Raw genomic sequence first — 55,266 nt, 5'->3', positions numbered from 1 at the left:
AGGACTTTGTCACCAGGCCGCTTCCGATGGCTCCTGAAGCCGTTTCGCGGCGGCCATGGATGAGCCCGATGAGGCGAGGAAAGCCTCACGAGCCATCTGCGTGATGGCTCTTGGCCACATGACGTCTGACGTCTGACGTCTGACGTCTGACGTCTGACGTCTGACGTCTGACCAAGAGCCATCAGAAGCGCCCTGGCTACTGCAACGGCGCTTGCCAGCACCACGTTCACGTGTACGCCGACCGCTGGAGCGGAAGAACGGCTGGACGCCGGCGGAAGTATCCGGACACGCAGGCCCTGACCGCATCCACCGGTTGCCGAACCGGATCGAACGGGACGCCGACGAGGTCCTGGACGACATATGTGGCTACGTCGTTGAACACCTTGGCGACCGGAATGCCGTCCTGATCACCGATGACCCCGGATTCCTCAAGAAGGGCATCCGCTCGGCCTGTGTGCAACGGCAGTACTCCCGCACCCCCGGACGCACCGAGAACAGCCGGATCGGTATCTTCGCCGCCTGCGCCACCAACCGCGGACGCACGCTGATCCGCCGTCGCTGGTATCTGCCCACGTCATCCCATCCCGTCCCCAAGCGGTTCGTGACCTCCACGACCTGGCCGGTCACCGCGGTGCGGCAGCGGTTGGCCCGCCGGGCGGTCACCGCGGTGCGACCGCAGGTGTGGGTGGTGGATGACACCAGCGGGCCCGCTCGTAGGCGATACGGCTTCAGAGTGCTTCCAGAACAACATCACGACACCCGGCGCGTCATCGGGCGGTTTGGGGGTATTTCGTATTAATTTCCGTGACCGTAAGGAATCGATCTGCCACAGATCGCATCCACTTCACTCCAACGGAGATCACATGAACACGCTTCGCAAGGCTGCCGTCCTGGTCGCTGCCCTCGGCAGCCTCGGAATGCTGGCCGCCGGTACGGCCCAGGCGCACGACGGCGGGAAGGGCGGCGACCAGTTCAAGATCGGGCAGAGCAGCAACTGCAAGTCGCACGACCTGAACCTCGACGTCCTCGGCCAGGTCGGCATCCTCAACGGCCTGCTGGGCAACGCGCTCAACGGCGAGGGCAACCCGGGTGCCCAGAGCACCCACATCGGCTCGAGCATGGGCTGCAACAACAGCGCCTTCTAAGCACGTGTCCGGCCACATAGCCGGCGAGAGCGGGAATCAGGTCCCGGTACCGAGCCCAAAGCCCGGTGCCGGGACCCCTTTTTGTGTCGAATCTTTGTGTCGAATTTCTGTGTCCAAGCAGCCGACGCCGCGGTTCACTGAGGTTGAACTCGTGAAGGCGGCTGGGGCCGTGCCCTCTTGCTCCCTGCGGTACGCCGCGGGCATGAGGTACGCGAGCGGTGGCGGGTCGACTACCAGGGCGAGGGGGCCGCGGGAGTCAGTACGCCTTGAGGTGGCTGAGCGGTTCGCGCGGGGTGAGACGTCTGCGGAGATCGCCGCTGATCTACGGGTTCTACGGATTCTGCGGGCTCATGTGCGGCCGATCGAGAAGTGGCGGCAGCGGTGGCGTACGGGAGGTGCCGCGGCCCTCACGTCGCAGGGGCCGGCATCGCCGCTCGGCCTCCCGCTGTTCTCGTCCGGGACAACTTGAGTGTGCGGCTGCACCAGGGAGTGCAGGAGTTCATCGAGCGTTCCGAATCGCTCATCGCTTGCCAACTGCCCCTATGCGCAACGGGGTTGAACCACGCAAGGGCATCTGGCCCACGAGCTGCCTCGGCGGGCCGACCAACTTGGCCGCCGCGGGACTCGACCACTTGTTCCAGGCGATCCGATGCGGCCGAAGCAGGTCCAGTACCGGCTCAACCTCAGCACACACGGGGCGGGTTATTTCCCGCAATCGACCAAGGCGGTGAGGGATTCCCCGAATTCGGCGCGCCGCCGGGTGCTTTCAGGATATTTCGTATTACCTCTGTAACTACACGAAGTCGATCTGTCGCAGATCGCGTCCACTTCACTCCAACGGAGATGACATGCACAAGCTTCGCAAGGCCGCCGTCCTGGTCGCCGCCCTCGGCAGCCTCGGAATGCTGGCCGCCGGTACGGCCCAGGCGCACGACGGAGGTCGAGGCGGCCGGGGTGGCGATGAGTTCAACATCATGCAGAGCAGCAACTGCAAGTCGCACGACAGCAACGTCGACGTCCTCGGTCAGGTCGGCATCCTCAACGGCCTGGGCGGCAACCTGCTGAACGGCGAGGGCAACGCGGGCGCACAGTCGACCTCCATGGGCTCGAGCATGGGCTGCAGCAACAGCGCCCTCAGCAAGTAAAAAGTCACCACCTTCCTCGGTGCCCCGGCCACAGGCCGGGGCACCGAGGCTTTTATGTCGCCGGGTGGAGCGCCTGGAGAAGCAACTGGCCCGGAACAAGGCCGTGTTGGGGGTCTTGGGAAAAGCGTCGGCGCTCTCGACAGTGATCTCCGAGAGCGCGGACTGACGCACACCGCCGAGCCCGTCGTGGACACCGCGTTCAGCGGGATCGAGGCAGCGCGCGGCCGACAAGGTGCCCCCGACCGTGTGGTCGGGGGCGGGTCGGGACGGGGACCGCTGCTCGTGTCGTCGGTGGCCGACATGTGGGGTGTCGCGGATCGTTCACCCGGCGAGATCGTGTGGTGCGAGTTCACGGGCGCGTTGCTCGCCTGCCACTGCGAGGATGATGTCCCCCAACCGCTCGGCGTACAGCCGCATGTTCTTGTACGCGACGTCGGTGTCGGGGTAGCGGCAGGTGAACCACAGGCCCTCGTGGAGTCGGTTGAGCCAGACGCACACCTGGTCGCCGTAGGACACCCTGACGAGTCCATAAGCCGCCAGCTCGGCCCAGCGCTCCGACCCGGGGATGCCTCGCGCGTCGACGTACGAGACGATCGAGTACAGGTCGGGCGAGGTCGGGCGGAAATCCGAGCCGAGCAGGCGCAGTACGCGGGCAAGGGGCATGCGGGCCAGCGACCTGTTGGCCTGGAGCTCGGCGCGCACGATGGTCAGGGCGCTGCGGAAGTCGGGTGCCTGGTCCATGGGGACCTCGATGGGCGCGCCGCCGACGTACCAGCCCACGGAGTCGGACCACTTGGACTTCACCCGGGTGTGGAAGGGCACGACGCCGCGGTAGACGGGCCGTCCACCGATCTCGTGGACGATGAGGCTGGTGGCGGCCAGGACGCCGACGAGGCTGCCGCCGAAGGGCCGGCAGTACGCCTCGAACGCGGCGGCGGAGTCCGCGTCGACGAGCATCTCGCGCATGAGCTTCTGCGTGGGCAGGGGGCCGCCGGGCTCCAGACCGAGTTCTACGGGGAAGTTGGGCAGTTTCCCGTTGCACCGCCGGATGAACTCCCGCCAGCGGCCGACGATCGCGTGGGTGCCGTCGATCCGGTCCGCATCCGCCCGCTCCAGCTCGCAGAAGTCGACGTAGCTGCCGACCGGCGACTCCTCCACGGGGCGGCCCTCGGCGGCCGCGGTGTAGAGCTCGTGGATCTCGGCGGGCAGCCGCTGGACGGAGTAGGAGTCGACGTTGCTGTGGTCGAAGGCCATGTACACGCTGGTGCCGTCGTCCCTGACGACCGCGGCGTAGAGGAAGTTGGGCCAGCGCAGCGCGTTCGCGACGGCGTCGAAGCGGTCCTGGAGGTGCTCGACGAGTTGTGCCGCGTCGGGGAAGTCACCGACCACCTCGCGATGGAGTGACACGTCCTCGGTGTCGAGCGTGAACCGGCGCATCTCGTCGCCGTCCCACCGGAAGCCGCTGCGCAACGTCTCGTGCCGAAGCGTCCAGCTGCGCAGCGCGTCCTGCAGCGCGTCGAGGTCGACCTCGCCCGGGATGTCGAATGCCGTACCGATCCACGTCGGCACGAACAGGCCGTCCTCGTGCACGGATCGGGCGGTCCTGATGTGCGACTCCTGGAGATACGCGGGCGGCCGGGGGTCCTCCGGAAGGCCCTCCGCCGCCGCGACGGTCGCCGGACTGAGCGCCCACTCCACGAGCAGTCCGGGCCGGACCTCGCAGCGCTGGATGTCGGTGATTCGCACGGGCGTCTCCGTTTCGCAGTTGGAGCCCGGATCGGGCGGACCAGTTCAAGGGAATGCCGCGAGCGCGAACGGAGGCACCCGGAACATGATGTGTTACCACTTTTGAGTGGATTGAGTGATCGGCGCATGTGAGCCAATCGGTCCACTGGTCACCCGGTGGTGTCAGCCCACACGTCTCGGCCCACGAGCAGGTCGAGCTTGCGTGCGCGGAGTTCTTCGAGTCCAGGAAGGGCCCGGAGAAGAGTCCGGGAAGAGCCCAGGAAGGTCATTGTCCGCGAGGGGGGCGCGACTTCTGGGAAAGCGGATCGTTACTGTTAGTGTCCATCCAGTCACGGTAGGCAATCAGCCGATGTACAGGCAATGAAGGGCCGAGGGTTCCATGCGTAAGTTTCAGCAGGCAGTGATCGCAGCAGTCGCGGCGGCTGGCGGTCTGTCCGCCATCGGCGCCGGCGCCGGTACCGCGTACGCCCACGACAGTGCGCCGCAGGTGACCGACCACTACCGCCCCTATCAGGAGTGCAGTCCGCAGACGGCGGGCGAAGCCAACGTCCCGCTCAGCGTGCTCGGTCTCTCCGACACTCTCGGCACCACCTGCGGCCAGTTCAACAACGCATTCACCAACGCTAAGTGAGGTCGGCGGCGTAATCGTGCCCGACGCTTTCCGCGGGCCCCTTCGGGGTCACCCCCCGAAGGGGCCCGTTCACGTGCGGCCGCCCGGAGGGCGAGGCCGCCGACCGCAGTAACAGTGCCTTCAACAGGGCAGCCCTTCACTTCGTAAGCGAAACGGACCCGAACGTCCCGGACAACCGGACATGGGACTCACAAAGGAAACGCATCACATGTTCAGTAGGAAGAAGATCGCGGCCGTCTCGGGGCTTCTTGGCGGCCTCGTCGTGACCTGTGTCGGCGCCACCCAGGCGTATGCCGCGGCAGGAACAGGCTCTTGCGTCAGTGACCATCAGGGCGGCATGTCCTGCGTCCAGCGGATCGTCGGAAACACGGCCGATGGCGACGCCACCCTCCGCCAGTCACAGGGCTGCGTGCCGACGGAGCCCTTGAGGTTGCCCGTCGTGGGCCTGCTGAACCGCGGGAACATGGACATCGGCCCCAGGGTGACCTGTTCCCCCACCAACCCGGGACCCGAAAGGGGCGAAGAGGGCGTGAGCCCCCTCGGCCTGCTGAGCTGAGCCCGCGGAACTTCCGACACCTTCCCCATCTTTCAAACAGCGGATGGCCGGACCGGGTTACCCGGTCCGGCCATCCGCTGTTTCCGTGCCGGCGGGCAAACGAGTGACCGCTCCCCGCTGCCCGTGACCCGCCCCCGGGGAAGTGTCGTTTCAGGGGAGAACGGCGAGCGCACGACCGGCACAACCGGCCGCATCACCAGCCCCCTCATCCCCCTTCAGGTCCGTGGCGGACGAAGGGCGCCTCGCTGTAAGCCGACATACACGACATAAGCCGACACGGCACGCGGAAAGGGCCAAAGATCCCAAATGACTACACTCCGTATGTATATGCTCACATTAAGTAGTCCGGTCAGGGCTTCACACCCAGATAAGGAAGAGTCGAACTATGCGCAAGTTTCAGCGGGCTGCCGTCGTAGCCGCAGCGGTTGCGGGGCTGTCCACCCTCGGTGTCGGCGTCAGCTTCGCCCACGACGGCGGCTTCGGTGCGGTCACCGCGGTGGCTTCCTCGCAGGCGAACGCCGTGGCCAACTCCGGCGAAGGCGAAGGTGGGGAGCGCCACGGCGAGCGTGGCGGCGCTCCGGTATTCGCGCCGGAGAACGGTTCCGGTGTCAGCTACGGCCAGGAGCACGAGGGGGACCACGGCGAGCACGGCCCGGAGCACGGCCCGGACAACGGGGACCAGTAAAGAATTTCCGAGAGCTCGATGCGCAGGTTTCGGCACGCTGTGGCCGTAGCCGCAGTTGTCGCGGGTCGGGCAACTTCGTACGCATCGACATCCGTCCGAACACCGTATGTGAGTCGCACGAACTGAAGGTCCATGTCCTGGATCAGCTCGGGCTGCTCAACGGTGTGCTGGACAACACCCTCAACGGCAAGGGCAGCCCGGACGCGCAACAAACCCACCAGGGTGCGCGTCCGGGCTGCAACGCTCCTGCCGCCGGACGCAGTTGAAGACGCGTCAGGCGCTGGGGCCTGTATTCCGACTTCCTCCAAGGCTCGGGCGCGCCGGTCAACGGCGCAGGCGCCCGGGCCTCGATTGCAAAGGAACGCAGCACATGTTCAGTCGGCAGAAGATCGCAACCGTCTCCGGGCTTCTCGGAAGTCTCGCCGTGATCTGTGTCGGTGCCGCGCAGGCGCACGCCGATCAGCCCAAGGGCGAGTGCAAGACCTCCGCCCAGGGTGAAACCACCTGCATCCACAAGAGCGAGACCGTCCGCACCGACAAGGACGGCAGGTACGTCATCAGTCAGACGCAGGAATGCTCGGCGGCCGGCAAGCCGAACGTGGTGATGCCCGGGGACAGCAAGGTGAACCAGGCGACCATGAACGTCGGGCCGACTGTGGACTGCTCCAACAACACGAAGCTGCCCAAGGGCTTCAAGGTGCCTCACTTCAGCTTCTGAGGCGCGTGAGGTGGTAGTTGTGCTGGTCGGGGGTGGTCACCGTTGTCGGGGTCCGAGGGGCGGAGCCCCTCAGGGGGTCTGGGGCGCAGCCCAGGCAGGGAGGCCGCATCCGACCCGGGTGGCCGGCGAGCCCCCTCAACCCCCCGCGCCGCACCACCCGACCCGGGGTGATCAGCGGGCCCCCGGCCGCACCAACCCGCACTCATACGCGAACACCGCCCCCTGCGTCCTGTCCCGCAGCCCCAGCTTGACCAGAATCCGGCTCACGTGGGTCTTCACGGTCTGCTCGGCCACCACGAGCCGCGCCGCGATCTCCGCGTTGGACAGGCCCTGGGCGATCAGCGTCAGGACCTCGGTCTCGCGCTCCGTCAGGTCACCCACCCGCTCCTTCAGCGGAGCCCGCGGCACCTGCGTCATCCGCGAGAACTCCGCGATCAGCCGCTTGGTGATGTTGGGAGCAAGCAGGGCCTCCCCGGCGGCCACCACCCGTACCGCCTGGGCGAGTTCCGCCGCCGACGCGTCCTTCAGCAAGAACCCCGACGCCCCCGCGCGCAGCGCCTCGTACACGTACTCGTCCAGGTCGAAGGTGGTCAGGACGAGCACCTTCACCTCCGGCTCGCCGGGCGCCGTGATGCGCCGCGTCGCCTCGATGCCGCCGAGCTCCGGCATGCGGATGTCCATCAGGACGACGTCCGGGGCGAGTTCGGACACCTTGGCTACGGCGTCGACACCGTTCACCGCCTGGCCCACCACCTCGATGCCCGGCTCCGCGTTGAGCAGGACCGTAAATCCCTGACGGACCATCATCTGGTCGTCGGCTATCAGGACGCGGATGGTCATGGGTGGCTGTCCTCCAGCGGAAGCGTCGCGGTGACTTCGTAACCGCCGTCGGGAGTCGCGCCGGCGGCGAGTTCGCCACCCAGCATGGCAGTGCGCTCGCGCATGCCGAGCAGCCCGTGCCCGGCGCCGGGCGACGGCGCGACCGGCCGGTCAGGCGCGGTGTTGGTGACCCGCACCACGAGCTCCGCACTCTGGTGCGCGACCACCACCCGCACCGCCGCCCCCGGCGCATGCCGCATAGCGTTGCTCAGCGCCTCCTGCACGACCCGGAACGCCGACAGTTCCACCCCGGGCGACAGAGGGCGGGCCGCACCCAGTATTTCGGTCGTCACCTCAAGACCCGCCCCCCGCACATTGGCCACCAGCTCGTCCAACCGGTCGAGCGAGGGCTGCGGTGCGTGGCGTACGCCCTCGGCCAGCGGGTCCTCGGAGCGCAACACCCCCAGGACACGGCGGAGTTCGGTGAGTGCCTCGACCGCGTTCTGCCGGATGCCCGCGAGGTTTTCCAGGAGCTCCTCGGACGGGTTCTCCACGAGGTGCGGGGCGACCTGCGCCTGGATGGATATGACCGACATGTGGTGGGCCACCACATCGTGCAGCTCGCGGGCGATCCGGTTGCGCTCCTCAAGCAGGGTGCGCCGGGCCCGCTCCTCTGCGGTGATCTCCTCCTGTGCGACAAGTTGCGTACGGGCCACCCGGCGGCCGCGCAGCGCGGCCCCGACCACCACGGCGATCGTGAAGAACACGAAGGCGAGCCCCGCGCTGGGCGAGGTGTGCGGCTGACTGTGCAGGGCCGCACAGAGCACGCCCGCCCCCAGGCTGATCGCCAGCGTCTCCACCGCGACCCGGGGCCGGTGCCTCAGCGAGACGAAGAGGAGCACCCCGGTCTGGAGGGCGATCCCCGGCCCGGTCCACGGGTACATCGCGTCCGGATCGACCTGGGACTCGGCGAGCAGCGCGGCGGCGAACATGACGCCCGTCGTGGCCCACCAGGCGGGCAGCGGCCGGTACATGGCGGCGACCAGCGCGCCCGACTGGATCCCCGCGAGCACCAGGCCCACGCCCGTGCCCAGCTGGTACATGCGGCTGTACTGGAGGGTGCCCGCGACCATCACGATCAGCGCGGCGATCCCCAGCGGTACCGCGAGGGCCGGCCGCCACGCCAGCCAGCCCGGCTCCGCCCTGCGCGCCATCGGTTCGGGCGTCATCGCCAGGAGGTCCGCGCGCAGGGTGCCCGGCACCGCCCGCAGCCCCGCCACCAGCCGCTGCTTCACGCCCGGTTGAGCCACCCGCGGCCGCACGCCCCGCTCCCGTTCACTGTCCCCCGTCTTCACGAAGCTCACCCTAGGCACCCCGCACCGCCCGCACCCGGGCGGGCCGCCCTTCGCGCACCACCTTGCTCGCAGCCGCACCCGCACCCGACGCACCCGCAGTCGCAGCCCGCCCCGGCTGCTCGTACGTACGGAACGTCAGCCAGCACACCGTCAGCATCAGCGCGAACACCGGCAGCCAGGCGAGCCGGGCGAGCACCCAGCCGCCGCCGTCGGGCACGGTGTGCAGTCCGGGCAGCGCGTCGCCCGCGAGCAGGCCGAGACACGTGACGGCCATCATCGAGGTCTGGTGCCACAGGAAGATCGTCATCGCGGACAGGTTGACCAGCGCCACCACCGCCCACAGCGCGGGCCGCCGCAGCACCCGGCGCAGCGGGCCGAGCAGCAGCAACGCCGCGCCGCACTGGGCGAGTCCGAAGGTGACGGCGGCCAGCGTCGGCGGGTTGAGGTTGGAGATCGCCGCCCCCGGCACCCCGACCATCGAGGCGGGATAGCCCGCGAACAGCACCAGCAGCGCGGTCGCGGCGGCGCCGCCGGTCAGCAGCACCCACCCGGTCGTCCGCAGCGAGGTGCCCGCGCCGCGCCGCGCCCACAGCGCGCCCAGGCAGTACGGCACCAGCCAGCCTGCGGGCAAGTTGATCCAGCCGGTCCAGCCCGCCCCGTCGAAGCCGAAGCGGTACAGGTCGACGTACAGGACGACCGCGAGCGGCCACAGCGGGTGCACCTTGGAGACGATCGGGGTGGCCGCGGTCAGCGCCGCGAACACGAGCAGGAACCACAGCGGGGACAGCACAAGTTTGACCAGGGTGTGCACGGTGTCCAGGCCCACGCCCGAGGCGAGCATGGCGCCCGCCGCGACCAGCCACACCACGAGCACGGCCACCACCGGCCGGAACAGCCGCCCGAGCCTGGCCCGCAGCCACTGCGGGTACGTCGCGCCCCGGGCGCGGGCGGAGTCGTAGCTCTTCGTGGCGACCTGCCCGCCCACCAGGAAGAACACGGCCAGCGTCTGGAACACCCAGGATATGGGGGCGAGTTGGGGCAGGTACGAGAGTGGGCTTGAGGCGTGCACGGTGCCGCTGTCGGAGACCAGCGCGGTGACCAGCCAGTGCCCCATCACCACCCCGAGGATCGCGAAGGCGCGCAGCGCGTCCACGGCACGGTCACGGTCGGCCGGGGTCGCGGCCTCGATCCGCTGAACCAGTTCACGCATGGCGGGCCTCCTGCGGGGTCTGTCCGTTGACGAGCGGGGTCTGTCCGCCGACGATCCGGGCGATGTTCTTGAGCGGTACGGAGCCGGGCAACAGGTAGTCGCTGTGGCCGCCGGGGCCCGCGTCGAAGGAGCGGGCGCCGAAGTGCCGGGACACGGGGTCGGTGCCGAACCCGATGGTCACGAAGCCGAGGTCGAGGCTGGAGTGCGGTACGTCGGCGATCCAGTCGTCGGCGCCCCGGCCCGCCCAGACGGTGGCGGAGGTGTGCAGCGCGGCGGCGGTGTCGAAGCCGGTGCCGGGGCTGCCGTACAGGACGATGTCGGCGACGTCGACGCCGGAGGCGGCCTTCGCGCAGACGACCGAGCCGTAGGAGTGGCAGAGCAGAGAGGTGCGAGCCCTCGGCTTGGCCGCCTTCAACTCCCGTATGAATGAGGCGAGTTCGGGGGTGGCGTCATCGGCCCGTCCCGGGGTGAGCACCTCCGTGCTCACCGTGCCCGGGGTCGCGTACCCCATCCAGCCGATGACGGCGGTCTTCGGGCCGAGCTGCGCGGCCAGCGCCTCGGCGCCGCTGCGCAGCCGCCCGTACTGGTCGAGGTTGGTGTCCGAGCCGGGGACCAGGACCGCGATCTTCTCGGCGTGCGCAAGGTCGCCGAAGACCTCGGCGGTACGTCCGCCGTCGCGCCCGTCGAAGGAGAGGAAGTGCCGGTCCCGGTCCGCCATGGCGTCCAGCGCCCGGCCCCTGCGCCAGTCTCCGTGGTCCTCGGCCATTTTCTCGGCGGCCAGGATGTCGGCGCGGTTGGCCGCGTACCGGGTGTCGAGACCGGAGCCGGAGAGACCGGCGACCGAGAGCGGGGCAAGGGCGGCGGGCGCGGGCGCCGGTACGGCGGCGGGCCGGGCCGCACCCGAGACCGGCACCGCCACCGAAGCGGCGACGAACACGGCGATCAGGGTGCGGCGCAGACGGCCTTTGGACAGAAGGCCACCGCGCAGCCGACCGACGCGCGAACGACCCATGCCCATACGGCTGTTGGGCGGCTGCGAGCCGTCCGGACCCGGGCCGTGCGGGTGCTTGCCGTGCGGGCGCGACGCCATGGTGAGCCTTCCGTACCGGAGTTGTTCTGCCGGTACTGAAGCTATGGATCGAGCCATGTCGTCGGCGTCGCACTGGAGACCACACTTGCCGTGTAGCTCCGTAGACCTAGGGGGTGCCTCCCCAGTACTACGGGTGGGGGCCCACCCCCTACCGTGGGTGGTATCCCACGGTCACCGCTTGAGCGGTTTGGCGGGCTCCTCCTCGCGGGCGGACCGGGCCCGGTAGGGCACGTCGATGACGGTCACCCCGGGCATGAAGAGCAGCCGGGCCTTGAGCCGCAGCGCGCTCTGGTTGTGCAGCGGCTGCTCCCACCAGTGGCCCACGATGTACTCGGGGATGATCACCGACACCATCGCACCCGGATCCGCGTCCGCCGTCGCCTTCACATGGGCGAGCACCGGCCCGACGACCTCCCGGTACGGGGAGTCGATGATGGTCAGCGGTACACCCAGGTCGTACGCCGCCCACTTCTCGCGCAGCCGCACCGCGTCCTCGTCGGCGGCGGCCGTCAGCGCGGTGAGCGTGTCGGGCCGCAGCGCCTGGGCGAAGCCGATCGCCTTGAGCGTGGGCGCGTGCACGGCGGAGACCAGCACGAACGCGTGGTGGCGGGAAGGCCTGCGGGGCTTGGCGTCCGGCGCGACGGCGACCTCCTTGGCCACCTGGTCGTAGTGGTTCCGTACGCCCTTCATCCCGAAGAACAGCAGCGGCATCGCGATGATCACCAGCCAGGCGCCGTGCGTGAACTTGGTGATCAGCACGATGACGAGGACGATCGCGGTCATGGTCGCGCCGACCGAGTTGATGGCGAGCGAGCGGTGGATGTGGCGCCGGTTCTCCTGCCCCTTCGGCGTCGCAAGCTCCTTGCGCCAGTGCTTGACCATGCCGGCCTGCGAGAGCGTGAAGGAGACGAAGACGCCGATGATGTACAGCTGGATGAGCCGGGACAGCTCGGCGTTGAACAGCACGATCAGGCCGATCGCGGCGAGCGCGAGCAGCACGACGCCGTTGGAGTAGACGAGCCGGTCGCCCCGGTTGTAGAGCTGGCGCGGCGCGTACCGGTCCTTGGCCAGGATCGAGGCGAGCATCGGGAAGCCGTTGAACGCGGTGTTGGCGGCGAGGATCAGCACGCCGGCGGTGAACGTCTGCACCAGGTAGAACAGGATGTCCAGGTGCCCGAACGTGGCGCGGGCGATCTGCGCGAGCGCGGTGGAGGTGGCGGTACCGGCCGGCAGGCCCAACTCCGTTGGATCGGCGGCCACATGGACCTTGTACACCATGGCGAGCGCGGTGATCCCGGCGAACATGGTGAGCGACAACACCCCCATCGCGGCAAGCGTGTTGGCGGCGTTGCGGCTCTTCGGCTTCTGGAAAGCGGGTACGCCGTTGCTGATCGCCTCCACACCCGTCAGCGCCGTACACCCGGAGGCGAAGGCGCGCATGGCGAGCAGCACGACCGCGATCCCGGCGTAGGTCCCGGCCGCCTGGATGGGCAGATGGGCCGACTCGGCGCGGATCGTGGTGCCGGTGGCGAGGCGTACGGCGGCGAACGCGAACATCACGTAGATCACGAGCACGAAGCCGTAGGTGGGAATCGCGAAGACCCGCCCGGACTCGCGCACGCCCCGCAGATTCATCAAGGTGAGAATCACCACGAACCCTACGGACAGGGCGACTTGATGACTGTTCAGGGACGGAATCGCCGAGGTGATGGCGGCGACGCCGGAGACGACGGACACGGCGACGGTCAGTACGTAGTCGACAAGCAGCGCGCTGGCCGCGGTGAGCGCGGCGGTCGGCCCGAGGTTCTCGGAACTGACGATGTAGGCCCCGCCGCCCCCCGGGTAGGCGTAACAGGTCTGCCGGTACGAGGCGACCACGACCACCAGCAGGAAGATGATGGCCGCGGCGGCGTACCAGGTGAGGTGGAGCAGGCTGGCTCCGCCGAGCGCGAGGATCAGCAGGATCTCTTCAGTGGCGTACGCGACCGACGAGAGCGGGTCGCTGCAGAAGATGGGCAGAGCAAGCCGTTTGGGCAGCAGCGTCTCCCCGAGGCGGCTGGTGTCCAGCGGCCGTCCGACCAGCATCCGCTTCGCGGAACTCGAAACTCCCATAACTGAGGAAACTAGCCGTAATGCCGCATATCTAATGGTTTGCCGCACCGGCTGACGCCGTACGGGTGATTTCACGTTCCGTGTGCGAATGGTGACCCTGCGGAGCTATTCTCTCTGGGCAGTACATCCGGTCCCCACAACCACCCTGCTGCACAAGGGAGTTGCCCATGACGCGGCCCAATGACCTCAACCCGTGGGACTCGCCCCGCGCCTTCTACGGCAGCGAACTGCGCCGCAAACGCGAGGCCGCCGGGCTGTCCCAGGAAGACCTGGGCGCGCTCGTCTTCTGCTCGGGTGCGTACATCGGCCAAATGGAGAACGCGACCCGGCGTCCGCCGAAGGACATGGCCAAGCGTCTCGACGCCGCGCTCCACACGGACGGGATCCTGACCCGCATGTGCGAGGCGATGGAGCAGGCCTCGCAGCATGCGGAGTACTTCCGCCTGGCGGTCGAGCTGGAGGCCATGGCCTCCGCGATCTTCCACTGGACGCCCATGGTGGTGCCGGGCCTGCTCCAGACGGCGGCCTACACCCGCGCCCTGACCCGCGCGGGCCGACCGTTCGCCTCCGAGGAGGAGGTCGAGCTCAACGTCTCGACGCGTATGGAACGGGCCAAGCTGCTCGATGGCCCAACGGCGCCCGAGCTGTGGTGCATTCTGCATGAGGCGGTGCTGAAGATTCGGGTCGGCGACGACAGTGTGATGCACGAACAGCTGGCTCACATAAGTAAGTTGGTCGAGGATGGCCAGGTCGTGGTTCAGATTCTGCCCTTCGCAGCCGGGGCGCTTCCGCTGATGAACAGCTCGGTCAAGGTGATGACCTTCACCGATGCCCCGCCCGTCATCTATCTCGAAGCAGCCCATTCTGGCCAGCTGTTGGACGCACCGGCCCTGGTAGCGAGCTACATGAGGACCTACGATCTCGCCAGGGCCGTCGCGTTGTCGCCGACGGCGTCCCTGGCCATGATCCAGGCGGCGATGGAGGACTACGCACCATGAACATAACGCGCTCCCTGGCCACTGCCCGCTGGCGGAAGTCGTCCTACAGCAATGCGGAGGGCGGCGACTGCCTGGAAGTGGCGGAGGGTGCGTGGCGCAAGTCCTCGTACAGCAACGCTGAGGGCGGGAGCTGCCTTGAGGTCGCCGACGGCGCATGGCGTAAGTCTTCGTACAGCAACGACGAAGGCGGCGACTGCATCGAGGTCGCCGACGGCTACGGCATCGTCGTCCCGGTGCGGGACAGCAAAAAGGCCCCGGAGGGGCCTGTGCTGGTAGTTGGGGCTGCCGCGTGGACGCGGTTCGTAGGGGCGGTCAAGGCGGTCTGACGGGGGCGTACGTAGGATCCCGTCATGGCGAGACCGCAACTTCCCCCTGAGCCACCCGAGTCGTGTCCGTTGTGCGGAGGCGGGCTTGAGGATGTCGAGGTGCATCTGACCAACGCCTGCCTCACCGTCAAGTTCTTCCGGCCGGACTGGATGTTCGCGCGCAAGAGCTATCTGACGGGTGTGGCCTGCCGGGAGTGCGGGCACCTGCTGGTCTTCCTGGAGAACCGGGGGATCCTGGCGCCGGGGAAGTAGCCCCTGGGGGATCAGGCGGTGACTCCGGCGCGCTTCAGGGTGCGCAGGATCAGCCACTGGTCGCCCCAGGCCATCGCCGTACCGATGACCGCCATCACGATGCCAAGCGTGAGCTGCCCGGCCGCCGCGCCGAGGGCGAGGCCCGCGAGGCCGAGCCCGTAGCGGATGGCGAAGCGCACTGCCACGAGGCCGACGGCGAGGAGCCGGGTGCGCTTGTTCTTCCAGAGCTTCTTCATGTAGCGGATGCGGGCCTTCAGGACGGTGAAGGCGAGCACGATCTGGACGATGGCGACGACCGGGATCAGGGCGTAGAGCACCGGGTAGGCGCGGGCGATGTCGAAGATCCCGGCGAAGATGCCGACGAGCGGGAAGTACCAGTTGGGGAGCCCCTTGAGGACGCCGGCCTCCTCGGCCTGAACCTCGACCTGAACCGGCTTCTCCATCGTGACCGTGGCGCTCATGGTGTGTCCCTCCCGCTTGCCTCAGTGACCGGCCCTTGCCGACATCACTGATCTTGCCGTCCGAGCGGGGGTGGGCGTCAGAGTGAAGCGTCCTGAGAGCGGGAGGACAAATGTCATTGCCTTCCGCCGGGTTCACATGTGGGCCGGTCCTGGCGCCCCCTCGGAGGGGTGTGGTCGCGGCGGCCCCTTGCGGTACAGGGTGACCGACACCAGCAAGCCCAGGGCGAAGAACGACGCCGACCACCAGTACGCCGTCGAGTAACTCTGCAACTGCGCGGACACCCGCACTGCGGGTGTGGGCTGCTTGCCCACCAGATAGTTCGCCGCCGCACTCGTGGCGAGGGTGTTGAGCAGCGCCGTACCGATCGAACCACCCACCTGCTGGCTGGTGTTGACCATCGCCGAGGCGACCCCCGCGTCGTGCGCGGCCACCCCCGCCGTCGCCACGCTCATCGCGGGCGCGAAGATCAGGCCCATGCCGACGCCCATGACGAGCAGTGGCGGCAGCACATGTGTGGCGTACCCGCTCGTCGCGTCGAGCGCCGTCATCCACGCGAGCCCGGCCGCGCCGAGCCCCATCCCCACCGGCACGATCGGCCTCGCCCCCAGCTTGGGCACGAGCTTGTTCTGCGCTGTCACCGAGCTGACAATCATCGCGAAGACCATCGGCAGGAAGGCGAGCCCGGTCTGCACCGGGGAGTACCGCAGGATCTGCTGGAGGTAGTACGTCAGGAAGAGGAAGACGCCGAACATGCCCGCGCCGGAGATGAACATGGCGAGGTAGGAGGCGCCCCGGTCCCGGTCGAGTACGACCCGGAGCGGCAGCAGGGGATGCGCCGCCCTGGTCTGCCACCCGGCGAACGCCGCGAGGAGTACGCCGCCGGCCGCGAGGAATCCCCAGGTCCGGTCGGAACTCCAGGCATGGGTCTGCGCGTTGGAGAACCCGTACACGATGCAGAACAGTCCGGCCGAGACGAGCAGCGTGCCCGGGATGTCGAGCCGGGGCCGGTCCGGTGGGGCCCCCGGGTGCAGCAGCCGCAGCGCGCCGATGAAGGCGAGCGTGGCGAAGAGGAGGTTGACGTACAGGCACCAGCGCCAGTCGAGATACTCGGTGAGCAGCCCGCCGAGCAGCAGCCCCACCGCACCGCCGGTGCCGGCGACCGCCCCGTAGATTCCGAAGGCCTTGGCGCGTTCCTTCGGGTCGGTGAACGTGGTGGTGAGGAGCGAGAGCGCGGCGGGCGCGAGCAGCGCGCCGAACACGCCTTGCAGTGCGCGGGCGGTGACCAGTACGTCGAAGTTGGGGGCGGCGCCGCCGATCGCGGAGGCGAGCGCGAAGCCGACGAGTCCGGTGAGAAAGACGACCTTGCGCCCCACGAGGTCGGCGATGCGTCCGCCGAGCAGCAGCAGCGAGCCGAAGGCGAGCGCGTACGCCGTGACGATCCACTGGCGGTTTGCGTCGGAGAAGCCGAGGTCGCGCTGCGCGGAGGGCAGCGCGATGTTCACGATGGTCGCGTCGAGCACGACCATGAGCTGGGCGAGCGCGATGACGCCGAGCACGAGCCAGCGGTGCTCGTGCCTGGCCCCGGTGTGCGGCGCCTGCGGCGGGGCCGCGCCCTCACCGGCGTACGCGGCGACGGGTGGCGGGGTGGGCGTGGCGGGCGCGGCGTACCCGGCGATCGGTGGCGGCACGGAATCCTGCACGGTCCCGGCCCCCGGCGGATCGGCAGTATCGGCAGTATCGGCAGTATCGGCAGTGGAGATCCGCCCGGCCCCGGCCCCCGGCGGATCAGGGGCGGACGCCCTCCCGGGTGTGGCCAGTTGCTCCGACGCGGCAGCGATCCGCTCCGCGCGTCCTTCCTCGACGGCGTCCTTGGTGTGACGGCCCATGTGCCGGTCTCCTCGGTTTTCTCCTCGGTGACGGCCCCTTCCTCACGCTAAGTGAGGCTCCGGCGTTCCGCCACGCGAGTGAACGCCTGTGGCCGCGAGCGACCGCGCGCGGCTCCAGGGACGGCCTGCGCCCCACCACTCCGTCCCGTTTCGTCCCAGGAACAACTGGGACGAATTATCGCGTCGCCCTCCGGACACAGTTGCTGACACAGGGTCACTTACTCGGGGACCCCGCACCTCTGGAGAACACACAGATGAACCGAAGCACCGTGCGCAACAGCGTCGTCGCCGTCGCCGCCGCCCTCGCCCTGTTCCCGACCACCGCCATGGCGGCCACCCCCACGGCCGCCGTCGCCCACACCCATCACCACGACCAAAGGATGCTCCCGCAGGGCACGGTGGTCACCCCGCACGGCCGTCGGCTGCACGTCCGCGCCGGCGCCGGCCTCACCTACCGGACCACCGGCACCCTGCGCTCGGGGCGCAGGGTGTCGCTGGTCTGCAAGAAGTACGGGACGTCCGTGCGCGGCAACAGCATCTGGTACCGCCTGGCCACGCGCCACGTCCGCTACATCTCCGCCCACTACGTCCGCGTTCCGGCCACCCCGACCGTGCCGTGGTGCTGACCACCGGGACGGCCGGAAGCTGAGGGCTTGCGCCCAAACCCACAACTTCGCCCGTTCGCCCCAGGGGCCGGAGCTTGGCTCCGGCCCCTCAGGGGTACAGATGCCCCTGGAACGGGATGTTGTGGACTTTTTGGAGGGACCGCGTGGCCCAGTGGCGAGAGTTGCCCGAGTCGACCCGGCCCGAAGCGAGGCTGCTGATCGAGGAGTTGAGGCACCTCAAACAGACCATGGGCCTGAGCCTGGCCGGTCTGGCCACCCGCACCGCGTACAGCAAATCGGCCTGGCACCGCTATCTGAACGGGGACAACTTTCCGCCCCGCAGCGCGGTGGACGCCTTCGGGGCCCTCGGCGGCCCCGAGCACCACGACCGCCTCCTCGACCTCTGGGACCTGGCGGTACGCCCCCCGGAGCCGGTGGCCACCCCGGAGCCGGTGACCCCGGCGCAACCGGAGGCACCGCACGCGGCCGAGGCACCCCAGGCGCCACCCGCACCGCCGTCCCGCCGGACGCGCCGCCGGACAGTGACCGTCGCCGCCGCGCTCGCCCTGGTGGGGAGCGCCGCTTGGGCGGCCGTCCCGCACAGCCCCGACGCGAGCCCCGCACCGGCCGCGCCGCCCGCCTGCCAGGGCGCGAGCTGCCAGGGCGCCGACCCCGCCGTCTCGCCCTGCCGCACCGACGCCCGCACCCAGAGCGCGCTGACGACGGCCTCGTACGCGGTGAAGCTCCGCTACAGCCCGTCCTGCGACACCATCTGGTCCGAGGTGCGCAACAGCTCGACCGGCACCGACACCGAGAGCCCGATGCTGGTCGCCCCCGACCCGAAGGAAGCCGAGGCGTGCGCCGAGGTCGCCCACAAAATGCTGTGCACGGGTGATGTGCCGCCGGATTAGATATGCCCAAGCGCTCCGCGGGAAGTGGCGTTAGTCGGGTGCAGGCCGGCCGTGGCTGGTCGCGCAGTTCCCCGCGCCCCTTCAGGGCGCGGTGCCGCACCGGACTTCGACAAGACCGCTTGGACGTGCCGCCGGATTAGAGGGTGTCCGGTGGGTCGCGACCCCGGCCATGACCTACCGGGACACCCCCTAACCCGCGACCGCCGACCCCGCCTTCTTCCAGTTGCCGCGCAGGCGCGACAGGTAGTCCGCCGCCTGGCTCCCCGGCTTCACGCCCCGCGCGAACGCCGCCATGTTGCCGCCGCCCGCGTTGTAGCCGAGCGCCATCAACTCGTCGCGGGTGTACGACCCCGCCCAGTGCGAGGGCAGTTGTGCGGACATGTCGTGCAGGTACCAGGCCGCCGCCTCCACCGCGAGGCCCCGGTCGTCGGGCAGCTCCTCCCACTTACGAGACGCGAAGTCCCGCCCCCGCTTCGTCTCATCGAACGCGGCCCGGTGCATGTTCGCGATGCCGAAGGCCGCATCCGGCTTGTACTTCTGCCAGCTCCGCTCGAAAGCCGCGTCGTGGGGCTTGTAGTCCTCGTTGTAGAGAATCGCCATCAGCAGCTGCGCACTCACCTCCGCCTTCTTCGCGTACGTCCGCACCTGGGGCGCGTAGTCGGCGGGGTCGTACGTGCCGCCCGGCTTCGGCGCGGCCGAGGCCGATGAGGACGCCGACGCCGAAGGAGTGGGCGCCGGGCTCCCCGACTCCGAGTGCGTGCCGCCCGCCCGCACGCACCCCCACCCGATGAGCGCGGCAACCGGCAGCACCAGCCACTGAGCCCGCCCACCCCGCCTGCGCTCCGCTTTCACCATCCGCTCAGCTAAACACGCCTCCGCCCGCCGCCGCCACGAAGGGGAAGACTTCTGCCGTGGCGGCGGACAGGGCCCTGTCGGGCCGCTGCCGCCGCCACTCCCCCGTCCGCTTCCCCCGTACCCCTCAAGGCTCGCGGACCGCGCGGCCCGTTCCATCCCCCGTGCGAACCATCCGCCTCCCCCGCGTGGGGGAGGCCTCCCGCCCAACTCCCGTTCAGGAGACGGTCAGTACCGCATTTCCCCGCACCTTTCGGGCCCGCAGGTCGGCGATGACCTCGGCCGTGCGCGACCAGTCCCGTACCGAGCCGATCTCCGGGTGCAGCCGCCCGGTGGCCACCAGGCGGACCAGCGTGGCCAGGTCGGCTCCGTACGACGTGTCGGATGAGGTGTAGTCGAAGTGGGCGATGCGGGCCTGGTTCGGGCCCTTGAAGAAGTCGAAGAAGTCGAGGGTCACGGGGGTGCGGGCGGCCTGGCCGAACCACACGAGCAGGCCGCCCGGCGCGAGGCGGGCGAGGGCTGCGGGGAACGAATCGCCGCCGACCGATTCGAGCACGATGTCGTACCGGCCGTCGGTGTCCGCGATCGATGTGACCAGCTCGGTCGCGCCCAACTCGACCAGGCGGGCGCCCCGTTCACGGGTCGCGGCCACCGCGGTGACCGCCGCTCCTGACGACGCGGCGAGCTCGGTGACGTAGTGGCCGACTCCGCCGCTCGCGCCGGTGATCAGGACGCGGCGCCCGGCGACGGAACCGGCCGCGCGCAGCAGCCGCAGCGCGGTGATCCCGGCGAGCGGCAGCGCAGCGGCGGTCAACGCGTCGACGCTGTCCGGGAGTTCGGCCACGCTCGCGCTCGGCACGGCGACGCGCTCGGCCCAGCCGAACGCCGGCGGGTGGGCCACCACCCGGGTTCCGACGGCGGGACCGCTCCCGTCGGCGGCGGGGCGTACGACCGTCCCCGCCACATCCTTGCCGGGCCGCCAGCCCGGCCACGTACGGTCGAGCTGGCCGTCGAGCTGGAAGGTCTCGCCCCGGTTGACCGAGTACGCCTCGACCGCGACCACCAACTCATCGGCGGCGGGGGCGGGTTCGGGCGCCTCGCCCAGGATGACGGGCTTGCCCGCGTCGTCGGGGGATCCCGGCAGTACGGCCTTCATGGCAGGTGCCTCTCAGAAGGGTGGGCGGGCTCAGACGAAGACGACGTTCTTGGCGTGCAGCGTGTCGAAGTACTCGCGCACCTCGGCGATCCGCCCGTCCCGGATGGTGAACACGGCCAGGCAGTGCTGGTCGTAGCGCAGGCCCGACTTGGCGAGGCCCCGGGTGTTCCACTCGGCGAAGACCCGCTCGCCGTCGGCGATGAGGCCCTCGAACTCCAACTCCATCGACTCCGGCACGAGCCGCGACAGCATCGCGGGGATGAACTCGTCGAGGATCTCGCCGGGCCCGTGCCAGGTCCGCGACAGCGGCAGGTCACCGGCGAGCGTCCAGGTCGCGTCCGGTGCGAAGAAGTCGCGCAGGGCGTCGAAGTCGCCGGTGACGAGGGTGTCCATGTAGGCGAGCACCACGGCGCGGCTGGCCTCGGTGGCGTTCGCGGGGGTGGTGGGGGTGGTGGGGGTAGCTTCGGCTGCGGCGCTGTCGATGCTCATTTTTTTCTGTACCCTTCGGGTCGTTTTCGCGGTGTCTCTTTCCGACACCTGAACCCTAGGAACGGGGCCCGCCCCGAGGGAAAGACCTGTTCGGGACCGACTCATGCCGTACCGGCATAACCGCTGCTCAAGCCCGGTCGTATGCTGCTTCGCATGTCCGAACTCCGCCGCCTGCGCTACTTCCTCGCCGTCGCCGGTGAACGGAACTTCACGCGCGCCGCCGAACGTCTGCACATAGCCCAGCCCGCGCTCAGCCGCCAGATCCGGCAGCTGGAACAGGAGCTCGGGGTGCGGCTGTTGGACCGCACCACGCACTCCGTCGAACCCACCGAGGCCGGGCGGCTGTTGATGGAGCGCGGCGCCGAGCTGTGCGCGGAGGCCGACCGGCTCTGGCGCGACGTACGCGGCTTCGCCGAGTCCGAGCGGGCCTCGCTGACCCTCGGGTACAGCACCAGCACGGGGTACGGCACCGCGCCGGGCCTGCTCGCGGCGCTCGCCGAACGCCACCCGGACCTCGCCGTCACCACCCGGCTGCTGACCACCGCCGAGATCGTCACCGGGGTGACCGACGGCACCCTGGACGCCGGTCTGGTCCGCTGCCCGCCACCGACCCCGGAACTCGTCCGCACCCTCGTACGCCTCGAACCCCAGGGCGTGCTGCTGCCCGCGTCCCATCCGCTGGCGGGTCAGGAGTCCGTCGAGACGGCCTCGCTCGCGGGCGAGCGGCTCCTGGTGCACCCGCGCGAGGCCAATCCGGGGCACTTCGACGCGATCACCGCGATCTTCACGCGGGCCGGGCTCTCGCCCCAGCTCCTGTTGCGTCAGCTGTCGTTCGACGCGGCGCACACCCCGGTGGTGCGGGGTGAGGCCGTCTCCGTCGTCGGGGAGTCGGCGGTCGACGGGCTGCCGGGCACGCTGGTGTGGCGGCCGCTGCGTCCGGCGTCCACCATCGAGCTCCACGTCCTGACGCGGGGCGGCGCGGGCCGCCGTCCCGCCGTCGCCCACCTGCTGCGCACCGCCTCCGAGACCGCCCGCGCGGCGGGGTGGCTGCGCTCCCCGGCGTAAGCGCTCCGCTGGGGGGTGCGGGTGTTCGGCTGCGGACCGTTGTGGCTGTCGCGCAGTTCCCCGCGCCCCTAGCAGGGTGGCGTCACCCGGTACGTTTCCATCGCAGGGCTTCACTGGGGTGTGGTTGTTCGGCTGCGGACCGTGCGTGGCTGAGCGCGCAGTTCCCCGCGCCCCTAGCAGGGTGCTGCTGCCCGGAACGTGCCCATTGCCTCCCTCACCTCGTCGAGGGTGACCTCCGCGATCGCGTTGGCTCGCTCGTTGCCCTCGTGGATCAACTGGCGTACGTACGTCAGGTCTTGGGCGTATTCGGTGCGGCGCGCGCGGTGGGGGGCGAAGTGGGCGTTGACTGCCTCGGTGACCGTCGCCTTGAGGGCGGCCGAGCCGCCGTCGCCGAGCTCGGCCGCGACCTCGTGCGGATCGCGGCCGCCCTGGCAGAGCGCGGCGAGCAGGACGAGGTTGCTGACCTCGGGGCGGTTGTCGGGATCGTAGGAGATACGGCGCGTCGCGTCGGTCTTCGCGCCACGGATCAGGCGCGCGGTCTCATCCGAACTCGCCTTCAGCGCAATGGAGTTGGCCCGGCTCTTGCTCATCTTGCCGCCGTCCGTACCGAGCAGCAGGGGCGCGGCGGACAGCAGCGCCTGCGGCTCGGGGAAGACGGGGGCGTACCGCTCGTTGAAGCGGCGGGCGATCGTGCGGGTCAGCTCCAGGTGCGGGAGCTGGTCCTTGCCGACCGGGACCAGGTTCGCCTTGCAGAAGAGGATGTCGGCGGCCTGGTGGGCGGGGTACGTGTACATCAGGCCGGAGACGGCGGCCTGGCGGGAGTGGGCGATCTCGTCCTTGACGGTGGGGTTGCGGCTGAGCTCGGCGACCGAGACCAGGCTCAGGAACGGCAGCAGCAACTGGTTGAGGGCCGGTACCGCGCTGTGCGTGAAGATCGTCGCGCGGGCCGGGTCGACACCGGCGGCGAGATAGTCGAGGACGAGGCCCTCCACATGCTCGGACAGCCGCTCGGCGACGTCCCGGTCGGTGAGCACCTGGTAGTCCGGGATGACGAGGAAGAGCTCGACGCCCTCGTTCTGGAGCCGGACGCGGTTGTGGAGGCTGCCGAAATAGTGGCCTACGTGGAGGGGGCCGGTGGGGCGGTCGCCGGTCAGGATGCGGTCTGGGGTGACTGTGTCGGCGTGGGCGGCGGTGGTGGTGGCGGTGGCCGTGCCGGCGTGGGCGGCGGTGGTGGTGGCCGTGTTCATGGTGGGCTCCTCGTTGGGCAGTGGGGTGGGCGGGCCTGGACGGCGCCCACTGCGGAACCAGCGAGGGCAACAAAAAGGGGCCGTCCATGTGAGAACGGCCCGCTGATGGCGTCGTGCGTATGTAGGCGGCCGCTCCTAGGAGGAGCGCCACCAGCAGAGGTGCGAGATCTGCGACGCGGACGGCATGGGGCCACTGTAGCCCGGCGGGATACCCGATCTCCAGGGCCGAAGGCCCACCGGCCGAAGGGCCACTACTTGTGGGCGTGGCTCCCCACGTAGAAGAGGAGCCACACGAATCCGGCGAAGACGTGGGTGCCGAAGATGTAGAAGCCCGCGCGCAGGGCGATGCTGCGCTCCTGGCTCTTCTCACTGTCGGCCACGGCCACCTCCTGGGTCCGTTCCAGGGTACGGGGAGGTTGCTGGGGGCGCTGCCCCCCTCGACCCCCGCTCCTCAATCCCCCCAACGACTACGTCCAAGGGTCTTGAGTTCCAGGGTCAGTCCTCGTGCGTGTAGAACCAGTAGAACGACACCGCGAACATCGCCCCGCCGAAGACCAGGCCCATGCCCGATGACCTGACGACGCTCTCGCCGGTCAGGCTGTGCAGGAAGCCGATTCCTGAGCCGAACAGCGTCGCGTACGCGCTCGCGCGCACTTCGCGGGGCAGGGCGGACTGGATGCTGAGGAGGGCGGTGCCCAGGATGATCATCAGGAGGCCCGACACGACGCCCAGGACGGTCTGGCCGCCGGTGGCCTGGCCGCCGCCGCGCTGGATGTAGGCGGCGTAGAAGCCGTACGCCACGCCCAGGACGACCGGGATCGCGAGGACGGCCCTGCTCAGACGGTGGGCCATGGGGGGACCGGTGCGGTGACTCCTGGCGGGTATCGAAGCGTGTGCGGCCATGGCGGCACTCCTTCCGCTTGCCGGGGGGCGCGGTGCGTGCCCGTCCCCCATACAGCCCACACCCGCGCGCGCCGACCGGCAACCCGGGATTTCGTGGACGGGTGCGCAGCTTCCTGTCGGCGGTGCTGATCGTCCTGGCGGCCGTCCTGGTCCCGCTGGGCGCGGTCGCCGCCTGGGCGAAGACGGAGATCGGCGACAGCGGCCGGTACGTCTCCACCATGGCCCCGCTCGCCGGCGACGACGCCGTACGCACCGCAGTGGCCGCCCGGGTCACCGACGCGATCATGAAGAGCATCGACGTGGGGCCGCTCCAGGCCTCGGTGGCCTCGCTGATCGGCGGGGCCGTGCGGGCGTTCACCACCACCACCGCCTTCCAGAGCGTGTGGGACACCGCGAACCGGACCGCCCACGCGAGCGTCGAGTCCGCCCTCACCCGGAACACCGGCGGCAACGACGTACGCATCGACCTGGCCCCCGCGATCCAGCAAATCAAGAACGAACTGGAGGCACAGGGCGTGCCGTTCGCGAACGAGATTCCTGTGGAACACACCGACCTCACCGTCGTCGAGTCGACGAAACTCGGCCCGGCCCGCACCGTCTTCCGGTGGCTCCAGCGCATCGGCGTCTGGGGCGCGGTCGCCGCCCTGGTCGCGGCGGCCGGTGCGGTGCTCGTGGCGGTGCGCCGGCGCCGCGCCCTCGTCGGGGTGGGCATCGGGCTCGCCGTGGGCGCGGCGGTCCTGCGCGTCCTGGTCGCCGTCGGCAGGTCGCTCACCCTGGACGGGCTGCCCTCGGACTCCGACCCGTCGGCGGCGGGCGCGGTCTACGACGCCCTGACGGACTTCCTCAGTACGGCGGCGTGGGCCGTGCTCGCGTTCGGGCTGCTGCTCGCGCTCGGGGCATGGCTCACGGGCCGGCTGTCGCGGCGAGGGCGGCAAGCCGCCGAAGGGCCCCGGCCAGGACCGGCACCGGCGGAGTCGCCAGACCGATCCTGACCGCGTCGGGCACCCTGGTGCCCACCGCGAACGCGGTACCCGGCGTCACCGCGACCCCGAGCCGCTCGGCGGCGGCCGCAGCGAACGTCTCGGCCCGCCAGGGCGCGGGCAGCTCCCACCAGCAGTAGTACGCGGCCGGGTCGCTGCGGATCCGGAAGCCGTCCAGATGCGTGCGGACCAGCCCGTGCCGGGCGGCGGCGTCGGCCCGCTTGGCGGCGCCTACCGCCGCCACCGTCCCGTCCCCGGCCCACCGCACGGCCGCCTCCAGATTGAACCGCCCCGCCGTCCAGGCGCCGGACCGCAGGGCGCGGGCGAGGGCGTCCGCGTGGTCGGCGGGCGCCACGAGGAACCCGGTGGTGAGCCCGGGGGCGAGCCGCTTGGAGAGGCTGTCGATGAGGATCGTGCGGTCGGGGGCGTAGGCGGCGAGGGGTGGTGGGGTCGGGTGCGGGGTGCCGTCGGCCGACGCGCCCTCCGCCTGCGGCGCCAGGAACGCCCACGTCGTGTCCTCGATCGCCCATAGGTCCAACTCTCCCAGTTTCTCCGCCAGTTGAGCCCGTCTCCCCTCCCCCATCGTCAGCGTGAGCGGGTTGTGGAGGGTCGGCTGTACGTACACGGCGCTCAGCGGGGTGCGGCGGTGGGCGGCGGTCAGGACGTCGGGGCGCAGGCCCTGGTCGTCCATGGCGATGGGGACCAGGTCGATGCCGAGGCGTTCGGCGATGGCTTTGACCAGCGGGTACGTCAGCTCTTCGACGCCGAGGCGGCCGCCGGGGCGGACCAGTGAGGACAGCGCGGCGGCGATGGCCTGGCGGCCGTTCCCGGCGAACAGGATCCGGGCGGGGTCGGGCCGCCAGCCCGGCCGGGCGAGCAGTTCCGCCGCGGCCCGGCGCGCCTCGGGGGTGCCGTCGGCGGCGGCGGGCCGGGTGGCATCGGTGAGGACATCGGGCCGCAGCAGTGCCCCGAGCGAGCGCGCCATCAGCTCCGACTGCCCCTGTGCCACGGGGTAGTTGAGCTCCAGATTGACGGGCGTACGGCCGCTGTCCTCGGCGAGGACCGAACCGGGGTGCGGCGGGGCGGCCCGTACGAAGGTGCCGCGCCCGACCTCGCCCACCACCAGGCCCCGGCGGCCGAGCTCCCCGTACACCCGGATCGCGGTGGAGACCGCGATGCGGCGGCGGCGCGCGAAGGCCCGCTGGGTGGGCAGCCGTTCGCCGGGTCTGAGCACCCCGGACGCGATGTCCCCCGCGACCTCGTCGGCGACGCTGCGGTAGTCCATGGCTCGCCCTTCCGTCCATTGCACTTCATTGCACCGAGAGCAAAGATCTTATTGCACCGAGGAGTTGGCCACCCTAGCCTCGTCCCCATGTCCCGCACCTACACAGACGAGGGCACCGGCGACGCCCTGCTCCTCGTCCACGGCCACCCCTTCGACCGCACCATGTGGGCCCCGCAGATCGCGGAGTTCTCCCGTACGCACCGGGTGGTCGCCCCCGATCTGCGCGGGTACGGCAGCGCACCCGTCGTCCCCGGCACGACCCCGCTCAGCGCCTTCGCCGAGGACGTGCGGGCGCTCGCCGACGCGCTCGGCATCGAACGCTTCACGCTGGGCGGGCTTTCCATGGGCGGCCAGATCGTCATGGAGTGCTACCGGCTGTTCCCGGAGCGGATCAGCGGCCTCATCCTCGCCGACACCTTCCCGGCCGCGGAGACCTCCGAGGGCAAGGCCGCCCGCAACGCGATGGCCGACCGGCTCCTTCGCGAGGGCATGAAGGGCTACGCGGACGAGGTCCTGGACAAGATGGTCGCGCCGTACGCCGACGAGTCGGTACGGACCCACGTGCACCGCATGATGACGTCCACGCCTCCCGAGGGCGCGGCGGCTGCCCTGCGCGGCCGCGCCGAACGCCCGGACTACCAGGCCCTGTTGACCACCATCAGCGTCCCCACCCTGGTGGTGGTCGGCCGCGACGACACCTACACCCCGGTCGCGGACGCGGAGGCGATGCACGAGGCGATCCCCGGCTCTACCCTGACCGTCGTCGAATCAGCGGCCCACCTGCCCAACCTGGAACGACCGGGCGCCTTCAACACCGCCCTCGAAGAGTTCCTGGCCCGGGTGGCGGCGGGCTAGGGCCTGCCGGAATGCCGCTCTGCGGCAGCGTCGAACATGCCGCTGAGCAGCCAAATCGAGCCGGAAGAGGCGGGCCCGGCAGCGCCGGGAGCCACAGAACCGCAGATCCGGACACCTCGCGCGGCCGGCCGTGCCGACGGCCGCGGCACCGCACTTGTGGATCTTGGCCTTAAAGATCAAGGAACGGCGCCCAGGGGGGCGCCGGACAGACCCCGGAACGCGCCCGTCCGCATTCGATCAAACGCCTGGTCAGCGGCGTTTGTCTGGTTCTCACCCAGTGGCGAGTTCCGCTCTGTGTTCATCCGCCTCCGGATGCGTAGCGTCACCGGTCTGCGACGCAGGGAGGGTCTGAAGAGCATGGGAAACAACAGCGCCAAAAGTGATGTGGGAACGGCCTACATCAACGACGTATTCATGCGACACCCACTGACCACACGGAATCAAGAGGAACTCGAAATCGCTGCCAGGGCCGCCGGCATCCTGCAGCGGAACCAACTGCGGAATGTATTCAAGCGCACCCCCCAGGCCGGGGGTGCGCAGATCAACCCGATCGGGTTCTCCCTGAACAAGGTGCGCTACGGCGACTTCCCACCGGAAGAAGTGACCGCGGACGAGCGCGGCTGGCGCGCCTACATGAACGTCGGCGTACCGGTGGTCGAAGAACGCAGCGACATCCAGCAGCCCCCTCCCGACATGATCTCCAAGCAGACGTACATCAATGGCACCGACCCGATCAAAATCACCGTGACCGACACGGTCGAATTCGGGATCTCGAACACGATCAGCTGGTCACTTCAGGGCGAGGTGAAGCTCACCTTCGGGGCGAAGTCCACCGCATCGCTCCAGCAGCAGCTCCAGAAGAGCATGGAGATGAAGCAGTACCAGAAGACCACCCTGCTCAACAGCAAGGACAACCAGGGCGTCAACACGGAGTCCCAGACGGAAGCGACGAGCAACACCCAGGCCACGAGTTCCGTCACCGGCACCGGGGAGTTGTGGGGAGAACTCCTGCTCGGGATCACCGGCTCCGTCAGTGGCTCGCTGACCACCGAATGGAAGCACCAGTCCTCGGTCAGCTTCGAAGTCGCCAGCCGGGCGGACGTCATGGCCACGACGCGGCGTCAGATCCGCCAGTTCGACTACGAATTCCCCGTCACCTTCGGCGGCTGGGTCGCTTTGTACTACCCCGCGCCGGTAGAGGTCAAGGAGACCACGAAGCAGGGCGCCACCCCGAAGTACTCCCGGGTCATCGCGTGGAAACTCGGCGAGTCCTCCTTGGATTCCAACCGCTTCGACCTGGCTGACGAAGGAAAGCGGTTCCTGCAGAAGGGGACGGCCGAAATCGTCGCTGTCCGTACCGGTGAACACCGGGTTTTCCAGCCGGAAGTACTCGACTACCAGAACCAGAAGCAGCCCCTCTAAGGGGTCGGGAGGAAAACCCATGTCCTTCAAGAACATCTTCGACAACGGCGGAGACCAGGCCGGTTCCGCCGACAAGTCCGCCGACGCGCTCAACAAAGACACCCCGGGATTCGGTGACATCTCGGACGCCGTGCGCAAGCTGGAGAGCGAGCGCGACCCGTGGCTCGTGCGCCAGACCGCGCACGGGGCGTTCGACGTCATGGGTTTCCTGGGCCCGCTCTTCCAGAACGCCCAGGGCGCGGCCGCCGCGCAGCGCCAGGTCTCCGAAGACCCCGGTTCGACCTCCACCATGGCCGGGGCGACCACGAAGGCGTTCGGACCTCCGAAGGTGAGCATCGGCGAGGACGACATGCCGAAGCTCGAAGACCTGTCGAAGCTCATCGGCAACCGGCGGGGCTACACCCTCATCGCGACGGGTCTGGGAACGTCCGAAGGCCTGGCGGTCGACCCGTCGCTCAACACGGTGTACGTCTCCGACCGGGGCGGCGCGAAGCTGTCCGCGGTGAAGCTCGACACCGGCGCCCAGCGCCCGGTCGCGATCAACCTGGGCGACATCGGCGATGTGCAACTGGACGGCCAGGGCACGGCCTACGCCACCGACTACGGCGGCGCGCGCCTGCTCGCGGTGGACCTGTCCAAGGGCTCCTCCCGCAAGATCGCCGACGTATCGGGCGCGGGCGGCGTCGGGCTCGCGGCGGGCAAGGCCTACGTCGCCAGCTGGGCCGACGGGATCCTGTACGCCGTCGATCTGCCGGGCGGACAGAAGACCACGATCGTCTCCGGCATGGGGCAGGGCATCGGCGGAGTGGCGCTGGACGGGCGGGGCAAGGCGTACGTCGGCCGGAAGGACAACGGCGGCCAGCTGTACGAGGTCGACCTGGCCGCGCGCACCTACCGCACCCTGACCAACCTCTCCCCGGCGAGCGCCCTCCGCGTGGCCCTCGACGGCGCCGGCCGGGCGTACACCATCGACCACACGGGCGGTCGCCTGTACGAGATCACCCTCTCGGACGGCGCGTACCGCGTGGTGGCCACCGGCCTGGGGACGTGCGAGGGCCTCGCGCTGGACACCGTCAACGGCTGGATCTACGTCAGCAACCGCGAAGGCCAGCTGTGGCAGATCAGCCAGCGTGCCACCCAGGCCCTGGGCGGAGTCGGCAAGGTCGTGGCGTACTAGGTCAAAGGACGGGCAACCCTCCCCCACCCCCCGTCGTCTTTGCGGGAGGATTCGGGCGTCTGGCCGTCCGGCCGGGTTGGGGGTATGCCTTGGACACCTTGGACACCGGGACCGGGCCGGACCGGACGGTCGGGGAAGTCGGGCGGCGGCATCCGTGGCGGTGGGTGTCCGGGCTGCTCGGGGGGCTGCTGCTCGCCGGGGTCAGTGCGGTGGTGGGGTGCCGGGCCGCCGATTCGGACGGGGTCACGCCCGTGCCGCAGGCCCTCGCCTTTCTGCCCTGGCTGCTCGTGCCCGCCGGCGCGGGGCTCGCGCTCACCGCGCTCGGCCGGTGGCGTACCGGCATGGTGTGGGGCGTCGCGGTGCTCGCGGTCACCGGGTGGTACACCCAGCCGTACGGCGCCGAGACCACCAAGCCCAAGGGCGCGATCCTCGCGGAGTTCAAAGTCCTCACGTCCAACACCGAGTTCGGGTGGGCGACGGACGATCTGATCGCCACCGTCAAGCGCGAGCAGCCGGACCTGGTGTTCGTGGAGGAATGCAGCTTCCGGTGCTCCGACGCGCTCGCCGCCGAGCTGTCGAAGGCCGACTATCCGTACCGCGATGTCGTACGTGAGGACGGCTCCTCGGGGTCGGCCGTCCTCAGCCGGTTTCCGCTCCGGGCCACCGAGCCCATCCCGTCCGTGATGGCCATGCCCGGTGCGGTGGCCACCATCGGCGGGCGGGACGTGCGGATCCAGCTCGCGCACCCCTCGCCGCCGCTGCCCGGCGACGAGGGCAAATGGCATCAAGAGCTGGGCCGGGTAAGGGAGTTCGCGAAATCCGCGAAGGGGCAGAGCGTCATCCTCGCCGGGGACTTCAACGCCACCCAGGACCACGCCCTGTTCCGGTCCGTGCTCGACGCGGGCGCCCTGCACGACAGCGCGCGGCTCACCGGGCAGTCGCGCGCCTACTCCTGGCCCGCCGACCGCACCACCCCGCTGCGCACCCAGATCGACCACGTCCTGGTGAGCGGCGACTTCAAGGCGACCTCCGCGCGCTTCCTGAAGCTGCGCGGCACCGACCACCGCGCACTGCTCGTGCGGCTGGGCCTGTACGGATAGCGCCGACGTGCGGGGCCCGGCCCGGCGGGTCAGGATCGTAGGAGCCCAGGGGGGCGAGCAGGAGGCGTACCCGTATGCGCGCTGTCGCCGTCGCGGCCTTCAAGGCCGAGCCCGCGCTCGTCCACGTGCCCAAACCGGAGCCCGGCGCGGGCGAGATCCTGGTGAAGGTCGAGTTCGCCGCGCTCAACCCGTACGACTGGAAGGTCGCCGACGGCCTGCTCGACGGGCAGGCCCCGCATGTGTTCCCGCTGGTCATGGGCGTGGACTTCGCCGGGCGCGTCGATGTGGTCGGGCCCGGCGAGCACCGCTTCGTGGTGGGCGACCGGGTGTACGGGCAGGTGTCGCGGCCGCCGGTGGGCGCCGGGACGTACGCGGAGTACGTGACCGTGCCGCAGGACTCCGCGCTGGCCGGGGTGCCCGACACCCTCGATCTGCGGACCGCGGCCACGCTGCCCACCTCGGGCATGACCGCCGCGCAGATCCTGCAGAACGGAGCCGTGCTGCGGCCCGGACAGAGCCTGCTGATCGTGGGCGCGGCGGGCGGCGTCGGCAGCGTGCTGACCCAGCTCGCGGCGGCCCGCGAGGTGCGGGTGATCGCGGCGGTGCGGGGCGACGAGCGGGAGCGGATGGCCAAACTCGGCGCCGCCACCACCGTGGACACGACGGAGGAGCCGCTGGAGTCCCGGGTGCGCGCACAGTACCCGGAGGGCGTCGACGCCGTGGTCGACCTCGTCTCGTCCACCCCGGACGCCTTCGCCGCGCACGCCCGCCTCGTCCGCCCCGGCGGGACCGCCCTGACCACCCGGTACGTCGCCGACCCGGCGCTCGTCCCGGCCGGGGTCGAGGCCGTGAACTTCGGGCTCAAGGCCTCGGCGGCGCTGCTCGACACGCTCGCCGCGGCGGCCGCCACGGGCGATCTGAAAGTGCCGGTCGACGCCGAACTCCCCCTGGAGAAAGCCCCGCAGGCCCTCGCGCAGAACCGCTCGGGCGGCGCGCGCGGCAAGACGGTCTTCGCCGTGCGATTCGGGAATGATCCGGAAACGGCGGTGCCGCGAACCCCGCGGAGCCGTTGAACGGATGGGCGGATGCGTGAGCCCGTGGGCGGCAGCCCGGTCGGCGGAAACGCACACCCCGTGTACAGAGCAGCAAACCCCGTGGGCGGAACCGTAAAAATTATCCACAGGCTGTGGACAACATTTACGGTTCTGTTGGGCGTCCCGTTTGCACCAAGTGATCTTTTTACGGTGTCGTGTGGTCATGGCTGACCAGAAGCGGGCGGGGGACGGCGTACGGCACGGGCGGCTCGCGCCGCCGGAATGGCTCATCGGCGGGCTGCGGCCAGCCCCCACCCCCATCCCCTGGCCCGCCGTCGCCCGGGCCGCGATCGCGCTTGCCGCGCCGCTGGCCGTGGGGATGGCGACCGGGCAGGCCGCGTACGGGGCGCTCGCCTCCATGGGCGGGCTCAGCGCAGTCATCGGCGACACCGCCGACGCGTACCGGATGCGGATCTACAACATCGCCGTGCCGCAGCTCTTCGGCGCGCTCGGCGTGACCGTCGGCAGCCTCGTCTTCGGCCACGGCTGGCTCGCCGTCGGCGCGCTGACCCTGGTCGCGCTGGTCTCCGGGATGATCTCCTCGATCGGCGCGGTCGCCTCGGTCTCCGGACTGCTGCTGCTCCTGAACGCGGTGGTCGGCGCGGGGCTGCCGATGCCGGGCCCCTGGTGGAAGGCGCCGCTCCTGCTCAGCCTCGGCGGCCTGTTCGTGCTGCTCCTGAGCCTGCTCGGCTGGCCGCTGCGGCGCACCGAACCCGAACGCGCCGCCGTCGCCGGGACCTACCGCGCGGTCGCCGAAGCCATCGAGGCCGCCGCGACCGACGCGTACGACACCAAACGCCAGGCGGTCACCCAGTCCCTCAACACCACCTACGACCTCATCCTCGGCCGCCGCGCCCGCGAACACGGCAGGCGCGGGGAGCTGGTGCGGCTGCTCGCCCAGCTCAACGTGGTGATCCCGCTCGTGGAGGCGGCCCCCGCCGTGCACCTGCGCGGCTGGGGCGTGGACGCCGCGATCCCGGCGGCCGTACGGCAGTTGGCGGACTCGGTGGACCAGGGCCGCACCGACACCCCCGAGCTGGCTCTGCCCGCCCCCGCGACCCCCGCCGAGCGGGCCATGGACAGCGCGCTGCGGCACGCCTCCGCCGTGGTCCACCACCCCGACCCCGACCAGTCCAACGTCGACGACCGGCTCGGCCGGCCCGCGGCGCTGCGCATCCGGGTGCGCCGCGCGGCCCGCAACGTACTGCTGTCCGGCGCGTCCTGGCGCTACGGACTCCGGCTCGCCCTGTGCATGGGCCTCGCGCAGGTGCTGGTGTCGGTGATCCCGGTCGAGCGCTCGTACTGGGTCGCGCTGACCATCGTCTTCGTCCTCAAGCCCGACTTCGGTTCGGTCTTCGCGCGCGCCCTGATGCGGGCGATCGGCACCGCGGGCGGCCTCCTCATCGCCGCCGCCGTGCTCGCCGAGGTGCCGCTCGGCTGGTGGGACGTGCCGGTGCTGGCGGTGCTCGCGGCGCTGATCCCGGCGTTCTCGGCGAAGGGCTACGCCTTCCAGACCGCGGCGATCACCCCGGTGATCCTGCTGCTCTCGGACGTACTGAACCACCAGGGCTTCAATCTGGTCCTGCCCCGCCTGTGGGACAGCCTCATCGGCTGCGCGATCGCCCTCGTCGCGGGCTATCTGCTGTGGCCCGAGAGCTGGCACACCCGGATCGGCGCACGGCTCGCGGACGCGGTGGCGGCGACGGCGGACTACGTGGAGTACGCGTTCGGCTCCGTGGGCGACCGGACGGAGCGGGTCCGCCACCGGCGCCGCCTGTACCGCGATCTGTCGACCGTACGCAGCGAATTCCAGCGGGCGTTGACGGAGCCGCCGCCCACCGGGCCGCGGGCGGCGGCGTGGTTGCCGCTCGTCGTGGCGGTCGAGCGGATCGTCGACGCGACGACGGCGGCGCGGGTCCGCGTCAACCACGGCGCGCCGCCGCCCGCGCCGGGCGAGGTCACGGAGATCGCGGTGGAACTGCGCGAACTGGCCCAGGGGCTGCGGGAGAGCGTGACCCTTGTGGAAGTGCGGGCGGAACTGGCGGGGGACGAGGAGGGGGTGCTGGCACCGTTGCGGCAGGAGGTGCGGGCGGCCCGGGCCATCGCGTCGCCCAACACCTGAGAGCCGGGCGCCCCCTTGGAGAATTCAAGCCCCTTCTTCATTCGAGCCCCGTCTTGAGCGCGCGCCGAATTCGGGCCCTCCCGGCGCGAGTTCCCGTCCCACGGGCAACCGGCGAGGCGCGGACACCCTCAACCGAGGTGTGAGAAGCAATCCAGTCAAGATAGTCCTGGGGTGTGTGGCGCTGATCTGCGTACTCGGCACCTCGATCGCACTCGGCATTCTGCTGACGGGATCGGATGACGGCACAAAGCCCGCCGCACAGCCGTCGACGGCCGGCGATCCGGCCGAGGGGCAGCCGGGCGACGACCCGTCGTCCGACAAGCCGTCCGCCAAAGGCCCGGTGCTGCGGATCGACGGCCCGGACGGCCCGGTGACGCCGAACGAGATCACCTCGTTCAAGGCATACGTCCAGGCCCTCACCCCGGCCAAGGACGACATCGGCAACAACTGGGCCCAGGGCGGCAGCGGGCAAGCGGTCAAAGCCATGGGGAGGGTCTACGAGGTCTCCCACGACACGGCGGTGCTCGACCGGATGACCGGCTTCTGCGACGCGGTGCTCGCCGAGCGCGACGACCTCGCCCCCGGCCCGGTCGGCGGACACACCCTCTGGACCGGCAAGGTCGACCCCGCCTGGCCGAACAACGTCACCGCTCAGCCCATCGGCACCGGCGGCGAGCAGGGCGACCCGGTCGGCCACCTCGGCAACTGCGCCCGGGAGATCCTCCAGACGCCCGCGGTCTGGCACAACCCGGTGGCGATCGGCGACCCGCACGGATACGGCGCCACCTACCTCGACCGAGCGAAGAAGTTCGTCGCGGAAGCGGATGCAGCCGTCGACCGGCACATCCTGGCGCGACTGCTCGACGTCTCCCACGGCGACCGGCAGTACTTCGCGAAGGATTCGCCTTACATGGGCGGCAAGCCGGTGCCGTGGAACCAGCAGATGATGTTCGACTACGGCTTCTCGAACCTGGCGGCCGCGCACCAGATCCTGGCCGACGACGCCCAGCGCGTCGCGCGCTACGACCGGCTGGTGAAGACCAGCGTGGACTGGTTCTTCTCCGCGGCCCACAAGTACACCGACCCCAAGGGCACTCCGGCCGACAACTGGGGCTACTCCCCCTCGCAGCCGGGCGGCGAGGACTCCAACCACGGCAGCCTGGACTGCGCGGGCCTCCACCAGCTGTACCTCACCGGCCGGTACGGCATCACCCCGGCGATGATGGCCCCGCTCACGAACACGTTCACCGATGTGATGACCAAGGGCCCGCACACGTACGCGGGCCGGGTCGACGGCACGGACGGCAAGGGCCACGGCGCCCCCACCAGCTACGTCCGCGGCGGCTACCTTCCCCTCGCCGAGTTCCGGCCCGACGCCTACCACACCCTGCTGGCCGAAGCCCTCCCCGGAAACCGCACCACGAGCATCGAGACGTTCTCCGACGCCCTGACGCTCAAGAGCCGCCACAGCCAACACCACTGACGGCTGACCGCTCCGCCGGGCCGGTGCACCGCCGCCGACGTCACCGTCTCGGCATCAGAAGAGGGGCAACTGGCCCGGAAACGGGGCGAGTTCGAAACCGTCCAGGGTCCGCTGGGAGGCGTCGGCGGGGGCCCGGCGCTTGGAGCCGGGACAGAGCGTCAGCCCGCCGCCCTCCCGGGTACGGGGATCGTGCCGCACATACCGGCCCGCCACCACGGCAACGGCACGGCCGCAGAACGGGCAGGGACGACGGGGAGAGACGCTCGGCATCCCCCCATGCTGCCAGAGGGGCCGGGAGTGTCCCCGGTGGATCGGGCCCGGGCAGGTCGCGGCGGCACACGGCAATGATGCCGGTCTGCGACAACTCCCGTGTATCGGAGGGGTTTTGAACGTCTGGTGCGAGGAATTGGCGCGTCCTAACCTCAGCCCATGGAGCTGGAGGTGAGACATCTGCGGCTGCTGTGCGCCATCGCCGACGCCGGCAGTCTGCACGGCGCCGCGCGGACGCTCGGTACGAGCCAGCCCGCTCTGACCACCCAACTGCGCCGCATCGAGAGCACGCTGGGCGGGACGCTATTCTCGCGCGAGCGGACCGGCTGCGTGCCCACCGCGCTCGGCCGGGGCGTGGTCGGCCGGGCCCGGCCGCTGCTCGCCGGGCTGACCGCGCTGGTCACCGAGACCCGGGCCGCCGCGGCCCGCGCCGCCGACGGCAACCGGCTGCGCATCGGCTCCACCGCGAACCGCGCCATCCCCGGCTGGCTGCGCCGCCTGCGCGAACGGCTGCCGCGCACCGAGACCGAACTCCGGGTGGCGGTGTCGGCCACCGCGCTGCTGCGGCAGGTCGCGGCGGGCGAGCTCGACGTGGCCTTCGTCCACGAGGTGGAGGGCTGCCCGCTGCCGGTACCGCCGGGCCTGGACATCCACACCCTGGTGGAACGCGAGCCGCAGTTCGTGTGCCTGGCCGTCGACCACCCGGCGGCCCACCGGCCCGTCGTGGACCTGGCCGACCTCGCCGCCGACCCGTGGATGATCGACCCCAGCGTGGACGGCGAGTGGGAGGGCCTGCGCCGGGTGCTCTCCGCGGCCGGCCTCAACCCCCGAGTCCTGCACGGCGATTACCTGACGGCGGCGGGCCTGGTCGCCACCGGCGAGGTCGTCACCTTCTGCCAGCCCACCTCCCGCCCCCGCCCCGACCTCGCCATCCGCCCGCTGCGGGGCGACCCGCTGGGGGTGCGGCTGCTGCTCGCGGTACGGAGCGGGGCGTACGGGGGCGAACTGGCCGGGGTGGGCGCCGACTTGGCATCGGCGTACTGGGAGGCGGCGTCGGCCGCGCCCGCCTACCGGGAATGGCTGGGACAGCGGGGGTGGGCGGGCGAGCGGGGGCGGCCGGGCTGACCGGGACCCCGCCCCGGCGGACTACGATGCGGTCGGCTTTCGGTGCGCCCGGCGCGGTGTGCTCGGTGTGCTCGGTGCGGTGCTCGGTGAACGCGCTCAGTGAAGGGCGCTCAGTGAAGTGCTGCTCGGTGCGGCGGAGGCGAGGTTTCTGACATACCGCCATATGTCTAACCGTCAAAGGATGTTCGGGCCATGAGCAGCAGCACCAGCGGCAGAGGGCTTCAGCCCAACGCCCTCTCCCCGTTCGACACCGTTGTCATGGCGGTCGCGGGCAGCGCGCCCGCCTATTCGCTGGCCGCCACCAGCGCCGTACTCGTGAGCGCCGTCGGGCTCGCCGGCCCGGCCGCGCTGCTGTACTGCGCGATACCCATGCTCGGCATCGTGCTCGCCTTCGGGCGGCTCGGCCGGATCGACGTCAACGCGGGGGCCGCCTACTCCTGGGTCGGCCGCACCCTGCACCCCTTCCTCGGCTTCCTCAGCGGCTGGGCGCTCGTCGCCGCCGCGACCATCTTCATGGTGGCCGGATCGCTGCCCGCCGGGCAGCTGACCCTCGGCCTGTTCGACCCCGCGCTCGCCCAGAACACCGCCCTGGCCACCGCCACCGGGGCGGGCTGGTTCCTGCTCATGCTGGGTGTGGTGCTCGGCGGGGCCCGGCTCTCGGCACGAGCCCAACTCCTCGTCTCCGGAGCGGAGTTGGTGATTCTGGCCGGGTTCGGCGCGGGCGCGCTGATCCGTATCGGGGACGGCGGCGGGGTCGTCGCCTTCGACTGGGGCTGGCTCGGGTTCGGCCACTTCGACAGCGTGTCCGACTTCGCCGCCGGCACCCTCATCGCCGCGTTCTACTACTGGGGCTGGGACGTCACCAGCAACCTCAGCGAGGAGACCCGCGACAGCCGCCGCACCGCCGGGCTCGCAGCCCTGATCGGAGTCGGACTCGTCTTCGCCCTGTTCGCCGCCTTCACCGTCGCCGTGAACGTCCTGCTGACCAGCGGCGAGATCCGTGCCCACCAGTCCAATGTGCTCGCCGTGCTCGGCGAGCGGATCTGGCCCGGCGCCGGCGGCAGGCTCATGGTCCTCGCCGTGGTGCTCTCCACCATCGCCACCCTGGAGACCACCCTCATCCAGGTGACCCGCTCCCTGTTCGCGATGGGCCGCGACCGGACGATGCCGGGCGCGCTCGGCACCGTACACCGGCGGTGGAACACCCCCTGGGTGGCGATCACCGTCGTCGGCGCGGTCGCGCTCGTGCTGTTCGTCGCCGCCAACGCGCTCGGCTCGGTCGCGGACATCATGGCCGACGCGCTCGCCGCGATCGGCCTCCAGACCACCCTGTACTACGGCCTCGCGGGCCTCGCCGCCGTCGTCGCCTACCGCCGCACCCTCACCGAGTCCATCAGCTCCTTCCTGCTCGGCGGGGCCTGGCCGCTGCTCGGCTCGGTCTTCATGTTCTGCGTGTTCGGCGCCTCGCTGACCCGGCTCAGCGACGCGGCCGTCGCCATCGGCCTCGGCAGCCTGCTCGTCGGAGTCGTCCCGATGCTCTGGTACTGGCGCCAGGGCAGCGCGTACTACCGTCCAGCGCGCCTCGACGCGACCCGGGCCGACGCCGACGGCGGACACCCCGGCTCCCGTACGCCGACGCCCGGCTACGCGGGCGCGGGCCTGCCCACCGACTTCTGAGAGGCGGTACGCGGATGGCCGCACTGCGCCGCCGCTTCGACCGGAAGCAGGCCGTACGCTTCGACCCCGATCTGGGCGACCGGCCGCTCACCGAGGCCCGGCACGACATCGTCATCGGCCGCTGGCAGGGCGTACGCGATCTGCTGCGGGCCACCGGCGACGACTGGCCGCTGCGCACCCACCGGATCCGGCTGCTCGCGAACGCCGCCGCGGGCTCGTCCGTCGTCGAGGCGTGGCGGGCCGCCGAACCGGACAGCCCGGACGCGGCGGTGCTGCGGGCCGCGACCGAGGTCACCCGGGTGTTCAACGGTGCCATCGCGGCCGGTCGCGGCGCCGGGGCCGACCGGGACCGCATCGACGTGGCCGTGATGGCCTGCCTCGGCGCGGCCGACGCCCACCCTGCCGACCCGATGCCCTGGGCCTCGCTGCTCGCCGTGGTGCGGCTGTACGACGGCGGGGTGGCCCGGCGGGAACTGCGATCCTGGTGGGAGGAGTTGCGCCGCCGCGACCCGTACCACCTCGAAGGCCACGTCCAGCTGCTGCGCTACTTCTCCGCCCGCTGGCACGGCACGCACGGCTCGATGTACGACTTCGCGCGGGACGCGGCGGGCGCCGCCCCGGCCGGGTCGCCGTTGCCGGTCCTGGCACAGATCGCCCGACTGGAGGAGTACCGCTATGTCGCCGACGCCGCCAAGGGCACGCCGGTCCGGGGCTTCGGACAGCACTGGAACCACGAGCTCGCGGTGACCGAGCTCCGCCGCACCTACGACCGCTGGCTCGGCGGCCGGCCGCCGAGCCCGATCCGTTCCGAGGAGGCTGCCGAGCTCAACTACCTTGCCCACGCCGCCTGTTGCGCGGGCCTCACCCGCGAGGGCGCGGACCTGGTCGCCCTGCTCGGGGAGCGGGTCGCCAAGGTGCCCTGGGCGTACACCGGCGACCCGGCCCGGCAGATCGCGCGCTGGCGCGAACAGGGCGGGAAGTAGCACCCCGCGACGACGCATCCGGGGCGGGAACCGGCCCCTTCCCGGAATCGCCCGGGAGGGTCGCTAACCTTACGTGTCCGCGCTGGCCAGCGATCCCGGGGCGCCAATCCCGGAGCTGTGGCGCAGTGCGGTACGTATCGCACCCAACTCATGCGAAAGGCCTCGCCCATGGGCATTCGGAGCTTGCTGCGCAAGGTGTTCGGACGCGATCGCGCGGAGCGTGCCGAGACGGCGGCGGCTTCCGTACCGCCCCAGACGGAACGCACGGCCGAGCCTTCCTCGGCACCGGCCGCCGCTGAGCCCGTCTCGGCACCGGCCACTACCGAGGCGTCAGCGCCCACCGTTCCGGCGCCGGGGCGTCGCGACCTGTCCCCGGCGGAGGAACTCGTCGCCGCCGCCTTCGACGGGCCGCGCCCGCCGATCCCGTCCCCGTCCCACCCGGCGGAGCCGCCCACCCCGGAGACGGCGTCCGCCGAACCCACCCCGGAACCCACCCCCGAACCGACTGTGGACGTGCCTCAGCCCCGGACGGAGGCCGAGCCGGAGCCGGTGGCCGAGCGGGTACAGGTGGCCGAGCGGGTACAGGTGGCCGATCCGGTGGCTGAACCGGTGCAGGTTGAGGAGCCGGTACAGGTGGCTGAGCCGGTCGCCGAGCCGGAGCGGGTGGCTGAGCCGGAGCCGGTGCAGGTTGAGGAGCCGGAGGCCCCGGCCCCCGAGCCCGAGCCCGTGCAACTGGAAGCCGAGCCCGAGCCCGTGGCTGCGGAGCCGGAGCCCGTCGCGGCGGAAGCCGAAGCCGGGCCCGTCGCCGAGCCCGTGGTCGAGCCCGAGCCCACCCCCGTACCGGCGGAAGCGGAAACGGAAGCGGACCCCGAGCCCGAACCCATCGCGGACCCGGACCCCGACCCCGTCGTAGCCGACAAGCCCAAGCCCGTCCTCTCCCCCGCGCGGGTGAAGTCTCGGGCGCCCGGGCTCGGCGGGGCGTACAAGGCCGCCGGGGTCGCGCTCAAGAAGGCGGGGCTCGGCGGGGCGCGCGCCAAGGTGTACCTCGTGCTCGACCGGTCCGGGTCGATGCGGCCGTACTACAAGGACGGCAGCGCACAGGGTCTCGCCGAGCAGGTGCTGGCGCTGGCCGCGCATCTGGACGAGGAGGCCACCGTGCACACCGTGTTCTTCTCGACTGACATCGACGGGTCGGTGGACCTCACCCTCGACGCGTACGAGGGTGTCGTGGACGAGACGCACGCCGGGCTCGGGCGCCTTGGCCGCACCAGCTACCACCGGGCCGTCGAGGAGGTCGCCCTGCACGTCGAGAAGGCGGGGCACGAGGGACCGGTGCTCGTGGTGTTCCAGACCGACGGCGCCCCCGACGCCAAGCTGCCCGCCCGCCAGGCGCTCGCCGATGTCGCCGACAAGCCGCTGTACTGGCAGTTCGTGGCGTTCGGCGAGGACGACTCGAAGGCCTTCGACTTCCTGCGCACCGCGGAGGCCGACGCCGGGCACATCGGGTTCTTCCATGCGGGCCCCGCGCCGCGCGAGCTGAGCGACGCCGAGGTCTACGCCGGGCTGCTCCACTCGTTCCGCCCCGGGAGTTAGCAGCCTTCGGCAGTGACACGGTCACGGCGAGCCCGCCTTCCGCGCCGGGCGACGCCGTGACCGTACCGCCGTGCGCGAGGGCGATGGAGCGCACGACGGGCGGGCCCGGGCCCGCCCCCGGCTCGAAGGGCCTGCCCCCTCTCCGCCGCCGCCCACCATCCGGACATCCCGGGCGGCCGGGCCCACCGCGGCCGATAGGATTCCGCGCATGCCTTCGCCGACGTACTACGTTTCGACGCCCATCTACTACGTCAACGACGCCCCGCACCTGGGCCACGCCTACACCACCGTCGCCGGTGACGTGCTCACGCGCTGGCACCGGCAGCGCGGCGAGAAGGTCTGGTACCTCACGGGTACCGACGAGCACGGCCAGAAGATCATGCGTACGGCCGAGGCGAACGGCGTCACCCCGCAGGAGTGGTGCGACAAGCTGGTGGGCGAGGCGTGGCAGCCGCTGTGGGAGCACCTGGGCATCGCCAACGACGACTTCATCCGCACCACCGAGAAGCGGCACACCGACCGGGTGCAGGAGTTCGTGCAGGACCTGTACGACAAGGGCGAGATCTACCCGGGCGGCTACGAGGGCCCGTACTGCGTGGGCTGCGAGGAGTACAAGCTCCCCGGCGACCTGATCAAGGCCGAGGACGGCACCGAGCTGTGCGCCATCCACAAGAAGCCGGTGGAACTCCTCAAGGAGGAGAACTACTTCTTCAAGCTGAGCGAGTACGGTCCGAAGCTCCTTGAGTTCTACGAGGCGAACCCCGGGTTCATCCAGCCCGAGTCGGCCCGCAACGAGGTGCTGAACTTCGTGCGGCAGGGGCTTCAGGACCTGTCGATCTCGCGGTCGACGTTCGACTGGGGCGTGCCGGTGCCGTGGGACCCCAAGCACGTCATCTACGTGTGGGTGGACGCGCTGCTCAACTACGCGACGGCGGTCGGGTACGGCGCCGACCAGGCCCGGTTCGACGAGGTCTTCCCGGCGAACGTGCACCTCGTCGGCAAGGACATCCTGCGCTTCCACGCGATCATCTGGCCCGCGATGCTGATGGCCAACGGGCTGCCGGTGCCGGGCAAGGTCGCAGCCAACGGCTGGCTGATGGTCGGCGGCGAGAAGATGTCGAAGTCCAATCTGACCGGCATCAAGCCGCAGGACCTCACCTCGCACTTCGGCGTGGACGCCTACCGCTGGTACTTCCTGCGGGCGATCGCGTTCGGCCAGGACGGCTCGTTCTCGTGGGAGGACTTCACCGCCCGCTACACCTCCGAACTCGCCAATGACTACGGCAACTTGGCGTCCCGGGTGGCGGCGATGGTCGGCAAGTACTTCGGCGGCGAGCTGCCCGCCGCGACGGCCGACGGCGACGCGGAGAAGGCTCTTCAGGACGGTCTCGCGAAGACGGCCGCCGAGGCCGACCGGCGCATCGGCGACGAACTCGACTTCCAGGGCGGCATCCTGGCCGTCTTCGACTTCGTGAAGCAGGTCAACGGCTACCTCACGGAGCAGGAGCCGTGGAAGGTCGCCAAGGACGAATCCGCCGAGGGCCAAGCCCGGCTCGCGACGATCCTGTACACGGCGGCCGAGTCGCTGCGCGGGGTCGCGGTGCTGCTCAACGCGGTGATGCCGGACACCTCGCAGAAGCTGTGGGACTCACTCGGCGCCGAGGCCTCGCTCGGCGCGCTCGAAGGACGGCGCGTCCAGGACGCGGGCGCCTGGGGTCGGCTGGCCCCGGGTGCGAAGGTCACCAAGGGCGCGGTGCTGTTCCCGCGCCTTGAGGAGAAGCCCGCGTAAAAGCGGCTGATGCGGCGGCCGTTGTAGCGCCTGCTGTAGCGGCTGTCGTACGGATTTCGCGGGGCCCGGGGTCGGTCGATCCCGGGCCCCGCGCCGCTGTACCCTTCACCTCTGTTCGATCTTGGCCCGTTTCGTTCCCCATTCAACGGTTGTTGATTCGCTGTTGATCGGGCCGGACCACTCTGTGCCGGTTGGGTACGCACGGGGTGGGAGAAGGGACAGGGAATGCCATTGCTCGCGAATCGTGTCACGGTGACCGTTCACGCCTCCGATCCGCTGAGCCGGGCCGGAGTCATCAGTCATCTGCAGCACCAGCCGACCGTGGAAGTCCTGCGCGACACCCGCGAGTCCCGCGAGACGGACGGCCGCCCGGCCGACCCCGCCGTCGCCGTCATGCTCGTCGACCAGGTGGACGACACGGCCTCCGCCGAACTGCGCCGCGTCGTGCGCGGCGGCGAACAGCGCGTGGTGCTGATAGCCCGCGAACTGCGCGAGCCGGACCTGCTGACCGTGGTCGAGTACGGCGTACGGGCCATCCTGTGGCGCCACCAGGCCACCGAGCAGCGCCTGTTGAAGGCCGTGCACAGCGCGGCGCGCGGCGAGGGCGAGCTGCCGCCGGACCTGATCAGCCGGCTGCTCGTACAGGTCGGACGGCTGCGCCGCTCGGAGACCACCTCGTCCGCCGGGTCCGCGTCGTCCGCACCGCTGTTCGGGATGGCGCCGCGCGAGGTGGACGTGCTGCGGCTCGTCGCCGAGGGCCTGGACACCCGGCAGATCTCCGAGAAGCTCGCCTACTCGGAGCGGACCGTCAAGAACATCCTGCACGCCCTCATGACGCGGTTGCAGCTCACCAACCGCGCACACGCCGTCGCCTACGCGCTGCGCGAGGGCTACATCTAGGCGTGCCCGGCGGGCACCCTCCTCAGCCGGCACGGCTGCGGGCACCCCCCATCCGACACGGCTCCAACCGCTCAATCGCCGCCGCGACCGACTCTTTTCGGCCGGTGTCCGGGACTCGGGAAATTGGCTCAATGATCCACGAAATCGACGAAGCGCTGCGGCGCATCCTGCGCGGCGGGGCGCTGCCCGAGGGAACGGGGGACGTCGTCTTCGAGGCGCCCACCCGCGACTGGGCGGCGCGCCGCAACACGCCCACCCTCAACGCCTATCTGTACGACATCCGCGAGGACGTGGCCCGCCGCGAGCGCGGCGCGTACGCGGAGCGGGACGCCAACGGCATCGTGCTGCGCAAGCGGCAGCCGCCCCGCTGGTACCGGCTGTCCTACCTCCTCACCGCGTGGACCAGCCGCCCCGAGGACGAACACCGGCTGCTGTCCGGCGCGTTGGCGTGTCTGCTGCCGCACGAGATGCTGCCCGCCGAGTCCGTACCGAAGGCGCTCGACGCGTACAAGGCGACCATTCCGCTCACGGTCGCGGTGCCGCCCGCCGAGTCGCGTTCCCTTGCCGACATCTGGTCGGCGCTCGGCGGCGAGCTCAAGCCCTCGCTCGACGTGGTGATCACCACGCCGTTCCCGGTCACTCCGGTGTACGAGGTCGCGCCGCCGGTCACCGAGGGCGCGGTGGTCACCGTGTCCGGCCGGGACGGGGTGCCGAACGACTCGCGGCCCCGGATGCTGCGCACCACCCGGGACGGCGCCAAGTGAACGAGGCCGCCCCCGCCCTGCTGGGCCGCCTCGAACGGCTGCGGACCTCGGTCGCCGCGCTGGTCGCGGCCCGCTCCGCCGACGACCCGACGGCGGGCGACCCGCTGCGCGGACTGTACGTGTCGGCGGAGACCGCCACCCGCCTGGTGAACGCGCCGACGCCCGAACTCCCCTCGCCCGACGGCCCGTTCCCATCCGGGCCCGGAGATCGCCTGGCCGCGGCGGCGGCCGGGTTCGGCCTCACCGCGCTCGACGAACTGATCCTCGTCGCGGCGCTCGCCCCCGATGTGGACCGGCGCTTCGAGCCGCTCTACGGCTACCTCAACGACGATGTGGGCCGGCGCCGGGCCTCGGTCGCCCTGGCCCTGGAACTCGCCGGGACCGGACCGCACGATCCGGTCGCCCGCGGCCGGCTCCACCCGGCCGCGCCGCTGGTCGGCGCGGGTCTGGTCGTTGTGGAGGACGAGGACCGGCCGCTGCCGGGCCGGGCCCTGCGGGTCCCGGAACGGGTGGTCGCCCACCTGCTCGGCGATGACACCCTGGACGGCCGGCTGGGGGACGCGCGCGTGGAGTTGCTGGCCCCGGGCGGCGACGCGCCCGCCGACGGGCTCGCGGCACGGATCGCCCGCTCCCGGCAGCCCCTCGCCGTCCATCTGCGCGAGCGCAGGGCCGGGAGCGGTGCGGACGCCGTGACCGCGGCGCTGCGCGGCGCCGGGCGCTCCGTGCTGCGCCACCGCCCCGAGAGCGCCGACCCGGCGACCGGCCGCACCCTGCTGCGCGAGGCCCGGCTTCGCGGCTCCGGCACCGCGGTGGTGGTGGAGCTGCCGCAGGACCAACCCGGGCCGCTGATCCGGGAGTTGACGGCGGGCGGGGTGACCGTGGTGTTCGCCGGGACCGAGCCGTACGACCCCGGGTGGGCGCCGGACGCGGGGCTTCTCGCCCTGGACGACACGGCCGTCGAGACCGACCCGCTGGCCGCCTGGACCGAGGAACTCCCCGGCTACGAAGGCGACTTGGCGGAGGCCGTAGGGCCCTACCGGCTCGGCGCCGGGCAGGTGCGGCGGGCCGCCCGGGGGGCGCTGGCCCTGGCCGGTTTCGAAGGGGCGCCGGTCGGCCTCGGCCACGTACAGAAGAGCGCACGGCTGCTTTCGGCGCCGCTGCTCGACAAGCACGCGCGGCGGGTGCGGCCCGCCGTGGGGTTCGCCGACCTGGTGCTGCCCGAGGAGCCGCTAGGGCTGCTGCACGAGCTCGCCGGGCGGGCCCGGCACCGGGACCGGGTGCTCGGCGAATGGCGGCTGCGTACCGGTGGCGGGCGCGGGCGGGGCGTCGTCGCGCTGTTCGCGGGCGACTCCGGCACCGGCAAGACCCTCGCGGCGGAGGTCGTCGCGGGCGAACTCGGTCTCGACCTGTACGTGGTGGACCTGTCGTCCGTCGTGGACAAGTACGTCGGCGAGACCGAGAAGAACCTGGAGCGGATCTTCTCGGAGGCCGACCGGACCGACTCGGTGCTGCTCTTCGACGAGGCGGACGCCGTGTTCGGCAAGCGCTCCGAGGTCAAGAGCTCGCACGACCGGTACGCCAACCTGGAGAGCGCCTATCTGCTCCAGCGCCTCGAAGCCTTCGACGGCATCGCGGTCCTGACCACCAACCTGCGGGCCAACATCGACGAGGCCTTCACCCGGCGGCTCGACCTGGTGGTGGACTTCCCGTTCCCCGACGTGGAACTGCGGGCCTCGCTGTGGCGCAGCTGTCTGGCCGGGGTGCCGCAGGAGGACGGGCTCGGGGCCGAACTGGACGCCTGCGCCAAGGAGTTCGAGCTGGCGGGCGGGGCGATTCGCTCCGCGGCGGTGACGGCGGGGTACATCGCGGCCGACCGGGGTTCTCCGGTGACCGCCGAGGACGTGCGCACCGGGGCGCGCCGCGAGTACGTGAAGTCGGGGCGGCTTGTGCCGGGGGTGGGCACGGCCTGGGCGCCGTAGCTCCGCAGGGGGGGCAGGTGTTCGGCTGCGGATCGATGGGGGTCCCCCCTGCTCGAACGAAGTTGAGAGCTTGGGGGAGGCTGCTCGCGCAGTTCCCCGCGCCCCTGGCAGGGCCGAGGGTGCCCTTGTGGGCGCCCCCGGCACGGACCGACTACTGGACGATCTTCCAGCGCTGCTGGTCGGCGGGCAGCGCCCCGCAGGCGCGGACCTCGGCGACCTGGAGGTGGGCCTTGTCGTTCGGCGACAGGTCGGAGAGGCACCAGACGACGTCCCGGCTCACCAGGCGTACGAAGCCGTCGGCGCCGTCGATCGGCTGGATCGCCCACTTCTGGTTGCTGGTCATCGACCCGTCGGACAGGCTCGGCGTGCCGCCGGAGGCGCCCCACATCTCGATCTGGTTGCCCTCCCTGGTCTTGTCCACGACGGCCCACGGCTCGGACGACGAGGTGATGGCGAACTCGTTGTTCGGCAGCGGATGGACGGCCCAGTACTGGTCCCAGGGCGGCTGGCCATGGGTGTCGGGCGCACTGTAGACGTACCGGCCCTCCGGCTTCTGGTCGGTGGCCGTCGTCAGGAACATCCCGAGCCCGGACTGGATCCGCACCTTCTTGTTCGGGTCGTACGTGGGCGGCTTCGGCCCGCCCCCGCCGCCGGGCTTGTCCGGCTTCGGCGGGACGGCGCCGCCGGGGTTCGGATTCGGCGGCGCGGCCGGCGGGGCGTCGGGACCCTTCGGCTTGTCCGACGGCGAGGGCGGCGGGGCGGACGGCAGCGGGCTCTTGGCGCCCTGCGGCAGCGGCTCCTCCTTGGAGGGCGCCTTCTCGGTGGCCTGGCTCGACACCTTCGGGGCCTGCTGGAACCAGAGCAGCGCGAACGCCACGGCAAGGGCCACCAGGAGCGACCCCACCGCGAGGAGCCAGCGCGGGAACACGGAGGGCTGCGTATAAGTGCCGCGCAGCTCCTCCGGGGCGGGCACCCCGGCCCGCGACACCTGGACGGTGAAGGGGCGTTCGCGCGAGGTACCGAACCAGCTGACCTTGGTCGCGGTGATCTCGACCTCGGCGAAACCGGCCCGGCCCGGGGCGACCTGGACCGCGCCGGGGTTGGCGTCGACGTCGAACGCGTCGCCGTTGTCCCGGGTGGAGAAGGAGGCGGTCAGCGGCTGGTTGCCGAGGTTGTCGATCGCGATCCGGCCCCGGGCCCGCCGACGGCCCCGTACGGTGCGCGGGACCAGCTCGGCGCGGAGTTCGGTGAACGGGCCGATGGTGAGCCGGCCCTCGGCGACGTCGGAGGCCTCGGGGTGTTCGCGCGGCTCGACCCGAATACCGAACGGGGCCGGGCCCGCCACGGCGTCAGGGGTGCGCGGTGGCGCGAAGGTGACCTCGGCGGTGCCCTCGGCCCCGGGGTAGATCCGCAGCACGGCCGGTTCCACCGACGCCCATCCGGCGGCCTCCCCGGCCGGCGAGAGCCGGTACTCCTCGACGGTGTCCCCCGTATTGCGCACCCGCAGCCGTGCGACGGCGCTGTCCCCGGGGGCGACGGTGATCGCGGGGGGCTCCAGAGATGTCCACATACTCACCCCATGAGTCAAGTGGGGAGAGCGGGCCACGTACAGCGCCGCAAAGGGCAGTCCCGAGGGCAGCGGTATGTGCCCTGACGGCCACGCGCCCATGGCCCGGTCGGCTGGGGGTGGCCGGATCCGGACGGTCGCGGGGGACGACCGTCCGGACGCTTGAGCGGCCGGGGCCCGGGGTGCCGGGCCCCTTCGGCCGGTCCGCGGCCCCGGGGTGGCCGGGGCCGCGGTCGGCCGGTGGCCGCGCCCGGGGTCACCGGGCGGCCTGCCCCGGACGGCTGTGGGGGAACAGCCGCCCGGGAGTTCTGTGGGGGCGGGGCGGGCGCGGCCGGGGCCTGGGAGTATCCGGTGGATCAGGGTCGGACACCCCCTAACGCCCGCTAACGTCCGCGCTAACGCCGTCGCTAACGGCCCGGCTTTCCGGGCCCGTTGACCGAGCCGCCGATCAGTTTGCCGAGCGTCGCCGCGTCGGCCGTGCCGGACGCCGGGAGGCCGACCTCCTGCTGGTACTGCTTGATCCAGCCCTTGATCGTGTCGTCCGACACCGCCACCTGGCCGCTCTTCTGGCCGTTCTTGAAGTAGTCGATGCCGGTCTTGGCGTACCAGCGGTCGAGTTTCAGGTCGTCGTTCGAGATGGGGACCTGCGACGCCCACCAGAACGACGCGGCCAACTTCGTCACCTGGTAGTTCTTCGCGCCGCTCTTCACGTCGTCCGGCTTGATGCCCTGCGCCCACAGCGAGGCGAGGGTGGCCCGTCCCAGGGTGCCTTCCGGGTCGGTCTTCGTCAGTTCGCGGCTGCTCTTCTGGTCCCGCATGACGTGCTGCTGGTAGCAGCGCAGCGAGGTGTCGGTGAGCTTGTCGATGACCCCCTCGGTCCAGCCGGGCTGCAGCGAGCAGACGTTGTTGAGCGTGGCCAGGCGGTACTGGGCGAAGGTGACGATGTCGTCCGGCCGGTAGCCCATCTGCCAGGACGGGCCCGACTTGGCGTTCGCCTTCGGCGGGGGCGCCTGCTTGGGGGCCGGGGGGATCACCGGCGGACCGTCGCCGGGCGCGGAGCTGTTGTCGCCGCCCCCGCCCCCGGCTCCGCCGCCACCGGCTCCGCCACCACCGGCCGGGTTCTGGGCGCCCGGCGGCGGCGAGGCCGGGGCCGAGGGGGCCGCCGGCAGCGGGGACTCGGCGCCCTGCGGCACCGGCTGCGCGCTGGCACCGGCGGCCTGCGTCTCGCCGGTCGCGGTGGTCACCTTCGGCTGGAAGCCCAGCCACATCACCGCGAACGCGACCGCGGCCGCCACCAGCAGGCTGCCCGTGGCGAGCAGCCAGCGCGGCAGCACCGGACGCTGGTCGAAGGTGCCGCCGAGTTCGAGCCCCTTGTCGTCGCCGGAGCGGCGTACCGCCAGGGTCAGCCGGTGCTGTTCGGCGGTGCCGGTCCAGCGGACCTGCTGCGGCCGGATGATGACTTTCGCGAACGCGGCCCGGCCCGGGGCGACTTGGACCGAGTTCGGCGCCATTTCATAGGTGAGCCGGTTGGCCTCGTCGCGTACGGTCAGCGAGGCCGTGAGCGGGGTGTTGCCGAGGTTGTCGACGGCGACGGCGGCCCGCCCCCGGAACCGGCCGACCAGGCTGGGCGGCAGCAGTTCGGCGCGCACCTCGGTGAAGGGCGCGACGGTGACCTGCCCCTCAAGCACGTCCCGCAGCTCGGGGTGCTCGCGGGGCTCCACGCGGATGCCGTACGGGGCCGGGCCCGCCAGGGCGTCGGGCGAGCGGGGCGGCGCGAAGGAGATCTCCGCGGTGCCCTCGCTGCCGGGGTAGAGGCGCAGGGTGTCGGGCTCGACACGGGCCCAGCCCGCGGGAGTGCCGACCACCGAGAGGCGGTATTCCTCGACCGTGTCGCCGGTGTTCCGTACCCTCAGCCGCGCGGTGGCCCGCCCACCGGGATCGACGGCGACGGCGGCCGGGTCCAGAGACGTCCACATGGTCATGAGGAAAAGGCTAGGGGGCGCGCCGGGTTACCCCCTGCCCGAAAGGCTCTGTCAGAGGGCAGCCCTCGCTGCACTCGTGGACCCGCCAACAGGGCTGCCCGTCGGGGCAGTCGACTGTCTGGGCACCGCGGCCGGGCCGGTCCACAGCAGCGCGGTCAGCTCGTCGGCGTCCGCCGCGCCGCGCGCGCTGAGCAGCCGGTGCGCGGTGCGCAGCGAGGCCAGCGCGGACAGCGCCGGGGTCTCGCCGAGCGCGAGCAGGGCCCGGCCGCGCGCGGCGAGCGCGAGCCCGCGGCAGAACGGGTCACCGAGGCCGTCCTCGATGGACAGGGCCTGCGTCGCACAGGCCGCGGCCTCGCTGGGCCGCTCCCGGGCCAGCGCGCAGTGCGCGAGCCGCGCCCAGGCGAGCGCCTCCCAGCGCAGCTCGCCGCTCCACTGGTGGTGCTGGCGCGACTCCCGCAGATGGGCGGCGGCCCGCACCGGCCGGCCGCCCGCGAGCAGCGCGCAGCCGATCTGGTACAGCACATGCCCGAGCGTACCCCGGTCGCCCAACTCCCTTGCCCTGCGCAGTACTTCATCGGCGGCGGCCTCGGCGCGCTCCTTCTGGCCGAGCAGCATGTGGGTGCGTACGACATGGGCGAGGACGCGCACCGCGTCGCCGGTGCTGCCCAGTTCGGTGAAGCGGGCGTAGGCCTGCTCGAACAAGGGGAGCGCTTCGGCGGGGCGGCCCATCACGCCCAGGATGATGGCGAGTTCGTGCGCCGCCCCCGACTCGGCGAGCGGGTCGCCGGCCAGCGCCGCGTACTTGAGCGCCTGGCGCAGGGTGCGTTCGATGCGCGGGTAGGTGTCGGCGCCCTGCTGCGGTACGGCGGCGATCAGGCGCAGCGCCCGGCCCGCCGAGCGGTCGTCCCCGTGGCACTGCGCCGCCGACAGGGCGAGGCCGGCCGGGCCCTGGAGTTCGTGGCGGCGGGCGGTGCCGAGGATCAGCTGGGCCCAGCCGGTGAGGAGGTCGACGGCGGGCCGCAGCGCCTGCTCGCCCAGGTCCTCCCAGGGTCCCTTGCCGAGCGCCTGCTCGACGGTGGCCCGGATCAGCTCGTGCGACTCCTGGAGCCAGACCCGGGCGTCCGCCGCGTCGGTGGGCCGGTAGCCGGGCGCCTGCGGCTCGTGCAGCAGATCCGGTACGCCGCTGAGCGGCCGCAGGCAGCGCAGTACGTTGCGCGTCCCGGCGAGCACATGGTCCAGGAGCCTGCGCTGGGCGGCGGGCCGTTCGGCGGCGTCGGGCGAATGCTCCAGGATTCGCCGCGCGTAGATCCGCACCAGGTCGTGGAAGCGGTAGCGGTCCACTCCGTACGCCTCGATCAGACCGGCGTCGACGAGCGCCTCAAGCGCGTCCTCGGCGGCGCACTCCTCCACGCCGAGTAGCGCGGCCGTGGTGTCCCGCCCGAAGACCGGGACGTCGGCGGCGGCCGCGAGGCGGAAGGCGCGCGCGGCCGGGGCGTCGAGCCCTTCGTAGCTGAGCCGGAAGGCGGCGGCCACGCCGAGCCCGTCGGCCTCCAGCTCGTCCAGCCGGTGGCGCTCGCTGCTCAGCCGGGCCACCAGATCGGCCACCGCCCAGTCGGGGCGGGCGGCCAGCCTGCTGGCCGCGATGCGCACGGCGAGCGGCAACCGGCCGCAGGCGGCGACCAGTTGGCGGGCCGCGTCCGGCTCGGAGCGCACCCGCCGCGCTCCCGCGATCGATTCCAGCATGTCCAGGGCGTCCTGCTCGTCCGGCGCCTCGACGTCCACGAGCCGCGCCCCGGGCAGGCCCACGATGCGCGTCCGGCTGGTGACGAGGACCGCGCTGCCCGGGGTGCCGGGCAGCAGCGGGCGGATCTGCGCGGTGTCGTGCGCGGTGTCGAGCAGTACGAGCACGCGCCGCCCGGCGAGCAGTGAGCGGTACAGCGCCGCCCGCTGCCCGGCGTCCTCGGGTACGGAGGCCTCGGCCACGCCGAGTGAGCGGAGCAGTTGGGTGAGGACGGCGGCGCTGTCGGCGGGCTCGGCGTCGTGGCCGCGCAGATCGACGTACAGCTGGCCGTCGGGGAACGCGGCGCGCATGCGGTGGGCGGCGTGTACGGCCAGCGCGCTTTTGCCCACGCCGCCGAGGCCCGTGAGTACGGCCACGCCCACGGCTCGGCCGTCGGAGGCGTGTTGGAGGGTGGCGGTCAGGTCGGCGAGGTGGGTGGCCCGGCCGGTGAAGTCAGGTATGTCCGGGGGGAGTTGGGAGGGGGGCGCGGATGGGCTCGGGACGTCGGCAGGCTCGGCGGGGGCGGGTGCGGCAGTAACCGGGGTTCCGGCGGCGGGGGTTCGTTGTGCCCACCCTTCCCCAAGGTCTCGGCTCCGCTCGACCAGGGGAGACCCCGATCGCCCTGCGGAACGACTGCCCACAACGTGGGGGCTCTGCGTGGCCGGGGCTTCCAGTGGGCGGGACAGCAAGCGGGTGTGCAGGGCCGTGAGTTCGGGGCCCGGGGGGACGCCCAGTTCGGTGTCCAGGGTGCGGCGGGTCGCCTCGTACACCGCGAACGCGTCCGCCTGGCGGCCCGCCCGGTGCAGGGCCAGCATCAGCAGCGCCTGGGCGCGTTCGCGCAGCGGGTGTTCGGCGGCGAACGCGCCCAGCGAGGCGATCGTCGCCGTGTGCCGGTCCAGGGCGAGGGCGCAGTGGAAGTGGTCTTCGCGGGCCGAGAGCCACAGTTCGGTCAGCCGGTCGCGCTGGCGCTCCGCGTGCGGCCCCGGCAGGCCCGCGAGCGGGCTGCCGCCCCACAGGGCGAGCGCTGCGGCCAGTTCGCGGTGGGCGGCGGCGGTGTCGCCCGCGCCCCGCAGCCGCGCGGCCTCGGCGAGGCGCGCCTCGAAGACCGCGGTGTCGAGCGCCGCGGCCGGCACCCGCAGCGCGTACCCGTCGTCGGCCGACACCAGGAGCCTGGCCGGGGTGCGTGCGGGCCTGCCGGGTTCCAGCAGGGTGCGCAGTCTCGATACGTAGGTGCGCAGGGTGCCCACCCCGCGCGGGGGCAGCCGCTCCCCCCATATCGCGTCGAGCAGCTCCGGCATGGAGACCGGCCGGCCCTCGCGCAGCAGCAGTACGGCGAGCAGGGCCCGCTGCTGGGGCGGGCCCAACGGCAGTGCGGTGCCACCGAGTTCGCCCTCGACGGGTCCGAGCATCCGGAACCGCAGTCCGCCGGTTATGCCGCCCTCGCCCGTTCCGCCGGATTCCGCCACGCGCCGCTGCCTCTCCCTCGCCCGGCCGACTCGTCCCCCGACGTTGCCCTTTCGGCCCACGAATGCTGTTCTTCCGGTCCACCGAACGCTACGTCAGGAGCGCCCGCAGGCCCTCATCACCCCGTGTATCCCCCATGGAGTTGGCCTGAACTGGCCCCTGTATCCCGTGGGTAACCGGGCGAAAGGGCAAGCTCCCTGCCCCCAAGACGGGCCGGGCGCCTCGTGCGTTCCCTCTCCCGCGGCCGAAGAATCGCGAGGCAGCCACCGAGGGGAGTCCGGACACGTGCGGGCCATGGAACAGAATCCGGCCGACCTGCACGGCGACGGACCGCATACCCGGCCGCCGCTGCGGCGCGGTTCCGCCGTCGCGGACGTCCGGCGGACCGCGGGCAACACGGCCCTCGCCCGGCTGCTCGCCCCCACGGCACCCGGGGCCCACGCGCTCGCACCCATACCCGTACCCGTACCCGTGCAGCCGATCAGACACATCAAGGCCGACCCCGCCGGCCCGACCGGCCAGGGGAGTTCGAACACGTACGCAAAAGGCATTGGGAAGTCGCGCCCACTGGCCAGGCCCGTGCTCCGGGGAGCACGCTGCATGAAGTACGGACAGCGACCGCACGATCACGGACCGGGGCGGAGTCGGCAGACCTGCTTGGGGGTGCGCGCCATGGGTGACAGTACGGAAGAGCAGGCGGCCGAGGACGCCAGGCGCAGGGAGGAGCTGATGGAGAAGGTCCGCGAGGCCAACCGGCTGAGCACCGGCCGCCCCTGCTCCCCGCCCGCTCCCGTGCCGGTGACGCCGGACGAGGACGACTGCTGACCGTCCGCCGCGCTGCCCGCGCCCACCCGCCCGAGTGACCGGACGGGCAACCCCGGCTGCCCTCGCCCCCGCACCTTCTCCCCTCCCGCCGCCGGCCCGCGCCAGCGAGGCTGGTCGGGACATTGGCCATCACGGCGACTCGGGGGAACGGGAACCACATGCGTGCGCAGGACCAGCAGGCCGCACGGGGCACTCACCGCCCGCGACTGCCGGACCGTACCCAGCACGCCCCGAGCGACGCGGCCCCGCCGACCACCTCCGCCGCGGCAGCCGTCCGGCGGACCGCGGGCAGCACGACGGCGTCCGCCGCGCGAGGTGGCGTCGACCACCCGTAACGGACCTCGCCCGGCAGCCGGGCCGTCCCGGCTCGTACCACCCCACCTTCACGAGGAGACCCCGACCGTGCCCAACTACCTCTCCCCCGGCGTCTACGTCGAGGAAGTCGCCAGCGGATCCCGCCCCATCGAGGGGGTCGGCACCTCCGTCGCCGCCTTCGTCGGGCTCGCTCCCGTCGGGCCGCTCAACGAGCCGACGCTGGTGACCAACTGGTCCCAGTACGTCGCCGAGTTCGGGGAGTTCACGGACGGGTACTACCTGGCGCACTCCGTCTACGGCTTCTTCAACAACGGCGGTACGGCGGCCTACGTCGTGCGCGTCGGCGGCACCGACACCGGCACGGCGCAGGC

At 71.4% G+C, this 55,266-nt stretch carries 51 protein-coding genes and 1 pseudogene (2 of these 52 running past the window's edge); 33 read left to right on the top strand and 19 right to left on the bottom strand.

What is annotated here, in order from left to right; all coding sequences use genetic code 11:
- From ACIBK6_RS05855 to ACIBK6_RS05840, 4 genes and pseudogenes are all read left to right on the top strand, one after another.
- Window positions 1-2 carry a 2-nt sliver of a hypothetical protein gene (locus ACIBK6_RS05855; RefSeq protein ID WP_399049087.1) on the top strand. The gene continues 484 nt to the left of window position 1, outside the view, so a 2-nt sliver of its 486-nt coding sequence is all that appears in the window; the start codon falls outside the window, past its left edge; only part of the stop codon is in view: it crosses the left edge, with 2 bases visible at window positions 1-2.
- A 164-nt stretch (window positions 3-166) separates the two neighbouring features.
- Window positions 167-730: pseudogene (locus ACIBK6_RS05850) on the top strand (transposase); the annotation flags it as partial.
- Between the two features lie 133 nt (window positions 731-863).
- The gene (locus tag ACIBK6_RS05845) at window positions 864-1,145 is read left to right on the top strand and encodes a hypothetical protein (protein ID WP_399049086.1); all 282 of its coding nucleotides are present in this window, start codon (window positions 864-866) and stop codon (window positions 1,143-1,145) included.
- A gap of 848 nt (window positions 1,146-1,993) precedes the next feature.
- Entirely contained in the window at window positions 1,994-2,290 is a 297-nt protein-coding gene (locus tag ACIBK6_RS05840) for a hypothetical protein (RefSeq protein ID WP_399049084.1), read from the top strand.
- Between the two features lie 321 nt (window positions 2,291-2,611).
- Here the strand turns inward: ACIBK6_RS05840 and ACIBK6_RS05835 are convergent, their stop codons facing one another.
- Entirely contained in the window at window positions 2,612-4,036 is a 1,425-nt protein-coding gene (locus ACIBK6_RS05835; RefSeq protein WP_399049082.1) for a condensation domain-containing protein, read from the bottom strand.
- A 379-nt stretch (window positions 4,037-4,415) separates the two neighbouring features.
- On the opposite strand from ACIBK6_RS05835, the gene ACIBK6_RS05830 reads away from it, so the two are divergent.
- The 4 genes from ACIBK6_RS05830 (at window position 4,416) to ACIBK6_RS05815 (ending at window position 6,626) form a co-directional block, all read left to right on the top strand.
- A complete protein-coding gene (locus ACIBK6_RS05830) occupies window positions 4,416-4,667 on the top strand; it encodes a hypothetical protein (protein WP_399049081.1) in 252 nt (83 codons plus the stop codon).
- A gap of 208 nt (window positions 4,668-4,875) precedes the next feature.
- Entirely contained in the window at window positions 4,876-5,223 is a 348-nt protein-coding gene (locus tag ACIBK6_RS05825) for a hypothetical protein (protein WP_399049079.1), read from the top strand.
- A gap of 385 nt (window positions 5,224-5,608) precedes the next feature.
- Window positions 5,609-5,908, top strand: coding sequence for a hypothetical protein (locus ACIBK6_RS05820; protein ID WP_399049078.1), 300 nt, complete (start codon window positions 5,609-5,611; stop codon window positions 5,906-5,908).
- Between the two features lie 370 nt (window positions 5,909-6,278).
- Window positions 6,279-6,626 carry a hypothetical protein gene (locus tag ACIBK6_RS05815; protein WP_399049077.1) on the top strand — a complete coding sequence of 116 codons (348 nt, stop codon included), beginning with the start codon at window positions 6,279-6,281 and terminating at the stop codon, window positions 6,624-6,626.
- Window positions 6,627-6,797: 171 nt separating this feature from the next.
- Here the strand turns inward: ACIBK6_RS05815 and ACIBK6_RS05810 are convergent, their stop codons facing one another.
- The 5 genes from ACIBK6_RS05810 to ACIBK6_RS05790 all read right to left on the bottom strand — a co-directional run bounded on the left by ACIBK6_RS05810 (window position 6,798) and on the right by ACIBK6_RS05790 (window position 13,212).
- On the bottom strand, window positions 6,798-7,466 hold the full coding sequence (locus tag ACIBK6_RS05810) for a response regulator (RefSeq protein ID WP_399049075.1): 669 nt from the start codon (window positions 7,464-7,466) through the stop codon (window positions 6,798-6,800).
- Window positions 7,463-8,800: a sensor histidine kinase gene (locus ACIBK6_RS05805; protein ID WP_399049074.1), complete on the bottom strand. Its 1,338-nt coding sequence runs from the start codon at window positions 8,798-8,800 to the stop codon at window positions 7,463-7,465. Before ACIBK6_RS05805 ends, ACIBK6_RS05810 begins: the two co-directional genes overlap by 4 nt.
- Before the next feature lie 10 nt (window positions 8,801-8,810).
- Window positions 8,811-10,010, bottom strand: a complete 1,200-nt coding sequence (locus ACIBK6_RS05800) for an acyltransferase (RefSeq protein ID WP_399049073.1) — start codon at window positions 10,008-10,010, stop codon at window positions 8,811-8,813.
- Window positions 10,003-11,022, bottom strand: coding sequence for an alpha/beta hydrolase (locus tag ACIBK6_RS05795; RefSeq protein WP_399049317.1), 1,020 nt, complete (start codon window positions 11,020-11,022; stop codon window positions 10,003-10,005). Before ACIBK6_RS05795 ends, ACIBK6_RS05800 begins: the two co-directional genes overlap by 8 nt.
- A 249-nt stretch (window positions 11,023-11,271) precedes the next feature.
- Complete coding sequence (locus ACIBK6_RS05790; protein ID WP_399049072.1) at window positions 11,272-13,212, bottom strand: APC family permease; 1,941 nt, start codon at window positions 13,210-13,212, stop codon at window positions 11,272-11,274.
- 167 nt (window positions 13,213-13,379) lie between these two features.
- Between ACIBK6_RS05790 and ACIBK6_RS05785 the strand changes: the two genes are divergently transcribed.
- The 3 genes from ACIBK6_RS05785 to ACIBK6_RS05775 all read left to right on the top strand — a co-directional run bounded on the left by ACIBK6_RS05785 (window position 13,380) and on the right by ACIBK6_RS05775 (window position 14,788).
- On the top strand, window positions 13,380-14,210 hold the full coding sequence (locus ACIBK6_RS05785; protein ID WP_399049070.1) for a Scr1 family TA system antitoxin-like transcriptional regulator: 831 nt from the start codon (window positions 13,380-13,382) through the stop codon (window positions 14,208-14,210).
- A complete protein-coding gene (locus tag ACIBK6_RS05780) occupies window positions 14,207-14,536 on the top strand; it encodes a DUF397 domain-containing protein (protein ID WP_399049069.1) in 330 nt (109 codons plus the stop codon). The genes ACIBK6_RS05785 and ACIBK6_RS05780 overlap by 4 nt, the downstream gene beginning before the upstream one ends.
- A gap of 99 nt (window positions 14,537-14,635) precedes the next feature.
- Complete coding sequence (locus ACIBK6_RS05775) at window positions 14,636-14,788, top strand: hypothetical protein (protein ID WP_399049068.1); 153 nt, start codon at window positions 14,636-14,638, stop codon at window positions 14,786-14,788.
- An 11-nt stretch (window positions 14,789-14,799) separates the two neighbouring features.
- On the opposite strand, the gene ACIBK6_RS05770 is transcribed toward ACIBK6_RS05775, so the two are convergent.
- Together ACIBK6_RS05770 and ACIBK6_RS05765 are read right to left on the bottom strand one after the other, a co-directional pair.
- Window positions 14,800-15,249 carry a hypothetical protein gene (locus tag ACIBK6_RS05770; RefSeq protein ID WP_399049067.1) on the bottom strand — a complete coding sequence of 150 codons (450 nt, stop codon included), beginning with the start codon at window positions 15,247-15,249 and terminating at the stop codon, window positions 14,800-14,802.
- 132 nt (window positions 15,250-15,381) lie between these two features.
- Window positions 15,382-17,136: an MFS transporter gene (locus ACIBK6_RS05765; protein ID WP_399049065.1), complete on the bottom strand. Its 1,755-nt coding sequence runs from the start codon at window positions 17,134-17,136 to the stop codon at window positions 15,382-15,384.
- Between the two features lie 254 nt (window positions 17,137-17,390).
- On the opposite strand from ACIBK6_RS05765, the gene ACIBK6_RS05760 reads away from it, so the two are divergent.
- The gene (locus ACIBK6_RS05760) at window positions 17,391-17,762 is read left to right on the top strand and encodes a hypothetical protein (protein WP_399049064.1); all 372 of its coding nucleotides are present in this window, start codon (window positions 17,391-17,393) and stop codon (window positions 17,760-17,762) included.
- 143 nt (window positions 17,763-17,905) lie between these two features.
- Window positions 17,906-18,652 carry a DUF2690 domain-containing protein gene (locus ACIBK6_RS05755; RefSeq protein ID WP_399049062.1) on the top strand — a complete coding sequence of 249 codons (747 nt, stop codon included), beginning with the start codon at window positions 17,906-17,908 and terminating at the stop codon, window positions 18,650-18,652.
- Window positions 18,653-18,841: 189 nt separating this feature from the next.
- Here the strand turns inward: ACIBK6_RS05755 and ACIBK6_RS05750 are convergent, their stop codons facing one another.
- The 3 genes from ACIBK6_RS05750 to ACIBK6_RS05740 form a co-directional block, all read right to left on the bottom strand.
- Window positions 18,842-19,507 (bottom strand): transglycosylase SLT domain-containing protein, encoded by a 666-nt coding sequence (locus ACIBK6_RS05750; protein ID WP_399049060.1) that lies wholly within the window; start codon window positions 19,505-19,507, stop codon window positions 18,842-18,844.
- A 214-nt stretch (window positions 19,508-19,721) separates the two neighbouring features.
- Window positions 19,722-20,660, bottom strand: coding sequence for a zinc-binding dehydrogenase (locus ACIBK6_RS05745; protein ID WP_399049058.1), 939 nt, complete (start codon window positions 20,658-20,660; stop codon window positions 19,722-19,724).
- Window positions 20,661-20,690: 30 nt separating this feature from the next.
- Entirely contained in the window at window positions 20,691-21,149 is a 459-nt protein-coding gene (locus ACIBK6_RS05740) for a nuclear transport factor 2 family protein (RefSeq protein ID WP_399049056.1), read from the bottom strand.
- Window positions 21,150-21,302: 153 nt separating this feature from the next.
- On the opposite strand from ACIBK6_RS05740, the gene ACIBK6_RS05735 reads away from it, so the two are divergent.
- On the top strand, window positions 21,303-22,214 hold the full coding sequence (locus ACIBK6_RS05735; protein ID WP_399049055.1) for a LysR family transcriptional regulator: 912 nt from the start codon (window positions 21,303-21,305) through the stop codon (window positions 22,212-22,214).
- 173 nt (window positions 22,215-22,387) lie between these two features.
- On the opposite strand, the gene trpS is transcribed toward ACIBK6_RS05735, so the two are convergent.
- From trpS to ACIBK6_RS05720, 3 genes are all read right to left on the bottom strand, one after another.
- Complete coding sequence (gene trpS, locus ACIBK6_RS05730) at window positions 22,388-23,461, bottom strand: tryptophan--tRNA ligase (protein ID WP_399049054.1); 1,074 nt, start codon at window positions 23,459-23,461, stop codon at window positions 22,388-22,390.
- Window positions 23,462-23,712: 251 nt separating this feature from the next.
- On the bottom strand, window positions 23,713-23,841 hold the full coding sequence (locus ACIBK6_RS05725) for a DUF6126 family protein (protein WP_399049052.1): 129 nt from the start codon (window positions 23,839-23,841) through the stop codon (window positions 23,713-23,715).
- Window positions 23,842-23,956: 115 nt separating this feature from the next.
- On the bottom strand, window positions 23,957-24,364 hold the full coding sequence (locus ACIBK6_RS05720; RefSeq protein ID WP_399049051.1) for a hypothetical protein: 408 nt from the start codon (window positions 24,362-24,364) through the stop codon (window positions 23,957-23,959).
- Between the two features lie 101 nt (window positions 24,365-24,465).
- Between ACIBK6_RS05720 and ACIBK6_RS05715 the strand changes: the two genes are divergently transcribed.
- Window positions 24,466-25,356, top strand: a complete 891-nt coding sequence (locus ACIBK6_RS05715; RefSeq protein WP_399049050.1) for a hypothetical protein — start codon at window positions 24,466-24,468, stop codon at window positions 25,354-25,356.
- On the opposite strand, the gene ACIBK6_RS05710 is transcribed toward ACIBK6_RS05715, so the two are convergent.
- A complete protein-coding gene (locus ACIBK6_RS05710; RefSeq protein ID WP_399049049.1) occupies window positions 25,268-26,629 on the bottom strand; it encodes a PLP-dependent aminotransferase family protein in 1,362 nt (453 codons plus the stop codon). The two genes, ACIBK6_RS05715 and ACIBK6_RS05710, sit on opposite strands and share 89 nt — an antisense overlap.
- Before the next feature lie 87 nt (window positions 26,630-26,716).
- On the opposite strand from ACIBK6_RS05710, the gene ACIBK6_RS05705 reads away from it, so the two are divergent.
- The 7 genes from ACIBK6_RS05705 (at window position 26,717) to ACIBK6_RS05675 (ending at window position 35,882) form a co-directional block, all read left to right on the top strand.
- A complete protein-coding gene (locus tag ACIBK6_RS05705) occupies window positions 26,717-27,484 on the top strand; it encodes an alpha/beta fold hydrolase (protein ID WP_399049047.1) in 768 nt (255 codons plus the stop codon).
- 36 nt (window positions 27,485-27,520) lie between these two features.
- Complete coding sequence (locus tag ACIBK6_RS05700; RefSeq protein WP_399049046.1) at window positions 27,521-28,906, top strand: gluconolaconase; 1,386 nt, start codon at window positions 27,521-27,523, stop codon at window positions 28,904-28,906.
- A 19-nt stretch (window positions 28,907-28,925) separates the two neighbouring features.
- Window positions 28,926-30,083: a hypothetical protein gene (locus ACIBK6_RS05695; protein WP_399049044.1), complete on the top strand. Its 1,158-nt coding sequence runs from the start codon at window positions 28,926-28,928 to the stop codon at window positions 30,081-30,083.
- Between the two features lie 98 nt (window positions 30,084-30,181).
- Window positions 30,182-31,183: an endonuclease/exonuclease/phosphatase family protein gene (locus ACIBK6_RS05690; protein ID WP_399049315.1), complete on the top strand. Its 1,002-nt coding sequence runs from the start codon at window positions 30,182-30,184 to the stop codon at window positions 31,181-31,183.
- Between the two features lie 74 nt (window positions 31,184-31,257).
- Window positions 31,258-32,256, top strand: a complete 999-nt coding sequence (locus tag ACIBK6_RS05685) for an NADP-dependent oxidoreductase (protein WP_399049042.1) — start codon at window positions 31,258-31,260, stop codon at window positions 32,254-32,256.
- Between the two features lie 184 nt (window positions 32,257-32,440).
- Complete coding sequence (locus ACIBK6_RS05680; protein WP_399049040.1) at window positions 32,441-34,399, top strand: FUSC family protein; 1,959 nt, start codon at window positions 32,441-32,443, stop codon at window positions 34,397-34,399.
- A 139-nt stretch (window positions 34,400-34,538) separates the two neighbouring features.
- The gene (locus tag ACIBK6_RS05675) at window positions 34,539-35,882 is read left to right on the top strand and encodes a hypothetical protein (RefSeq protein ID WP_399049039.1); all 1,344 of its coding nucleotides are present in this window, start codon (window positions 34,539-34,541) and stop codon (window positions 35,880-35,882) included.
- A gap of 54 nt (window positions 35,883-35,936) precedes the next feature.
- Here ACIBK6_RS05675 and ACIBK6_RS05670 read toward each other — a convergent pair whose 3' ends face one another.
- On the bottom strand, window positions 35,937-36,152 hold the full coding sequence (locus ACIBK6_RS05670; RefSeq protein ID WP_399049037.1) for a hypothetical protein: 216 nt from the start codon (window positions 36,150-36,152) through the stop codon (window positions 35,937-35,939).
- A gap of 159 nt (window positions 36,153-36,311) precedes the next feature.
- Between ACIBK6_RS05670 and ACIBK6_RS05665 the strand changes: the two genes are divergently transcribed.
- From ACIBK6_RS05665 to ACIBK6_RS05630, 8 genes are all read left to right on the top strand, one after another.
- Window positions 36,312-37,277, top strand: a complete 966-nt coding sequence (locus tag ACIBK6_RS05665; protein ID WP_399049035.1) for a LysR family transcriptional regulator — start codon at window positions 36,312-36,314, stop codon at window positions 37,275-37,277.
- A 192-nt stretch (window positions 37,278-37,469) separates the two neighbouring features.
- Window positions 37,470-38,954, top strand: coding sequence for an APC family permease (locus ACIBK6_RS05660; protein ID WP_399049034.1), 1,485 nt, complete (start codon window positions 37,470-37,472; stop codon window positions 38,952-38,954).
- A gap of 14 nt (window positions 38,955-38,968) precedes the next feature.
- The gene (locus ACIBK6_RS05655) at window positions 38,969-39,937 is read left to right on the top strand and encodes a hypothetical protein (protein ID WP_399049033.1); all 969 of its coding nucleotides are present in this window, start codon (window positions 38,969-38,971) and stop codon (window positions 39,935-39,937) included.
- Between the two features lie 168 nt (window positions 39,938-40,105).
- Complete coding sequence (locus ACIBK6_RS05650) at window positions 40,106-41,530, top strand: VWA domain-containing protein (protein WP_399049031.1); 1,425 nt, start codon at window positions 40,106-40,108, stop codon at window positions 41,528-41,530.
- Between the two features lie 208 nt (window positions 41,531-41,738).
- Window positions 41,739-43,319: a methionine--tRNA ligase gene (gene metG / locus ACIBK6_RS05645; RefSeq protein ID WP_399049030.1), complete on the top strand. Its 1,581-nt coding sequence runs from the start codon at window positions 41,739-41,741 to the stop codon at window positions 43,317-43,319.
- A 225-nt stretch (window positions 43,320-43,544) separates the two neighbouring features.
- Window positions 43,545-44,219, top strand: coding sequence for a response regulator transcription factor (locus tag ACIBK6_RS05640; RefSeq protein ID WP_399049029.1), 675 nt, complete (start codon window positions 43,545-43,547; stop codon window positions 44,217-44,219).
- Between the two features lie 131 nt (window positions 44,220-44,350).
- Window positions 44,351-44,983: a DUF4255 domain-containing protein gene (locus tag ACIBK6_RS05635; RefSeq protein ID WP_399049027.1), complete on the top strand. Its 633-nt coding sequence runs from the start codon at window positions 44,351-44,353 to the stop codon at window positions 44,981-44,983.
- Complete coding sequence (locus ACIBK6_RS05630; RefSeq protein ID WP_399049025.1) at window positions 44,980-46,962, top strand: AAA family ATPase; 1,983 nt, start codon at window positions 44,980-44,982, stop codon at window positions 46,960-46,962. Before ACIBK6_RS05635 ends, ACIBK6_RS05630 begins: the two co-directional genes overlap by 4 nt.
- Window positions 46,963-47,113: 151 nt before the next feature.
- On the opposite strand, the gene ACIBK6_RS05625 is transcribed toward ACIBK6_RS05630, so the two are convergent.
- The 3 genes from ACIBK6_RS05625 to ACIBK6_RS05615 form a co-directional block, all read right to left on the bottom strand.
- Window positions 47,114-48,532, bottom strand: coding sequence for a hypothetical protein (locus ACIBK6_RS05625; protein ID WP_399049023.1), 1,419 nt, complete (start codon window positions 48,530-48,532; stop codon window positions 47,114-47,116).
- Window positions 48,533-48,936: 404 nt separating this feature from the next.
- On the bottom strand, window positions 48,937-50,511 hold the full coding sequence (locus ACIBK6_RS05620) for a hydrolase (RefSeq protein WP_399049022.1): 1,575 nt from the start codon (window positions 50,509-50,511) through the stop codon (window positions 48,937-48,939).
- 51 nt (window positions 50,512-50,562) lie between these two features.
- Window positions 50,563-53,757 (bottom strand): AfsR/SARP family transcriptional regulator, encoded by a 3,195-nt coding sequence (locus tag ACIBK6_RS05615; protein WP_399049020.1) that lies wholly within the window; start codon window positions 53,755-53,757, stop codon window positions 50,563-50,565.
- Window positions 53,758-54,049: 292 nt separating this feature from the next.
- On the opposite strand from ACIBK6_RS05615, the gene ACIBK6_RS05610 reads away from it, so the two are divergent.
- The 3 genes from ACIBK6_RS05610 to ACIBK6_RS05600 all read left to right on the top strand — a co-directional run.
- A complete protein-coding gene (locus ACIBK6_RS05610; RefSeq protein WP_399049019.1) occupies window positions 54,050-54,580 on the top strand; it encodes a hypothetical protein in 531 nt (176 codons plus the stop codon).
- 158 nt (window positions 54,581-54,738) lie between these two features.
- Complete coding sequence (locus ACIBK6_RS05605) at window positions 54,739-54,915, top strand: hypothetical protein (RefSeq protein ID WP_399049018.1); 177 nt, start codon at window positions 54,739-54,741, stop codon at window positions 54,913-54,915.
- Between the two features lie 67 nt (window positions 54,916-54,982).
- Window positions 54,983-55,266 carry the beginning of a phage tail sheath subtilisin-like domain-containing protein gene (locus ACIBK6_RS05600; protein ID WP_399049017.1) on the top strand. Its footprint extends 1,303 nt past the window's final position, so 284 of the gene's 1,587 nt are visible here — the first part of the coding sequence; it begins with the start codon at window positions 54,983-54,985; the stop codon falls past the right edge of the window.

Origin of the sequence: Streptomyces sp. NPDC050485, from assembly GCF_044458185.1 — a bacterium.
In the GTDB taxonomy this organism is placed as follows: domain Bacteria; phylum Actinomycetota; class Actinomycetes; order Streptomycetales; family Streptomycetaceae; genus Streptomyces.
This window is presented reverse-complemented; position numbering and strand designations above follow the sequence as displayed.

Excerpts from the sequence above, each read along its gene's own strand:
- ACIBK6_RS05635 (WP_399049027.1), top strand. The coding sequence starts at position 44,351 with ATGATCCACGAAATCGACGAAGCGCTGCGGCGCATCCTGCGCGGCGGG.
- ACIBK6_RS05720 (WP_399049051.1), bottom strand. The coding sequence starts at position 24,364 with ATGGCCGCACACGCTTCGATACCCGCCAGGAGTCACCGCACCGGTCCC.
- ACIBK6_RS05670 (WP_399049037.1), bottom strand. The coding sequence starts at position 36,152 with ATGCCGAGCGTCTCTCCCCGTCGTCCCTGCCCGTTCTGCGGCCGTGCC.
- ACIBK6_RS05790 (WP_399049072.1), bottom strand. The coding sequence starts at position 13,212 with ATGGGAGTTTCGAGTTCCGCGAAGCGGATGCTGGTCGGACGGCCGCTG.
- ACIBK6_RS05810 (WP_399049075.1), bottom strand. The coding sequence starts at position 7,466 with ATGACCATCCGCGTCCTGATAGCCGACGACCAGATGATGGTCCGTCAG.
- ACIBK6_RS05760 (WP_399049064.1), top strand. The coding sequence starts at position 17,391 with ATGAACCGAAGCACCGTGCGCAACAGCGTCGTCGCCGTCGCCGCCGCC.
- metG (WP_399049030.1), top strand. The coding sequence starts at position 41,739 with ATGCCTTCGCCGACGTACTACGTTTCGACGCCCATCTACTACGTCAAC.
- ACIBK6_RS05620 (WP_399049022.1), bottom strand. The coding sequence starts at position 50,511 with ATGACCATGTGGACGTCTCTGGACCCGGCCGCCGTCGCCGTCGATCCC.
- ACIBK6_RS05740 (WP_399049056.1), bottom strand. The coding sequence starts at position 21,149 with ATGAGCATCGACAGCGCCGCAGCCGAAGCTACCCCCACCACCCCCACC.
- ACIBK6_RS05825 (WP_399049079.1), top strand. The coding sequence starts at position 4,876 with ATGTTCAGTAGGAAGAAGATCGCGGCCGTCTCGGGGCTTCTTGGCGGC.
- ACIBK6_RS05845 (WP_399049086.1), top strand. The coding sequence starts at position 864 with ATGAACACGCTTCGCAAGGCTGCCGTCCTGGTCGCTGCCCTCGGCAGC.
- ACIBK6_RS05815 (WP_399049077.1), top strand. The coding sequence starts at position 6,279 with ATGTTCAGTCGGCAGAAGATCGCAACCGTCTCCGGGCTTCTCGGAAGT.
- ACIBK6_RS05705 (WP_399049047.1), top strand. The coding sequence starts at position 26,717 with ATGTCCCGCACCTACACAGACGAGGGCACCGGCGACGCCCTGCTCCTC.
- ACIBK6_RS05610 (WP_399049019.1), top strand. The coding sequence starts at position 54,050 with ATGGAACAGAATCCGGCCGACCTGCACGGCGACGGACCGCATACCCGG.
- ACIBK6_RS05745 (WP_399049058.1), bottom strand. The coding sequence starts at position 20,660 with ATGAAGGCCGTACTGCCGGGATCCCCCGACGACGCGGGCAAGCCCGTC.
- ACIBK6_RS05625 (WP_399049023.1), bottom strand. The coding sequence starts at position 48,532 with ATGTGGACATCTCTGGAGCCCCCCGCGATCACCGTCGCCCCCGGGGAC.
- ACIBK6_RS05680 (WP_399049040.1), top strand. The coding sequence starts at position 32,441 with ATGGCTGACCAGAAGCGGGCGGGGGACGGCGTACGGCACGGGCGGCTC.
- ACIBK6_RS05840 (WP_399049084.1), top strand. The coding sequence starts at position 1,994 with ATGCACAAGCTTCGCAAGGCCGCCGTCCTGGTCGCCGCCCTCGGCAGC.
- ACIBK6_RS05685 (WP_399049042.1), top strand. The coding sequence starts at position 31,258 with ATGCGCGCTGTCGCCGTCGCGGCCTTCAAGGCCGAGCCCGCGCTCGTC.
- ACIBK6_RS05605 (WP_399049018.1), top strand. The coding sequence starts at position 54,739 with ATGCGTGCGCAGGACCAGCAGGCCGCACGGGGCACTCACCGCCCGCGA.
- ACIBK6_RS05695 (WP_399049044.1), top strand. The coding sequence starts at position 28,926 with ATGTCCTTCAAGAACATCTTCGACAACGGCGGAGACCAGGCCGGTTCC.
- ACIBK6_RS05700 (WP_399049046.1), top strand. The coding sequence starts at position 27,521 with ATGCCGCTGAGCAGCCAAATCGAGCCGGAAGAGGCGGGCCCGGCAGCG.
- ACIBK6_RS05785 (WP_399049070.1), top strand. The coding sequence starts at position 13,380 with ATGACGCGGCCCAATGACCTCAACCCGTGGGACTCGCCCCGCGCCTTC.
- ACIBK6_RS05660 (WP_399049034.1), top strand. The coding sequence starts at position 37,470 with ATGAGCAGCAGCACCAGCGGCAGAGGGCTTCAGCCCAACGCCCTCTCC.
- ACIBK6_RS05765 (WP_399049065.1), bottom strand. The coding sequence starts at position 17,136 with ATGGGCCGTCACACCAAGGACGCCGTCGAGGAAGGACGCGCGGAGCGG.
- ACIBK6_RS05650 (WP_399049031.1), top strand. The coding sequence starts at position 40,106 with ATGGGCATTCGGAGCTTGCTGCGCAAGGTGTTCGGACGCGATCGCGCG.
- ACIBK6_RS05735 (WP_399049055.1), top strand. The coding sequence starts at position 21,303 with ATGTCCGAACTCCGCCGCCTGCGCTACTTCCTCGCCGTCGCCGGTGAA.
- ACIBK6_RS05830 (WP_399049081.1), top strand. The coding sequence starts at position 4,416 with ATGCGTAAGTTTCAGCAGGCAGTGATCGCAGCAGTCGCGGCGGCTGGC.
- ACIBK6_RS05655 (WP_399049033.1), top strand. The coding sequence starts at position 38,969 with ATGGCCGCACTGCGCCGCCGCTTCGACCGGAAGCAGGCCGTACGCTTC.
- ACIBK6_RS05710 (WP_399049049.1), bottom strand. The coding sequence starts at position 26,629 with ATGGACTACCGCAGCGTCGCCGACGAGGTCGCGGGGGACATCGCGTCC.
- ACIBK6_RS05820 (WP_399049078.1), top strand. The coding sequence starts at position 5,609 with ATGCGCAAGTTTCAGCGGGCTGCCGTCGTAGCCGCAGCGGTTGCGGGG.
- ACIBK6_RS05750 (WP_399049060.1), bottom strand. The coding sequence starts at position 19,507 with ATGGTGAAAGCGGAGCGCAGGCGGGGTGGGCGGGCTCAGTGGCTGGTG.
- ACIBK6_RS05800 (WP_399049073.1), bottom strand. The coding sequence starts at position 10,010 with ATGCGTGAACTGGTTCAGCGGATCGAGGCCGCGACCCCGGCCGACCGT.
- ACIBK6_RS05795 (WP_399049317.1), bottom strand. The coding sequence starts at position 11,022 with ATGGGTCGTTCGCGCGTCGGTCGGCTGCGCGGTGGCCTTCTGTCCAAA.
- ACIBK6_RS05640 (WP_399049029.1), top strand. The coding sequence starts at position 43,545 with ATGCCATTGCTCGCGAATCGTGTCACGGTGACCGTTCACGCCTCCGAT.
- ACIBK6_RS05770 (WP_399049067.1), bottom strand. The coding sequence starts at position 15,249 with ATGAGCGCCACGGTCACGATGGAGAAGCCGGTTCAGGTCGAGGTTCAG.
- ACIBK6_RS05780 (WP_399049069.1), top strand. The coding sequence starts at position 14,207 with ATGAACATAACGCGCTCCCTGGCCACTGCCCGCTGGCGGAAGTCGTCC.
- ACIBK6_RS05665 (WP_399049035.1), top strand. The coding sequence starts at position 36,312 with ATGGAGCTGGAGGTGAGACATCTGCGGCTGCTGTGCGCCATCGCCGAC.
- trpS (WP_399049054.1), bottom strand. The coding sequence starts at position 23,461 with ATGAACACGGCCACCACCACCGCCGCCCACGCCGGCACGGCCACCGCC.